The 57,671-nt window shown below is 41.0% G+C and carries 50 protein-coding genes (1 of these 50 running past the window's edge); 27 read left to right on the forward strand and 23 right to left on the reverse strand.

Going from position 1 to position 57,671, the window contains the following annotated elements:
* Window positions 1-355 (forward strand): hypothetical protein (locus tag F1E73_RS07005; protein WP_223883380.1); only part of this gene is annotated, 355 nt, incomplete at its 5' end.
* A gap of 901 nt (window positions 356-1,256) precedes the next feature.
* Entirely contained in the window at window positions 1,257-3,569 is a 2,313-nt protein-coding gene (locus tag F1E73_RS07010; protein ID WP_150451508.1) for a relaxase/mobilization nuclease domain-containing protein, read from the forward strand.
* 6 nt (window positions 3,570-3,575) lie between these two features.
* Here the strand turns inward: F1E73_RS07010 and F1E73_RS07015 are convergent, their stop codons facing one another.
* From F1E73_RS07015 to F1E73_RS07040, 6 genes are all read right to left on the reverse strand, one after another.
* The gene (locus F1E73_RS07015) at window positions 3,576-3,878 is read right to left on the reverse strand and encodes a type II toxin-antitoxin system RelE/ParE family toxin (RefSeq protein ID WP_072765331.1); all 303 of its coding nucleotides are present in this window, start codon (window positions 3,876-3,878) and stop codon (window positions 3,576-3,578) included.
* On the reverse strand, window positions 3,863-4,099 hold the full coding sequence (locus F1E73_RS07020) for a hypothetical protein (RefSeq protein ID WP_072765330.1): 237 nt from the start codon (window positions 4,097-4,099) through the stop codon (window positions 3,863-3,865). The genes F1E73_RS07015 and F1E73_RS07020 overlap by 16 nt, the downstream gene beginning before the upstream one ends.
* Window positions 4,100-4,199: 100 nt before the next feature.
* On the reverse strand, window positions 4,200-5,414 hold the full coding sequence (locus F1E73_RS07025) for a site-specific integrase (RefSeq protein WP_086477496.1): 1,215 nt from the start codon (window positions 5,412-5,414) through the stop codon (window positions 4,200-4,202).
* A gap of 354 nt (window positions 5,415-5,768) precedes the next feature.
* Window positions 5,769-6,623 carry an aspartate dehydrogenase gene (gene nadX, locus F1E73_RS07030; protein ID WP_191088994.1) on the reverse strand — a complete coding sequence of 285 codons (855 nt, stop codon included), beginning with the start codon at window positions 6,621-6,623 and terminating at the stop codon, window positions 5,769-5,771.
* Between the two features lie 83 nt (window positions 6,624-6,706).
* Entirely contained in the window at window positions 6,707-7,393 is a 687-nt protein-coding gene (locus F1E73_RS07035; protein WP_150451510.1) for a hypothetical protein, read from the reverse strand.
* 18 nt (window positions 7,394-7,411) lie between these two features.
* Window positions 7,412-7,918: an outer membrane beta-barrel protein gene (locus F1E73_RS07040; RefSeq protein ID WP_086477499.1), complete on the reverse strand. Its 507-nt coding sequence runs from the start codon at window positions 7,916-7,918 to the stop codon at window positions 7,412-7,414.
* A gap of 526 nt (window positions 7,919-8,444) precedes the next feature.
* On the opposite strand from F1E73_RS07040, the gene F1E73_RS07045 reads away from it, so the two are divergent.
* From F1E73_RS07045 to F1E73_RS07075, 7 genes are all read left to right on the forward strand, one after another.
* On the forward strand, window positions 8,445-10,505 hold the full coding sequence (locus F1E73_RS07045) for a tetratricopeptide repeat protein (RefSeq protein ID WP_150451511.1): 2,061 nt from the start codon (window positions 8,445-8,447) through the stop codon (window positions 10,503-10,505).
* The gene (locus tag F1E73_RS07050) at window positions 10,505-11,263 is read left to right on the forward strand and encodes a LytR/AlgR family response regulator transcription factor (protein WP_150451512.1); all 759 of its coding nucleotides are present in this window, start codon (window positions 10,505-10,507) and stop codon (window positions 11,261-11,263) included. The genes F1E73_RS07045 and F1E73_RS07050 overlap by 1 nt, the downstream gene beginning before the upstream one ends.
* A 194-nt stretch (window positions 11,264-11,457) precedes the next feature.
* Complete coding sequence (locus F1E73_RS07055; protein WP_150451513.1) at window positions 11,458-12,720, forward strand: alginate export family protein; 1,263 nt, start codon at window positions 11,458-11,460, stop codon at window positions 12,718-12,720.
* Between the two features lie 355 nt (window positions 12,721-13,075).
* On the forward strand, window positions 13,076-16,564 hold the full coding sequence (locus F1E73_RS07060; protein WP_150451514.1) for a GEVED domain-containing protein: 3,489 nt from the start codon (window positions 13,076-13,078) through the stop codon (window positions 16,562-16,564).
* Window positions 16,561-17,253 carry a hypothetical protein gene (locus tag F1E73_RS07065; RefSeq protein WP_150451515.1) on the forward strand — a complete coding sequence of 231 codons (693 nt, stop codon included), beginning with the start codon at window positions 16,561-16,563 and terminating at the stop codon, window positions 17,251-17,253. The genes F1E73_RS07060 and F1E73_RS07065 overlap by 4 nt, the downstream gene beginning before the upstream one ends.
* Before the next feature lie 250 nt (window positions 17,254-17,503).
* Window positions 17,504-20,899, forward strand: a complete 3,396-nt coding sequence (gene mfd, locus F1E73_RS07070) for a transcription-repair coupling factor (protein ID WP_150451516.1) — start codon at window positions 17,504-17,506, stop codon at window positions 20,897-20,899.
* Window positions 20,900-20,912: 13 nt separating this feature from the next.
* Complete coding sequence (locus tag F1E73_RS07075; protein WP_150451517.1) at window positions 20,913-22,244, forward strand: TlpA family protein disulfide reductase; 1,332 nt, start codon at window positions 20,913-20,915, stop codon at window positions 22,242-22,244.
* Between the two features lie 397 nt (window positions 22,245-22,641).
* Here F1E73_RS07075 and F1E73_RS07080 read toward each other — a convergent pair whose 3' ends face one another.
* Together F1E73_RS07080 and F1E73_RS07085 are read right to left on the reverse strand one after the other, a co-directional pair.
* Complete coding sequence (locus F1E73_RS07080; protein ID WP_086477506.1) at window positions 22,642-23,301, reverse strand: aspartate kinase; 660 nt, start codon at window positions 23,299-23,301, stop codon at window positions 22,642-22,644.
* Between the two features lie 51 nt (window positions 23,302-23,352).
* Window positions 23,353-23,712 (reverse strand): YraN family protein, encoded by a 360-nt coding sequence (locus tag F1E73_RS07085; protein ID WP_086477507.1) that lies wholly within the window; start codon window positions 23,710-23,712, stop codon window positions 23,353-23,355.
* A gap of 190 nt (window positions 23,713-23,902) precedes the next feature.
* On the opposite strand from F1E73_RS07085, the gene F1E73_RS07090 reads away from it, so the two are divergent.
* The 5 genes from F1E73_RS07090 to F1E73_RS07110 all read left to right on the forward strand — a co-directional run bounded on the left by F1E73_RS07090 (window position 23,903) and on the right by F1E73_RS07110 (window position 32,211).
* Entirely contained in the window at window positions 23,903-25,411 is a 1,509-nt protein-coding gene (locus F1E73_RS07090) for a DUF1800 domain-containing protein (RefSeq protein WP_150451518.1), read from the forward strand.
* Window positions 25,412-25,421: 10 nt separating this feature from the next.
* Entirely contained in the window at window positions 25,422-27,122 is a 1,701-nt protein-coding gene (locus tag F1E73_RS07095; RefSeq protein WP_150451519.1) for a DUF1501 domain-containing protein, read from the forward strand.
* A 120-nt stretch (window positions 27,123-27,242) separates the two neighbouring features.
* The gene (gene metG, locus F1E73_RS07100; protein WP_150451520.1) at window positions 27,243-29,321 is read left to right on the forward strand and encodes a methionine--tRNA ligase; all 2,079 of its coding nucleotides are present in this window, start codon (window positions 27,243-27,245) and stop codon (window positions 29,319-29,321) included.
* Window positions 29,322-29,665: 344 nt separating this feature from the next.
* Window positions 29,666-31,792 carry a Tex family protein gene (locus F1E73_RS07105; RefSeq protein ID WP_150451521.1) on the forward strand — a complete coding sequence of 709 codons (2,127 nt, stop codon included), beginning with the start codon at window positions 29,666-29,668 and terminating at the stop codon, window positions 31,790-31,792.
* 206 nt (window positions 31,793-31,998) lie between these two features.
* Window positions 31,999-32,211: a hypothetical protein gene (locus F1E73_RS07110; RefSeq protein WP_086477511.1), complete on the forward strand. Its 213-nt coding sequence runs from the start codon at window positions 31,999-32,001 to the stop codon at window positions 32,209-32,211.
* A gap of 296 nt (window positions 32,212-32,507) precedes the next feature.
* Here F1E73_RS07110 and F1E73_RS07115 read toward each other — a convergent pair whose 3' ends face one another.
* On the reverse strand, window positions 32,508-32,840 hold the full coding sequence (locus tag F1E73_RS07115) for a single-stranded DNA-binding protein (RefSeq protein ID WP_086477512.1): 333 nt from the start codon (window positions 32,838-32,840) through the stop codon (window positions 32,508-32,510).
* Between the two features lie 496 nt (window positions 32,841-33,336).
* On the opposite strand from F1E73_RS07115, the gene F1E73_RS07120 reads away from it, so the two are divergent.
* The 3 genes from F1E73_RS07120 (at window position 33,337) to F1E73_RS07130 (ending at window position 36,216) form a co-directional block, all read left to right on the forward strand.
* Complete coding sequence (locus F1E73_RS07120; protein ID WP_150451522.1) at window positions 33,337-34,947, forward strand: M60 family metallopeptidase; 1,611 nt, start codon at window positions 33,337-33,339, stop codon at window positions 34,945-34,947.
* A gap of 218 nt (window positions 34,948-35,165) precedes the next feature.
* Window positions 35,166-35,738 (forward strand): pentapeptide repeat-containing protein, encoded by a 573-nt coding sequence (locus F1E73_RS07125; protein ID WP_150451523.1) that lies wholly within the window; start codon window positions 35,166-35,168, stop codon window positions 35,736-35,738.
* Between the two features lie 127 nt (window positions 35,739-35,865).
* The gene (locus tag F1E73_RS07130) at window positions 35,866-36,216 is read left to right on the forward strand and encodes a hypothetical protein (RefSeq protein ID WP_086477515.1); all 351 of its coding nucleotides are present in this window, start codon (window positions 35,866-35,868) and stop codon (window positions 36,214-36,216) included.
* Window positions 36,217-36,299: 83 nt separating this feature from the next.
* Here F1E73_RS07130 and F1E73_RS07135 read toward each other — a convergent pair whose 3' ends face one another.
* Window positions 36,300-36,767: a CBS domain-containing protein gene (locus tag F1E73_RS07135; RefSeq protein WP_086477516.1), complete on the reverse strand. Its 468-nt coding sequence runs from the start codon at window positions 36,765-36,767 to the stop codon at window positions 36,300-36,302.
* A 189-nt stretch (window positions 36,768-36,956) separates the two neighbouring features.
* Here F1E73_RS07135 and F1E73_RS07140 point away from each other — a divergent pair, with 189 nt between their 5' ends.
* The 4 genes from F1E73_RS07140 (at window position 36,957) to F1E73_RS07155 (ending at window position 41,384) form a co-directional block, all read left to right on the forward strand.
* Complete coding sequence (locus tag F1E73_RS07140) at window positions 36,957-39,245, forward strand: M28 family peptidase (protein WP_317132949.1); 2,289 nt, start codon at window positions 36,957-36,959, stop codon at window positions 39,243-39,245.
* Window positions 39,238-40,047, forward strand: coding sequence for an SDR family oxidoreductase (locus F1E73_RS07145; protein ID WP_150451524.1), 810 nt, complete (start codon window positions 39,238-39,240; stop codon window positions 40,045-40,047). Before F1E73_RS07140 ends, F1E73_RS07145 begins: the two co-directional genes overlap by 8 nt.
* Before the next feature lie 121 nt (window positions 40,048-40,168).
* The gene (locus F1E73_RS07150; RefSeq protein ID WP_150451525.1) at window positions 40,169-40,546 is read left to right on the forward strand and encodes a hypothetical protein; all 378 of its coding nucleotides are present in this window, start codon (window positions 40,169-40,171) and stop codon (window positions 40,544-40,546) included.
* A 142-nt stretch (window positions 40,547-40,688) separates the two neighbouring features.
* A complete protein-coding gene (locus F1E73_RS07155; RefSeq protein ID WP_086477520.1) occupies window positions 40,689-41,384 on the forward strand; it encodes a hypothetical protein in 696 nt (231 codons plus the stop codon).
* Window positions 41,385-41,493: 109 nt separating this feature from the next.
* Here the strand turns inward: F1E73_RS07155 and F1E73_RS07160 are convergent, their stop codons facing one another.
* Together F1E73_RS07160 and F1E73_RS07165 are read right to left on the reverse strand one after the other, a co-directional pair.
* Complete coding sequence (locus tag F1E73_RS07160; RefSeq protein ID WP_086477521.1) at window positions 41,494-41,994, reverse strand: nuclear transport factor 2 family protein; 501 nt, start codon at window positions 41,992-41,994, stop codon at window positions 41,494-41,496.
* Window positions 41,987-42,481, reverse strand: a complete 495-nt coding sequence (locus F1E73_RS07165; RefSeq protein ID WP_086477522.1) for a hypothetical protein — start codon at window positions 42,479-42,481, stop codon at window positions 41,987-41,989. The genes F1E73_RS07160 and F1E73_RS07165 overlap by 8 nt, the downstream gene beginning before the upstream one ends.
* Window positions 42,482-42,545: 64 nt before the next feature.
* On the opposite strand from F1E73_RS07165, the gene F1E73_RS07170 reads away from it, so the two are divergent.
* Entirely contained in the window at window positions 42,546-43,499 is a 954-nt protein-coding gene (locus tag F1E73_RS07170) for an NAD-dependent epimerase/dehydratase family protein (RefSeq protein WP_086477523.1), read from the forward strand.
* Here F1E73_RS07170 and rimK read toward each other — a convergent pair.
* From rimK to F1E73_RS07195, 5 genes are all read right to left on the reverse strand, one after another.
* Window positions 43,494-44,873, reverse strand: a complete 1,380-nt coding sequence (gene rimK, locus F1E73_RS07175) for a 30S ribosomal protein S6--L-glutamate ligase (RefSeq protein WP_086477524.1) — start codon at window positions 44,871-44,873, stop codon at window positions 43,494-43,496. The two genes, F1E73_RS07170 and rimK, sit on opposite strands and share 6 nt — an antisense overlap.
* A 758-nt stretch (window positions 44,874-45,631) precedes the next feature.
* Window positions 45,632-45,946: a hypothetical protein gene (locus F1E73_RS07180; RefSeq protein ID WP_086477526.1), complete on the reverse strand. Its 315-nt coding sequence runs from the start codon at window positions 45,944-45,946 to the stop codon at window positions 45,632-45,634.
* 3 nt (window positions 45,947-45,949) lie between these two features.
* A complete protein-coding gene (locus F1E73_RS07185) occupies window positions 45,950-46,924 on the reverse strand; it encodes a deoxyhypusine synthase family protein (RefSeq protein WP_150451535.1) in 975 nt (324 codons plus the stop codon).
* Entirely contained in the window at window positions 46,914-47,858 is a 945-nt protein-coding gene (gene speB, locus F1E73_RS07190; RefSeq protein WP_086477528.1) for an agmatinase, read from the reverse strand. The genes F1E73_RS07185 and speB overlap by 11 nt, the downstream gene beginning before the upstream one ends.
* Before the next feature lie 94 nt (window positions 47,859-47,952).
* Entirely contained in the window at window positions 47,953-49,353 is a 1,401-nt protein-coding gene (locus tag F1E73_RS07195) for a type III PLP-dependent enzyme domain-containing protein (RefSeq protein WP_150451526.1), read from the reverse strand.
* A 471-nt stretch (window positions 49,354-49,824) separates the two neighbouring features.
* On the opposite strand from F1E73_RS07195, the gene F1E73_RS07200 reads away from it, so the two are divergent.
* Complete coding sequence (locus F1E73_RS07200) at window positions 49,825-50,547, forward strand: hypothetical protein (protein ID WP_086477530.1); 723 nt, start codon at window positions 49,825-49,827, stop codon at window positions 50,545-50,547.
* Between the two features lie 78 nt (window positions 50,548-50,625).
* Here the strand turns inward: F1E73_RS07200 and F1E73_RS07205 are convergent, their stop codons facing one another.
* From F1E73_RS07205 to F1E73_RS07230, 6 genes are all read right to left on the reverse strand, one after another.
* Window positions 50,626-51,135, reverse strand: coding sequence for a hypothetical protein (locus F1E73_RS07205; RefSeq protein ID WP_140157749.1), 510 nt, complete (start codon window positions 51,133-51,135; stop codon window positions 50,626-50,628).
* A gap of 194 nt (window positions 51,136-51,329) precedes the next feature.
* The gene (locus F1E73_RS07210; RefSeq protein ID WP_086477532.1) at window positions 51,330-51,683 is read right to left on the reverse strand and encodes a hypothetical protein; all 354 of its coding nucleotides are present in this window, start codon (window positions 51,681-51,683) and stop codon (window positions 51,330-51,332) included.
* Between the two features lie 50 nt (window positions 51,684-51,733).
* Window positions 51,734-52,177 carry a cyclic pyranopterin monophosphate synthase MoaC gene (moaC, locus tag F1E73_RS07215; RefSeq protein WP_086477533.1) on the reverse strand — a complete coding sequence of 148 codons (444 nt, stop codon included), beginning with the start codon at window positions 52,175-52,177 and terminating at the stop codon, window positions 51,734-51,736.
* Between the two features lie 3 nt (window positions 52,178-52,180).
* On the reverse strand, window positions 52,181-52,621 hold the full coding sequence (locus F1E73_RS07220) for a molybdenum cofactor biosynthesis protein MoaE (protein ID WP_191088995.1): 441 nt from the start codon (window positions 52,619-52,621) through the stop codon (window positions 52,181-52,183).
* Between the two features lie 230 nt (window positions 52,622-52,851).
* On the reverse strand, window positions 52,852-53,409 hold the full coding sequence (locus F1E73_RS07225) for a TMEM175 family protein (RefSeq protein WP_317132950.1): 558 nt from the start codon (window positions 53,407-53,409) through the stop codon (window positions 52,852-52,854).
* A gap of 107 nt (window positions 53,410-53,516) precedes the next feature.
* On the reverse strand, window positions 53,517-54,020 hold the full coding sequence (locus F1E73_RS07230; protein ID WP_150451527.1) for a DUF421 domain-containing protein: 504 nt from the start codon (window positions 54,018-54,020) through the stop codon (window positions 53,517-53,519).
* Window positions 54,021-54,601: 581 nt separating this feature from the next.
* On the opposite strand from F1E73_RS07230, the gene F1E73_RS07235 reads away from it, so the two are divergent.
* The 4 genes from F1E73_RS07235 to F1E73_RS07250 form a co-directional block, all read left to right on the forward strand.
* Complete coding sequence (locus F1E73_RS07235) at window positions 54,602-55,165, forward strand: hypothetical protein (protein ID WP_150451528.1); 564 nt, start codon at window positions 54,602-54,604, stop codon at window positions 55,163-55,165.
* 87 nt (window positions 55,166-55,252) lie between these two features.
* Window positions 55,253-56,050 carry a fimbrial biogenesis chaperone gene (locus tag F1E73_RS07240; RefSeq protein WP_086477536.1) on the forward strand — a complete coding sequence of 266 codons (798 nt, stop codon included), beginning with the start codon at window positions 55,253-55,255 and terminating at the stop codon, window positions 56,048-56,050.
* Window positions 56,040-57,014, forward strand: coding sequence for a hypothetical protein (locus tag F1E73_RS07245; protein WP_086477537.1), 975 nt, complete (start codon window positions 56,040-56,042; stop codon window positions 57,012-57,014). Before F1E73_RS07240 ends, F1E73_RS07245 begins: the two co-directional genes overlap by 11 nt.
* A gap of 15 nt (window positions 57,015-57,029) precedes the next feature.
* On the forward strand, window positions 57,030-57,671 hold the beginning of the coding sequence (locus F1E73_RS07250; protein ID WP_150451529.1) for a hypothetical protein. Its footprint extends 2,169 nt past the window's final position; 642 of the gene's 2,811 nt are visible here — the first part of the coding sequence; its start codon is at window positions 57,030-57,032; its stop codon lies beyond the right edge, outside the window.

The following is a 57,671-nucleotide window of genomic DNA, read 5'->3' on the forward strand; positions in this document are numbered from 1 at the left end:
GATCGATTGGGGTACGACCCTCCGGGTCAACGGTTCAGAAATTGAAATAATGTTACAGAATGTCGGGGACGGTATGGCCGTAGCAGGCTATGGATTAACGTTGACAGGTGCTGGTACCGGATTTGGGGTTCCAATTGCAGGGATTGGAAGCGGAGTCTCATTTTCGGGTTCTATATTAGAATCAGCAGCAAACGCCAATTGGTCGAAAGGTGGGATTACAATTGGGGCTTTTGGGGTTGACTTAGGCACGGATATTTTAATAAAAAGAATCCCTGGATCTACATTATCAACTCAAATACTTCTTCAAAATAAAAGTTTGAAGATAAACTTGATTGAAAAATTTATTAATAACTGAAAATTGTTGTCAAAATGAGCTATCTTAAGTATATATTAATGATAATTATTTGTTCAATATTTTTATATTTTTCCAATAGGTTACTGGAATGCACAAAAAAATCGGGAAAAATTGAAGAAAAAGACCATTATATTAGTAAGGAGACGAGCGATCATTATTATGATATAAGGTTTTTTTTTGCTAGAATATTCGCAATTATAATAATTTTATGGAGTGCTTATGAATTGTATAGGTATATTATGTCATTATAGAAACGAGTAATGATAGTAGGATTTATTTTAGCTCCCGCTTAGATTAATAGGCAATTTCGGATGGATCTAAGGATTCCCTTTAAAACTTTTGAAAGCTCAAATCTTTTTTTTTGATAGAGCCTGCTTACCCAGAAGGTAGTAATTAAACTTATAATATTTACCATGCCCCTGCGGCCATCGGACCTACCTTCCGAGCCTATTCTTTTCCCTACCCACATTTTACCCATCCGCTAGGGGAGGATTTCTCCATCAGTCTTGCCCGACAGCCTCGGCCCCGCACCAAAGCTCAAGGGGCGAAAAACCCCTTGCCCTTTTTCTCCCTCGCTATGTAATCGACCTATTTAACCCTTTTCCCACCATCTTTTCGAATAAAATATAAAACCATATTAAACCAGGGCTGGTCTTATATGGTCTCATATGGCTTCATATGGTTTTGAGGCGTAAAATACTGTAAATAAGTCTTTTAAGTTGGTTTTTTAATGTATTATATTTATATAGGATTATCCGTTTTTAACGGATAGTTAATGTATTATATTTATATAGGATTATCCGTTTTTAACGGATAGCAAGTTATGTTTTGCGCTACGCAAAACTCCTACTTCTAGCGAAGTGAAAAGCTGCCCTTGGGAATAATAATCAACAAAAAGATCATGATCGCACGACTCCTATACCGTAACAAAGTGCAAGGCGTACTGAAATACGTACTGGGGAAACCGGAATCGACCATTCTCGGCTTCCACAATACCTATTCCGATACGGATACAAACCTCAAGGTCTTCGAACAGGTACTTGTCTTTTTGGGCTTCCGCCATGCCTCTGAAAAGCGCTACGTACATGCCACCCTGAACCTCCCCCGTGGCGAACACCTAGACAATGATACCTTTTTGGCCCTGGCCAAAGCCTATATGGAGTATATGGGCTATGGGGAGCAGCCTTTTATTGTGGTACGACATCACGATACCGAGCACGAACACGTGCACATCGTCTCTAGTACCATTAGGGAGGATTGTACCCAGATCAACCTTTCCTTTGACTATAGAAGGAGTATGGCTGCCCAGAAGCACCTAGAGAAAAAGTATGGGCTTTCCCCCTCCCCAGAAAAAAGATCGGTCCGGGAGCTTCCCAAACTGGAAACGCCCCAGTTTAACCACAAGGAAAGCAACGGGGTCCGATACTATATGCAGGACATCTTGAACAATACCCTGCAAAAACATAAGGTGCGGAGTTTTGACGAGCTTGGCAAACTACTGGAAAAGTACCATATCCAACTGAAGGTAGTGGAGCGTTCCGGTAGGGTAGGGCTAGCTTATGGCATTGCCACCAAGGAAGGATACCGATCCCGGTTTATTGGCGGCTATACCGTGCACCCCCAATTCTCCGGTCCCAAACTCCAACAAGTCTTCGAGCGCAATAAGGAATCGGCCCTATTGCCCATGGTGAAGAAACGACTGGAAAAGCAAGTACAAACTACCTATAAACTATTTAGGACCCTCCGTCCCGTGCACCTCCCAGATGTTCTGGACTCCCATCAAAAGCTCGATTGTAGGCTAAACTACAACGATCAGGGAGAGGTGGTGGATTTCACCATCTATGATAAATCGGGCTATGTGTTGCGCAGCGACGAGATTGGGAGGGGTCTAGGCATCCAAGAGAACCCCGAGTTGTTCCAAACCGAACACACCCAAATGTACATGGACAGCAGGCAATTGGAATTGGAATTCCAACGCTGCTTGAGGGAAGCCTTCCAAAAGACCTATCGAGATTTGCGATACAAACCCCTGTTCTCCGAGCATATCCTTAAAACTCCTTTAGATGTTCTGGTTAGGGAAATGATGAAATCGGAGCGCTTTCTCTTCCTTAAGAAACACTTACATACCGATAACCGGACCTTGTGGAAGGTAATCACCTCCCACTACTATCCTTTTAGTGAGAAGCTATATACCTCCGCCATGAATAAGGAAAAGCAGGAATTGCAAAAGAAGGCCGACCTTATTCAACGGGCCAGGGATCGGCTGTTCACTAGTACGTTGGACCAAAGGGAGGTCCTTGGTGCGCTTGTCCAAAGTCTGGGCGTACGATACAATGAGGGCACCCTGACCTATGCGAATTCCAAGCTCCACCAAGTACCAGTGGATCTGGGCAGTTATTTATTACAGACAAGCGTAAACCCGTATGTACCTCCTGGTTTTGCACGTGAAAACGAAAAGCTATTGGAAGGGCTGCTGCACGGCAAATCCGCCAAAGAGATAAAGCCGGGGCCCACCGCCCTATTTTTGCCCATGGTATTCCCAAAACTCTATAATGCTATGGTACCAACCTTTAGGGAGCGGTATGATACCTTGGCCCTAAAAGCCTACCATCGGTATGCCGAACGGATGCAGGCGCCCTTTGAGAAATCCCCAAGGGACTATATCGCCTTTTTCAACGCCAGGGGCTTTTATTTTGAAGAGCAGGGAGGAAAACTCTGGGTAGGTTCTCTTTATTCCAAATATAAAGTAACGGTCGCCCTTTCAACGAAAATGCAGGACTACCTACTATCGTCCCCTGAGCTTCCTAGTGTCATGGCCAGGCAACCTGTCAGCCTAAATCACATAATAGCCAAAGGACAGGACAATTTAAAAAGCCTTTGGATGGGGCATTTAATGGAATGCGGACTTTATAAACAAGCGGCATATAGTTACGTGTTGGACAGGATAACCCCCAATTTGCCACTGGAACTCGTAGAGCACCATATGGCAAACGGATTCAAGGAGGCCTTGGTGACCGTTGCCAATGAGCGGGAGCGTCTGGCACAGGCCAACACACTCCGAGCAGGATGGAACGCCCTGGAAACGCTCATGGGCCCTACCACCTCTCAAGAGGAGGAAGCCTATAACGGGTTTAAAGACGAGCTTACGGATTATTCCAAATACAAAGAGAATTGGTTTTTAGAAAGTTGGGGCGGCCTAAATTTTGGGCCTTAGGAATTCTTAATATCCAAGTGGTTCCTTTCTTGCGTAGCGTACACGGATAATATATACGGCCTCCTCCTCCACCAAATAGGATATTCTATAGGTGTGTTTTTCGTATGCCCTGATATTCCCATTATTGTTTTCCTTGAGGATATCCAACTTATATATCTCTGGATTGGTCGCTAATATCGCAGCCGATTCATAAATTTCAGTGATGATCTTAGTGGTGGTTTCAAGCGACTCGGATTGCTCCAATAAGTCCAAAAAGGCTTCATTGAGCTCTGCATCTGCCTGATGGGTCCAGATTATTGTTTTCCCCATTTTTTAATGCGCTCTTCCATTTGTTGGTGAGTGTACGTCTGTCCGCTTTCTATTTGAGCAATGGATGTGTCAATTTCCTGATTATACTGTTCGATACTGATACGCTCCGATGATACTTTCTTATTGTATTTCAGCATATTCTTTATTGCTTCGATAAATATAGGGTCTTTTACTTTATCGAGCTCTTTGTGTATCCATTTTAAATCCGCCTGTAAGTCCATTGTAATTTTATTTACTCACTGTAAAGATACAATTAATGTTCTATAATTATTTGGATATGACCTTGGTTAGATATTTTTCTCTATAGCCATCGGAAGGGAATTAAAAATTAATGACCTTCTCCAAAGCATTATCTGTGTCCCTATGCATAAAATTTGCCTGGTAATTTATGGTGGTGGTCACCGAGGAATGCCGATAAAGTTTTTGCAACATCTGAATAGGTATTTTATCACCTGCTATATTACCGAAACTATGACGAGCTATATGCATGGTAAGCTTTTTTGTTATCCCCGCTTTTTCTGCAATTTTGCCTAGGTATTTATTAACCTTTCTATTCCCGTTTTTCAATTTTTTAAAGTAATCCTTGGGATTTTTCAGATTGGCCGTTTTCATTTCAGGAAAAACAAAATCATCATCAAATCGCTTGTCCTTTTCATAAACCTTAAGTATCCCGTTTATTTTATCGGGTAATTTAAATGACAACAGCTTATTATTCTTTCCCATACGATAGTGTAACCGACCATCATAAATATTATTCCATTTTATCTGTAGAACATCACCGACTCGCATTCCTGCAAGATAAAAACTAAAGAGCCAAATACTTCGGGCATTAAATTCCTGCTTAGATAAATCATCCAATGCCTCAAGAGACTGTATTTCCTCTATATTCAATCCTACTTTTTTTGTTTCCGGAAATTTTAAAGATATTTTGTGGGCCCCAAAGGGATATTGTTTTTGGTCCACAATTCCTAATCGTATAGCTTTGTTGAAAAGGGTTCTTAAAACAATTAAATTGTTAACCACCGAACGTTGGGATAGATTTCTAGTTGATTTCAAATAAAGAGAAAAGCGGCGCAACAAGGTCTCATCAATTTCCTGAAAGCTTAATTCTTCATTGTTAACAAACCTGATAAAATGACCAATTCGAGCTTTATCAGATGATAAACGTTGAAGTTTATTTGTTTTTTCCAACCCTTCTAGATATTGGTCAGCAATTTCCTTAAAGCTAGTTTTGGAAAGAGGATTTGCGATCTCCTTTTTTATTTGCTTAGACGAAATATCATTTTTCCGTGTTTGAAGGTCTATTCTAGTTTGATTGGCTTCAGCCAACTTTTGTACGAGCAAATTATTTAGGCGTTGAGAATTTGGATGGGATTTCCTTACCTCTAGTTTTTCTTTATCCCAATATTTAGCGTCGATATAATGTCCAATATACAAATAGTTGGTTTTCCTGTCCTTGGTGATTCGAACAGCTAAGGGGAAATGACCTTGTTTGTTTGCTTTTTTCCGAAGCGTTATCTTTATACTTGACCCCATAACCACTAGTTTGTATTAAATATACGAATTCTAGGTACAACATAGGTACAACAAATGATGGTTTTTCTTGGTTTTATATGGTTTTATATGGCTCTTCAAAAAACACTAACAACCTGTTTATAAGCCATTTAGAGCCATATAAGACCAGACAATCGAGAATTCAAAATCCAGTTCCTTTGGAGTGTGGGTTCGATTCCCACCTCGAGTACGAAAGGCTTTAACAGCAATGTTAAAGCCTTTTTTTATTGCCAGGTAGCACATAGGTACAATAATAAAAGAATACATTTTTCCATAGGATATTTAAAAAATCACAACAGGCAGATAAATCCATTATCCTGCCAGCTACTAAGCCTATTAGAAAGCAATAGGAGACACTAAGTTTTTAAGCAAGCTAATTACACTATATGCCGCTAGTGCACTAGATTTAGGATTGTCCTTAGATGGTGTTGTCTCAATCACCACACTAACATTTACCGTTTCTCCCACAAGCACAATCTTATGCTTGTTGTTTTTAAACCCAGGTATACTTTTAATAGATACGTTAGTATTTTCAACTCCCGTTGCTGCCAAGGCAGTAGCCACCGCAACATTAACATTTTTTGGAAAATGTTTTATTGCCTCCAACGCAGAACCACTAAATATTACTTCTACTTTATCCTCAGAAAGCTCCCTGCCTCCTAAATATGGAGCTCCATTTAGTGATCTAGGGGATTTTTCCGTGGTAATACTTACCTCTACCTCCTCCATCAACATAGATCCACGCAAAACATCTAAACCTCCTACTGCTCCGGAGGGTATATGAACGCGACAACCATGATCCGAGGCTGTTTTTTTTACCTTATTGTAAAATTCCCCGTCTGCAAGAGCGCCAACCGATAAAGGAATTAAACTTATGCCGTTTTCCAGAATTTCCATTCCAATATCTTTAAACACCTCTGGAGAGGCAGCTTCAACAATGTAATCTGGCTTATCGTTTATTACCTCGTTTAACGTTTTATACACCTTGCAGCCAAGCTCATCTGCTAACTTTGTTGCATTTTCTATCCTTTCGCTAAAAATACCTAACACCTCATAACTATCATGCAAATCTTCGGTAACAACCTTCCCGATGATGCTTCCTAGCGATCCACTACCTATCAAAGCTAATTTATACCTCCTCACCTTATCCTCCTTTATTAAATCTTTTAAACAATCTAAATATACCCACAAAAGTGACAAGTATAGGTAAAATTAAAATGGCAAGGCTCCAAAGGTACCTTGCCATTGCAACTAACTCAACTTGTATGCTTACATTATAGGAAACCTTTATAAAATGATAGCGCATCCAAGTGAAATTTCCCCTCGGTGATCACCAGTTTTTCTGGACTTTCAGCCTCGCCCATAGCTTTAAACAGATCGTACTCAAAAGTACCGGAGAGATGAGTATATCCCTCCACGGTTTCCCCATAGAAACCAAATTTGCCTGTTTTAAAACCATTGATTTTCACACTTCTTTTAGATTTCACTTTACCAGCAACATCATCGGAAATATAATAATCCCATAATTGCTCCTTCTCAACAGTTGATTTATGGAAAACAACCATACTTTCCCCATTAGCATCCAGATTATCGTCATCCAATGAACCTGCCACATAAGCTCCTTTAGGATCATTATATTTATTCATGGGGATCACTATGATAATACCAAGGCTCTCCACCTCCTCCCCTAGCACGGCTTCTGCATCGCAATCCCCGCATTTAAATCCTGAGATACCCACTGTAAAGAAATCCTCATTTCCTTCTTCTGCCGCCTTATAAAAGGTGGTCACCCCAGCCAAATCACTTTTCCACACCTGTCCATTGATCTTCATGCTTATATAACTATCCCCTGACACATCCTCTAGACCACCGCGCCCCTCATCTTTAGAACAGGCAGAGATGCCAAATAGCATTACTGATACAATTAAAAAGCCTAGTGTATTACTATAAATTGATTTCATTTCTTACGTATTCTTATTTTATATTGAAAAATTATAAGCTATCCGCGCCCCTAAAAAATTGGCATTGCTCACTATCTGATACCTCAATCCAAAATCCCACTCCCCGGTGCTATAACCTCCTCCAAGAGACAAGCTCACTTCGGTAGCTGAAGAACTCCCTCCAAAACCAGACATATCTATTTTGGAGCTCAATGCCACTAGCCCCAATTGAGGCTCAATATAAAGTCCATCAAAATCGTGATGATAGCCAAACATAATGGGCACCATGCCCATATGCCCACTAACATCCGGACCCCCGTCCAATCCAAAACGGATATATCCCAAGGTCCCCGTAATATTAGCGTTTTCATTGAGCCCGTAATACACTTTGCCCGTAGCCCCAAAACCACTATTGTATGCCTTTCCAAAGTCCCCCATAGGGAGTCCAATTTCGGCCCCAACCCCTATTTTATGAAAGCCATCCTGTGCCATTGCACCCACTGCAACCAAGAGCGCAAAAGTGGTCATTAAAATATTTTTCCTCATAATTGTTTAAATTGATTGTTTACTTATTCCTGAATTGTTTTTTTTTCCATTCCCTTCAAAACACCCTTTATTTAATCCGGTTCACAAGAGCAAACTAGTAAACGCCACCCCCTATTTAGTAAACCCGGCAACCCAATTAGAATTACGTTTATAGAGGCATACTCAATGAATCCCCAGAAATTCTCACCCAAAACCACTATATAATAAATGGGTTAGACAGGACACCGACAATAGGACCACTATCACCGATATAACACCCTATCACCCAAACAAGTAGGTTATATTTAAATTGAATTTTTAATCCCCCAGGGAAATGACGATAATAGTACCCAATTGCAGCATTATAAGAAATGGATTCAGCAGGTTTTCTACCCCCCAACCCTCCATAAAACCACCTACTGCCTTGCACAAGTCTCAGAACATTGATTCGTATTTCCAATGCCAAACTTTTAGCCGCGTTCTTCCCTACACCCTTCTTTAAAATAAATGCTAACCCTACGCAAACAGACCGAACCACTAATTTGATATGGGCAACAAAAAAGATATTTTGATTTATAGAGCTTCAGCATTAAGACAACGCCCTCATTATTTGGCTCTTTTACTATTCTTTATTATGGCCGGGTGTATGGCCCAAAGTAAACTGGACCAATTGCAACAAGAGCTTTCCACAGCGACTACCGACTCCCTAAAGACGGCCTTGAAGATAAAGATATCTAGAGAGCTTCACAGGCAATCAGATCACGGGGAAGAGGATTTAGAAATTGCCACAGAAGCTGTAAACCAAGCAATAAACGCCCCCAATTCCATTATATACGCCCGGGCCCTCAACAACTTAGGCTTACTATACCGCTATCACCAACAATACCCGCTATCCATACCGCTTCATGTAAAGGCCTTTGAAATTGCCAAAAATTTTGAGGGGCATTCCCTGGATAAGATGATATTTGCCAATAACGCCGGGGTTGCCGGAAGGTATAATGCAGACTATGAGTTGGCGGTTGACTTTTATATGAAAGCACTGCGGATAGCAGAAGCAGAAAACAATTTACTAAACATAGAAATAGCTTGCAATGGGCTTGGCAATACCTTTATGGCCATCCCACAAAGACAAGAAGAAGGCCTACATTACCTACAGCGAGCCCTAGAGGCTGCCCAAGAAGGAGATAACCGTTTAGGTTTGGCTATGAATTACATAACCATAAGCGGCTACCACGACCAATTACGCCAGCACGAAACAGCCCGTTCCTATTTACGAAAGCTACTAAAATTAAACCAAGAGCTGGATGACACCTATGGGATAGCCATGACCTTAAAATCCTTTGGAGCGAGTTACCTTATGGAAAACAAGCATCTAGACATTGCCGAAGATTACTTTTTGGAAGCCCATCAAATTTTTGAAGAACTGGGAAATAAGCAAAGACAAGCGTTAACCCTCTACAACCTAGGGGAAGTTGCCTTTAAACAAAAAAAGTACAACCTAAGTCTGGCAAGACTAAACAAGGCATTAAATCTAGCTGAAGATTTAAAGGACAAGGTCTTAATTGTAAATATCTCTGAAATAATATCGGCCATATATGAAGAAAAGTCCAATTACAACAAGGCACTTTCCTACTATAAAAAGGCGCGGGATTATCAGGACAGCATAAACCTGGCCTCCCAAGAAATAAAAATTGCTACCCTAAGTAAACAATTTAATCTAGAAAAGAAGGAAACAGAAATAGGCTTATTAAAGAAAACACAAGCCTACCAAGAAAGCCAGATAGCTAACCAACAAGCAGCCATCAGAAATAGGGGGATTATCATTTTCCTATTAGCTGCAGTCTTTCTAACCTTGGCCCTCATAATATGGCTGCAGTACAGAAACCACCAGAACAAAAAACTAACCCAATCCATCATCCATCAACAAGAAAAGGAAAAGGTAGCGGCAGAATACAAACGAAATTTATTGGAGGCAGAAATTTTGGCAAATAGGATGAAATTAAATCCACATTTTTTATTTAACTGCCTTAATTCCATCAAATATCTAATTCAGCAAAACGACAACAAGAAAGCCGTAAAGTATTTGGTGAAGTTCTCTAGATTCACAAGAATGGTATTGGAGACCGCCAACAAACCTATGCACAGTCTCCAAGAAGAATTGGAACTCACCACCTATTATCTGGAATTGGAAGAAAATAGATTTAGCAGTGACTTTACCTACACGATCTGCAACTCAATTGGCAGTGAAGCAAATAAGGTTTTTCTTCCCACCATGCTATTACAGCCTTTTGTAGAAAACGCCATTTGGCATGGGCTGTTACCCAGTAAAAAGGATTCTAAATGTGTTGCCATAAAGGTTGAAAAAAGAATGGATAGGGTAGAAATTCATATCGATGACAATGGCCAAGGGCGACAAGAAAATAAAAGATCCTCCTATAAACCACATAAAAGCAGGGGCACCGAAATAGTAAATGAGCGAATTAAACTGTTCAACAAAAGTTATGACCAGTCTGTAAACTATACTATAGTGGACAAAACGGATGACAAGGGGAAGGCCTTGGGCACTTGCGTTGTTTTTAATATTAATAAATTAAACGGAACAAGGTAATGAACATTGCGATATTGGATGATGAACTACATTGCGTAGAAAGCCTATTATTTCACATCCGTCAATTATTCCCAAATTTTAAGGTCGTTTTTAAAGGCACCGACCCCATAGCGGCATTACCAGCCTTAAAAAGATTGGATATAGACCTGCTTTTTCTGGATGTGGAGATGCCCGGTATGAACGGTTTTGAACTACTGGAGAAATTCAACAAACTTCCCTTCGACGTTATATTTACTACCGCCTATAGCAGATATGCCATCAAGGCCTTTAAGGCCAAGGCTATTTACTACTTATTAAAACCAATAGACGAAGAGGAACTGGAAGAGGCAATAAAGCTATGGCAAGAAAAGTCGCACTCTAATGAAGAGACTTCCTCTGACATTCAAAACCTTCTAACCTACCTTAAACAAGAAAACATCTTACAAAACAAGATAGCCATCCCTGTAAGTGATGGTCTGGAGTTTGTAGAGGTGCAGAACATACTCTATTGTCAGAGTCAAAACAACTACACCTCCATGTTTTTACAAAATGGGCAAAAACTTTTTATTAGTCGCACCCTAAAAGATATGGAAAAGCTATTGAAAAGATTTTCCTTTCTTAGGGTACATCAATCCTATTTGGTGAACCCTACTTATATGCAAAAATATTTCAGGAACGATGGGGGCTATATCCTAATGACCAATAACCAAAAGATACCGCTAAGCAATTCTAAGAAATCCTTGGTTGCCAAGACCTTTCAAGGGATTAATGACCTATAGGCGCCCTAATTGAAAATTGGCTTCCACTCACCCATATGCTATTTTTTTAGTAAGAAACGACAGAGCTGATTTTCGTCATAGTAAACTATACCGGAAAATTAAATTTTTGCATCTGATAGTTGGTATACTAGGAGGAACAGAATGTGTAATTACTTCTCTTGATATCGCTCAACCCAATAAATAACAGACCCGGCATGAAACCACAGCACCTCATCAAAATCCTATTTTGCTTTTTCATCACTTCTTTGGGATACGCACAATTCAACCTGGACGCGGAATTACGTCCACGATCCGAATATCGCCATGGCTACAAGACCCTATTCCCGGACAACACGGATGCCGCCTTATTTGTATCGCAACGGACAAGACTTAATACGGATTACAAATTGGAAGGCCTTACCTTTTATCTAAGCATCCAAGATGTTAGGGTTTGGGGTGATGTGCCCCAACTAAACCTATCTGACGAGAACGGACTTGGTATTCATCAAGCTTGGGGAGAGGTTTTACTGCAAGAAGGAGTATCCGTTAAATTGGGAAGACAGGAAATTAGTTATGATGACCATCGGATTTTTGGTAATGTGGGATGGGCCCAACAAGGACGTAGCCATGATGCCCTATTGTTAAAGTATCACAAGCAGGATTTCAACATCCATTTGGGCCTCGCCTACAATCAAGATTCGGAAAATCTTTTCGGAACTACCCTAACCACACCGGGCACCTATAAAAGCTTACAGTATCTCTGGGGAAACAGAACATGGGATCGGTTTTCTGCCAGTCTTTTATTTTTGAATAATGGAGTACAATTTATAGACCCCATCAATAATGGCAACAACCAGACCAGATACAGTCAAACCCTTGGAACCCACCTTACATTCCAAGAAGGACCTTGGAGCTTAACCTCCAATATTTTCTACCAGATGGGCAAGGATGTCGCCAATAACGATTTAAACGCATTTCTTGTCGCTCTGGAAGGCAATTATAGGATAACAGAAAAATGGCAGATAGGTCTTGGCGGGGAGGCACTAAGTGGAAATAACAACGGAATTTCCGCCAACGGGAAGAACAAGGCTTTTACCCCGTTTTATGGCACCAACCACAAGTTCAATGGCCATATGGATTATTTTTATGTGGGCAACCATATCAACAATGTTGGATTGGTGGATCTCTATCTAAAAACCAAACTGGTACTTGGCGAAAAAGGCAGCCTGAATATTGCGCTACATAATTTCTCTGCGGAGGCCCCCATAGCTGGCACCAATAAGAAACAACTTGGAAGTGAATTAGATCTGGCCTATAACCACAAACTACAAAAATATGTCTCGATAACAGCTGGGTACTCACAGTTATTCCCAACTACTGGAATGGAAGCATTAAAAGCAAATTTTGATGGAAACACAAATAATTGGGGATGGATAATGATGACCATTAACCCCACCTTATTTACCACCAGCAACTAAATACCCCTAAAGGACATGTCACCTAATCCCGAAACTGCTAAGTAGTAGCTCCAATTAGCCTTCCCTCACCACCTTCTAGCACTTAAACAGAAAACCAGCAACACCTACTACTTGGGAGAATCAGCAAAAAAGGCAATGGCTACAGTGTTCCTACCAACAGTCTCATCCTATATTTAGAGCTAAGATATGCTCATAGTTAGTAGTAAGATTATACTTCTTAAATTATCTTAAATTTATCTCTTAATTCTCCTGCCTTGCGAGATTTATTCTTCTTTTTGTATAACATAATACAATTGTTTTTTATATTAGAACTCTGATTTAACCATTTTAATAATAACCAACCTAACCAATCACTATGAAAAAAACTCTACTTTTTTGTATTGTTTCTTTTATCTGCAGCATTAGTAATGCTCAGGAAGAACCTACCAATAATCCCTATTGCGAACCAGATCCGGTGGCTTCTACAGCCAGCTTTTTAAACTACCTGAAACTCTCCAGCACTTCTGCGGGAGATGGGGACTTATTACATCACACTTCTGAGAATACCGGTTACGAAAATGTGACCTCTACTACGGTAGAATTGACTCCCGAAGGATCCTACACCTTTAATTTTGGGGTTGGGGATGCGTCTGCCACTGCCTACAAGAGAGTGCATGTATGGATAGACAAGAACGGGGATGGCGATTTTGAGGACGCTGGGGAAGAAGTGTTAAGCTGGACAGGTGCAAATACTTCAGCCGACCTTAAATTCTCCAATAAGGGGATAGGAGCTATTGAAGTAGAAGGAATTACTAGAATGCGAGTAGCTATGCGCTCCTCGGACAGCCCTATAGGTACTATTGCTCCATGTGATGTTTTCACAGACGGAGAAATAGAGGATTATCAAATCAGTTGTCCCGTTACTCCACCAACTGCTGGCACGTATTGCGAACCAGAAGCTGTAGCTTCTACAGCCAGCTATTTAAACTACCTAAAGGTATCGAGCACTTCATCAGGAGAAGGCGATTTATTAAATCACACTTCCGAAAATACCGGGTATGAAAATGTAACCTCCTCCACGATAGCGATGGTCTCTGGAAGAACGTACACATTTAATTTTGGCGTTGGGGATCCAAGCGTTACCGCCTATAAACGAGTACATGTTTGGATAGACAAGAATGGGAATGGCGATTTTACCGATGCTGGGGAAGAAGTGTTTAACTGGACCGGAGCCAACACCGGTACAGATCTTAAATTCTCCAATAAGAATATTGGTGTTGTAACCGTTGAAGGCAGCACCCGGATGAGGATCGCCTTGCGATCTTCGGACAACCCTATAGATCCTATAGCTCCCTGTGATGTTTTCAACGACGGGGAAGTAGAAGACTACCAACTTAGTTTCCCTGTTGCCCCTCCTTCAGACGGCACCTATTGCGAGCCGGAAGCTGTGGCCTCTACCGGAAGTTTTTTAAACTATTTAAAACTATCGAGCACCTCAGCTTCCAATGCCGACCTTTTAGATCATGCAACAGAAAACACGGGCTACGAGCATGTAGACGCTTCCAACGTTGAGCTGTTCCCTGAAGGCAGTTATACCTTTAATTTTGGAATTGCGAATGCCACTGCTACCACTTACAAAAGAGTTCATGTTTGGATCGATAAAAATGGCGATGGCGATTTTTATGATGCCGGGGAAGAGGTATTTAGCTGGACAGGAGCCAATACCAGTTCGGATCTTAAATTTTCCAATAAAGCTATTGGCGCTATAGCCGTGGAAGGCACCACGAGAATGAGGGTTGCCATGCGATCTTCAAACAGCCCTATTGATCCCATAGCTCCCTGTGACGTTTTCAATGACGGGGAGGTAGAAGACTACACCTTCACCTATAAGGCTACTGAAAAACTTAGCTTACTGACTCCTGAAATCTCACACGATTTATTTATCAGCAGTAAAACCACCTATGCCACCGATGGCAAACCCCATACCTATAGGATCCCTTCCTTGGTAACTACCACCAAAGGTTCCCTTTTAGCCATTGCGGATGCCCGTTTAAACAATAGTGCCGATGTACCCGGCCGCATCGATTTGTATGTTAGAAGAAGTACGGATAACGGGGATACTTGGAGTGACAATATTATTATCAACACCCAACATGGGGGTGATGCTTGTACCGTTGTTGATAGAACTACGGGAAGAATATTTATTTTTTATGCCTATTCGGAAAGAAAGAATATTTTTGGTTCTAATGGAGACCCTGATAGTCCTGACACCTTAAGATCCCAGTACGTTTATAGCGATGATGACGGCCTCAGCTGGTCCGAACCTGTAGACCTAACCGCAGCCCTCTATAAACCTGGAGACAATTCTTATTGGGCCTCTGGCGGGAATGGCATCCAATTACGGAATGGCACGCTAGTAATACCTATAGCGGTGGTGAGAAGCGGTGTTATTTATGGGGGTATCATCTATAGCGAAGACCATGGAGAAACTTGGCAAAGAAGTGAAACCAACAGTTATTCCAAGTTCGACGAAAACACCTTGGTTGAGCTAAACGACGGAAGTATCATGGTAAATGCACGGAACCACTATGGAACGCAAACAAGACTAATCACCCATACTTCGGATTTAGGAAAAACTTGGACTCCCTATACCTTTGATGCTACTTTAATAGATCCCATTAACCAAGGGAATATTTTGAGATACACCTCAACGATAGATGGATACGACAAAGACAGAATATTGTTCAGTAATGCTGCCAATAGGTCCTCTAGGGTAGACGGAGCTGTACGAATTAGCTATGACGAAGGAAAAACATGGGCTTATTCCAAAATGTATCAGCCTGGCTCTTCGGCCTATTCTTGCTTAACCATTCTACCGGATGGAAAAATTGGGGTATTGTACGAAACGGAAAACTACTCCAAAATTAGATTCAAAAGATTTACGCTGGAGGAATTGACGGATGGTACCGACTCCTATACATGCCCCGATCCTACAAACGAGTATCAAAGCGATTTTGATGGCGATGGAATTGCCGATGTATGTGATGAGGATGACGATAATGATGGGGTGTTGGATGTTCATGACAAGTGTCCCGAAACCGATCCGTCCGAAACGGTAGATGCAGACGGTTGCCCCATCCCCACCTTATTGCCTCAAGACAATTTCTTAATCCAGACCACAAGTGAAAGTTGTAGAAACAGCAGTAATGGAAAAATAGCAATTACCGCCAACCAGGTCTACAGCTACACGGCTACCATTGTGGGAGCTGAGACCAACGGTGCCTACCACTTCACCAATGAAACGGAGATAATCGGATTGCCTTCTGGCAACTATGAGGTCTGCATCGCGGTAGAGGAAATACCTGGATTTACTCAGTGCTACGACCTTAGAATAAATACTCCAGAGGCATTAAATGTACAATCTACCGTGAACAGATCAGCCAAAAGCCTTTCTTTAAAAATGTCCAATGCCAATGAGTACACCATAGATGTCAACGGAATGAAATTCAACACCAGCAATCCAGAAATGGAATTATCGCTACAAGAAGGGTTAAATACCATTAAAATCTCAACGGACAAAGATTGTCAAGGTGTTTTTGAACAGACCATTTTTGTTCCCAGTGATATTGTGGTTTATCCAAATCCAGTAAAGGATAGAATGCATATACAATTGGGTAATAACGATACCTCCAAGAGCGTTACCGTACATTTATATTCCAATACCGGGGTATTGTTGATGACAAAAACCTCGCCCGTCCAAAACGGCATCGCGGTCATCAATGTAAATCACCTAAAAACAGGTCTTTACACTATGGAAATTAAAACACAAACCAATAAAAAGAATATAAAAATTATAAAACTATGAAAAGATTAATCGCACTTACCTTAACTATATGCCTTATGGCTTGCACCAAGGGGAATGAAGAGGGGGAGGCAGATGCAATGGTCCCCACTGCCGTAAGTTTGGTTTTTCCGGAAAACAATTCTGAATGTTCGGAAGGCACCGTCATAGATGACAATAGCAGTAGCATTGTATTTAGGTGGGATCCCAGCGAAAACACAGATACCTATACCTTACAGCTAAAAAACCTAAACACAGGGGTTACTGCTGTATTTCCAATGGATACCACAGAGAAAGCCATTACCGTAGAAAGAGGAGTACCTTATGCTTGGGAGGTAATCTCTACTTCCATTTCCTCCTCGGAAATAGCAAAAAGTGATACATGGCAGTTTTATAGCTCCGGGGACGGCATTAGCTCCTATGCCCCCTTTCCTGCACAACTTATAAGTCCAACATATGAGGCACGGATAACGGCTACCAATAACTTGGTTAGCCTAAGCTGGAGTGGCAGTGATGTAGATGGGGACATTGTTGGTTATGACGTATATTTTGGGGATACAGAAACCACAGAACCTTTTCAAACTTCAGTACAAGAGAATAAGTTGGAGAATATTGAAGTTACCTCTGGGACCACCTATTATTGGAAAATTAGGACCCATGATTCACAGGGGAATAGTTCTATCACCAATTTTTTTAAATTCCATGTAAATTAAATGGGAAATTAATCTTGCTCCCCTACTGCACCTAAGGAGGGAGCCTGAGGTATACCACCAGCTGCAAAAAGCTCCTGCTCGGACATTATTATCCGGGCAGGACTTTTTTTTGAGCTGCATCCCCACCTCCTTTCCACCTACCAAGTAACTCAGGAACACCCCCTTACCCTGCATAGGCCCTGGATAAAAACTTTCCCCTTAACTTGGGATTCACCCCTTGTTGGAGTTATATTTGTAAAAAATTTTACGGTTGACAAAATCTATCCTGCCACCACTGTTTGCACAGTCTCCGCAACTGCGAAAACTGCAGAATTCCATTGCCAATTCTCAAAATAAAACGACAAAGGACCCCGCTTCCGTGACCAATATTAAGGGCTTGGTGGGCTCTTCCCTGTCCTTTGTAGTCGCAGAAGCTTTCCAAAAAGCATCTTCGCCCTTTCTCTTTGTTCTATCCGATAAGGAGGAAGCCGCCTATTATTTAAACGATTTGGAGCAACTTATTGGGGAAAAGGATGTCCTCTTCTACCCGGGAAGCTATAGAAGGCCCTATCAAATAGAGGAAACGGATAACGCCAATGTATTGTTGCGGGCAGAGGTTCTAAACCGCATCAACTCCAGAAAGAAACCGGCTATTATCGTTACCTATCCCGATGCCCTATTCGAAAAAGTAGTCACCCGTAGGGAGCTGGAAAAAAACACCTTAAAAATTAAATTGGGGGACACCCTTTCGCTCGATTTTTTAAATGAGGTGTTGTTCGAATACCAATTTAAACGGGTGGATTTCGTGACCGAACCAGGTGAATTTTCACTCAGAGGAGGAATTATGGACGTGTTTTCCTTCTCCCACGATGAACCCTACCGTATCGAGTTTTTTGGGGACGAAGTTGATAGTATCCGAACTTTTGATGTAGAATCACAGCTCTCTAACCAAAAGGTAAAGAAGATCACTATTATCCCCAATGTAGAGCATAAGTTTTTGGACGAAAGCAGGGAGAGCATTCTTAAGTACATTGCCCCCAACACCCTTATCTTCAGCAAAAACCTCCACCATCTTTACCACAGGTTGGACGATTTTTATGAAAAGGCCAAAGAGGCCTTCGCCAAATTATCCAAAGAAATTAGGCGGGCAGAGCCCTTAGAGCTATTTGCCAATGCTGATACCATTAGGGAACAATTGGAAGATTTTAGCGTATTTGAAATAGACGGAAACAAGGATTCCAATACGGGGGAAACCATACTTTTTAATACCCAACCCCAACCTTCCTTCAATAAAAAGTTTGATCTTTTAATAGACAACCTCAACCAGAACCACAAAAATGGGTATATAAATTACCTCTTTTGTGCCACAGAGCAGCAGGCCCAACGTTTCCATGACATTTTTGACGAGGTGGATAAGGAAGTACATTACAAAACAATTGTCTCCCCGCTGTACCAAGGATTTGTAGATAAGGACTTAAAAATTGCCTGTTATACAGATCATCAGATTTTTGAGCGCTACCATAAATTCCACCTAAAAAACGGTTACGCCAAGAAACAGGCCATTACCCTAAAAGACCTGAACAAATTGGAGGTAGGGGACTATGTAACCCATATAGACCACGGTATCGGAAAATTTGGCGGACTCCAAAAAATAGATGTGGAAGGCAAGATGCAGGAGGCTATAAAACTGATGTACGGGGAACGCGATATCCTATATGTGAGTATTCACTCCTTACACAAAATCTCCAAATTTAACGGCAAGGACGGCTCACCCCCAAAAATATACAAGCTAGGGTCCGGGGCATGGAAAAAAGTTAAGGACAAGGCTAAATCGCGCGTAAAGAAGATTGCTTTTGACCTTATCCAACTTTATGCAAAACGTCGCGCTAAAAAAGGATTTCAATACGGTCCGGACAGTTACCTCCAACACGAATTGGAAGCTTCTTTTATCTACGAGGACACCCCAGACCAGAGCAAGTCTACCGAGGACATTAAAAAAGACATGGAAAGCGATCGGCCTATGGACCGACTTGTTTGTGGGGATGTAGGTTTTGGAAAGACCGAGGTGGCCATCCGTGCCGCATTCAAAGCAGTGGATAACGGCAAGCAGGTAGCCGTACTAGTACCCACCACTATTTTGGCATTTCAACATCACCGAACCTTTTCGGAACGCCTAAAAGAGATGCCCGTTTCCATTAGCTACCTCAACCGCTTTAGGAGCGCCAAGGAAAGGAAACAAACCTTGGAGGATTTGGAAGCTGGAAAAGTAGATATCATTATTGGCACCCACCAATTGGTGAATAAAAACGTTAAGTTTAAAGACCTTGGGCTACTGATCGTAGATGAGGAACAGAAATTTGGCGTATCCGTAAAAGACAAGCTCAAAGCTATAAAGGAAGATGTAGATGTGCTTACCTTAACGGCAACCCCCATTCCTAGGACGTTGCAATTTAGCCTTATGGCTGCAAGGGACCTTTCTGTAATTAATACGGCCCCTCCAAACAGGTATCCGATACAAAGTGAGGTTATCCGTTTTAATGAAGAATTAATCAGGGATGCTATTTCCTATGAAATTCAACGTGGCGGTCAGGTTTATTTTATTCATAATAGGGTAGAGAACATCCAGGAAGTAGCGGGAATGATTCAGCGTTTGGTTCCAGATGCCAAAATAGGAATTGGTCATGGGCAAATGGAGGGTAAAAAGCTAGAAGCCCTTATGTTGGCCTTTATTAATGGGGAGTTTGATGTACTGGTATCCACTACCATCGTAGAAAGCGGTTTGGATGTTACCAATGCCAATACCATCTTTATTAACAATGCCAATAATTTTGGACTGAGCGACCTACACCAAATGCGGGGACGTGTAGGCCGAAGCAATAAAAAAGCCTTCTGTTACTTTATTACCCCACCCTATGAGGTTATGACTAACGATGCCCGAAAGCGAATTGAGGCCTTGGAGCAATTCACAGAGCTGGGAAGTGGCTTTAATATTGCCATGAAAGATTTAGAAATTAGGGGAGCCGGTGACCTTTTGGGAGGCGAACAGAGTGGGTTTATCAACGATATTGGGTTTGATACCTACCAAAAAATATTGTCTGAGGCCATTGATGAGTTAAAGGAGAATGAATTTAAGAAACTCTACGAAGAAGTGGAAGGAAAGCCCACTGTTTTTGTAAAGGACACCCAAATAGACACAGACCTAGAATTATTATTCCCAGACGATTACATCAATAATATAACCGAACGCCTTAATCTGTATACAGAACTCAACCAAATTAAGGAAGAAGAAGCCCTGCAGAAATTTGAATCGCACCTTATAGATCGCTTTGGGGAACTGCCCACCCAAGCAGTAGACCTATTAAACTCGGTTCGCATTAAATGGATTGCCAATGGCATAGGCTTAGAGAAAATTGTAATGAAAAAGGGGAAGATGATAGGGTATTTCATTGCCGATCAGCAATCCAAATTCTATCAAAGCAAACAGTTCACTACGGTTTTACAATTTATCCAAAGCAATCCTAAACTAGCCAAGCTTAAGGAAAAAGAAACCCGTAAAGGACTGCGACTTTTGTTGGTGTTCAATGATATTAAATCCTTGGATAAGGCCTATAGAGCCATGCAGCAGCTTGCCCCTGCGCAACTAACTTCTAAAGTGGAATCTACCTAACACCTACTCCATTATGACAATAAAGAACACCTTGCTATTTTTGGGAATCATCTTGGCCTTCAACCTCCAGGCCCAACATAGTATTTCGGGGAATATGGCGCCGGCAGAAGACCTAAAATGGTTAATTGCCTATAAAATAAATGCAACCGATCAATCTTATATTGCGGATGCCGCTATTACAAATGGCGCATTTAAATTGGAAATCCCTGAAAACTCCCCCACAGGAATGTATCGCATTGTTTACGCCATTCCTCAGGACCAATTTTACTTCGATCTAATCTACAACGGCAAGGAAGATATTGTACTTTCCTTTGATCTGGAAACAGGCTTGGAATTCCAGGCCTCCCAAGAAAACATTATCTACTATAATTACTTTAATCAGGTAAATGAATTGGAGTATCTAATAGACCAACTATATGCCAGCAACCGTCCCAATCAAGATATGATTGAGGAACATTTTAAGCAACTTAGAGGTATTCAGCTATCGTATGAACAACAGGCTAAAGGACTTATGACAGAACGGTTTGTGAAAGCCAACCAGCCTTATATCCCTAAGGAGTACCAGCACAGAGAAAAATATCTTATCCATAAAAAGAAACATTATTTTGACGCCATAGATTTTAAAGACCCGGTACTCCAAGGATCTAGTTTTCTTGTAAATAAGGTTACAAACTATGTGTTTAACACGTTCTCCACCCAATCCCTGTCTATGGATAAGGTAGCATTGGAATTACAGCAAAATATAGATCGTGTTGCTGCCATGTTGGATACGGTAGATCCCGAATTTGCGACTCAAATAATGGATAAACTGTGGGATATAGCGGTAAAAAACCAGCTGAACCCCACTGCCCAGTATATCTACAGTGCGTATTTACAGCCATTGGCGAAAGCGACCAACAACACAGGCCTTATCCAGAAAATAGCCACCCACAACCGATTGCAGATAGGTGCTGTTGCCCCGGAAGTAGCATGGAATGGGGAAGGAACATCCTATAAGCTGAGCGAATTGTCTGGGAACGAATACTACGTTTTGGTATTTTGGAGCAGTGAATGCTCCCATTGCACCACCCAGCTCCCAAAATTACAGCAAGAAATGAAAGCTTTTTCCTCCGCCAAAGTACTAGCTATAGGACTGGAAAATGATCCGGAAAATTGGAAAATGGAAGCTTCTAGATTACCCGACTTCATTCACGGGATCTCTCTGGGAAAATGGGAAAGTCCCTACGTAAAAACCTACGATATTTATCAAACCCCTACCTACTTAATTTTGGATGCGGAAAAACGGATTCTTGCCAAGCCAGGAAATTATGAAGAGGTGGTTCAATTTTTAAAAGAACAGTACTAATTTAGTGCAATCAAGAACCCCTACTCTGCGGATAGTACCTAGGGATTTACTGCCATAAATAGAGGTTGGATTATTATAAAAGCTCGGTAAACCAAGCCTCTACGCATAGTTTTTAAGGCTGTAGTAGATAGAATTACCCCACCTATATAGTAACACAGCGCCAAATGAATGCATTGTTACAGGATTGCATTATTTCATTGGCACATTGCTACATTGCTACATTAACCAATTGCTACATTATTTAATTGGCACATTGCTACATTGCTACATTAACCAATTGCTACATTATTTAATTGGTACATTAGCTCATTGCTACATTATCTAATTGGTACATTGATACATTAGCTCATTGCTACATTATCTAATTGGTACATTAGCTCAATGCTACATCAACACCTTACAAGGTCTTTAAATCCTTAATGGTTCTAAAGGCTACATCTACCTGCTCATCATTTACGATAATAGTAAACTCATTGGTGGTAGAGATCACTTCGTACAACACAATCCCCTCCCAAGCCAAGCGCTGAAAAATGAAATAATAAATACCGGGTACGGAAACATTCTCTGAGGGCAGCTTTACCGTAATGGAGGAAAGGTGTTCGGCCTTTTGGGTGCATTTTTCCTGCTTAAACAATTCCTCTACAGCAGCATCCAAACTATTGCTCACCACAATGTTCATTTCGTTTACCCCCCTAGAAGAAGTATAGAAAACGTCCTTGTTCTTGTTGATCTCTTTCAATAAAGCAGTTTGGTTTTCTAAAATGCTATCGGAAATTAAAAATGTAAAATCCGTTAAGGAGGAGCGAACGGTTATCTCCCCAATATTTTTTAGAACTTTAATAATTTTATGAGTCGCACGAAATTCAAGATCATCGGAAAGTCGTTTTAAAGCCATTACGATAGCTCCGTTTCTAATATCCTTTCCCAATTCCATCTCTATCTCGGGCTTTACAATCCTAGACAAGGAGGTGAGATTTATAATTCCCTGAGCCAACGCACTTTGCAGGAATGGTTTTTTCTTAATATAATCCTCTACAACCGCTGAAATAGTTCTCATTTTATCAAAATTTCTGTAAAATTAACAAATTGTTACAAATAAAACAAATGTTTAGAAATGATAAAAGGCATTTTCCCAGTGATCTACCTTAAAATTAGGGCCTTCCTTAAGCACTGTCACAATATCAAATCTTACCTCCACATCCAAATCTTTACTAACTACATAATGATTTGCCGCCTTCACCAATAACTTGATTTTCTTATCGGTTATAGTAGCTGCAATATCCTGCCAATATTCGGAACTTCTCGACTTCACTTCTACCACAACCAACAAATCGCCCTTCCGGGCAATAATATCAATTTCGGCTTTTTGATACCGATAGTTTTTATGGACAATTCGGTATCCTTTCTTTAAAAGGTACGCCTCCGCCAATTTCTCTCCTTTCGCCCCAAATTCGTTGTGCTTTGCCATATAACACTAAAGATACTATAAAAATAAAGGGAATCTTGTAGAAAACACGGCTTGCAAAGATCCAAAGCTACCGTTAGCACGTATTACAATTGGTGTTATAACGAGTTTACTAGGAAGCACATACTTTGCTGGAAAATAAAACGTTATCCCAATAACCCCTATCAACAACCCGTAAAATGCAGTACTACCCATGGATTATTTTATAAACTGCAACACCTCTCCCCTAACGCCCTACACCCCTCCCTTGGATTCTTCCAGGGTTGCCCATTTATATAGGCGCTTGGGATTTAGCGCTTCAGTCCAGACCATAGATCAGGCTACGGGGCAAACTGCAAATACCTTGGTGAACAATTTAATTGCCGAAGCCCAAAACATGCCCCCTTTGCCCGCTCCGCCTTGGGCCAATTGGAACAACAGTAATTATCCCGCAGACAGGGATGAGAGCAATGAAATTAAAAGGACCCAAGAAGCAACGTGGCGCATTGCTTATACCGATGCGCTTTTAAATAACAATCTTAGGGACCGACTCAGTTTTTTCTGGAGTAATCATTTGGTAACGCAATTGGAGGTCTACAGGTGTAACCAATTTTTATATGAATATATAGATTGCCTACAGCGAAATGCCTTAGGAAACTTTAAGACCATGGTACACGAAATTGGACTTAGCAGTGCCATGCTCTATTACTTGGATGGAGCCTATAGTAACGGGAACAATCCCAACGAGAATTATGCCCGAGAATTGTTCGAATTATTTACGATGGGCGAAGGAAACGGCTATACTGAAGAAGACATTATAGAAACCGCCAAAGCCCTAACTGGCTATGTGAATCGCGGAGAAATTGGCTGTACCAAGGTTACTTTTGATGCCTCCAAATTTAATAACGATCAGAAAACTATTTTCGGTAGAACGGGTAATTGGGGCTATGACGATGTGCTGGATATCCTTTTTGAGGAAAGAGCCAATGAAATAGGCTATTTTATATGCAAGAAGCTATACGAGTTTTTTATTCATCCAGATGTTACCGATGAGGCTACCAATGCACAATCCATTATAAATGGACTCTCTGCCACCTTCATTACCAATAATTTTGAATTGGCTCCAGTAGTAAGTCAACTTTTTAAAAGTCAGCATTTCTTCGATGAAAACGCCCTAGGAGTGATCATAAAGAGTCCATTCGATATGTTCCTTAATTTGATGAACGAAACCAGTTTTTCCTATGACGATTCCATGCTAAGCACCGTTGAAGAAGCATGTAGGTTACTGGGTCAGGAGGTCTTTAACCCCTACGATGTAAATGGCTGGCAACGCAACCGAACGTGGATCAACACCAATTTTATGATTGGCAGGTGGCTGACCAGTGAGATGGTACTACAAAAATTTTATGGTGCCCAACAGGAAGAGTTTAGGGATTTTGCAATGGCCGCAGTTGGGGAGAATAACCGAAACACCAGTAACCCAAGAATTGTAGTAGAGGCAATTGTGAATAAAATACTACCCAAAGGACTACTTACAGAGCAAGATTTCAACAATGCTATGGATGTATTTATGATTGAGGAGGTCCCAGATAATTACTATGGGGCGGATTTTATTGAAGGAGGGAATGGCTATTGGATATTGAGCGTAAGTCCTGAAGTGCCCTCGCAGGTATATTTTCTGCTATTACACTTGGTAAGACAACCCGAATTTCAACTAAAATAATCTAGGCATTATGAGCAACACGCCCACCCATCACCACAAAAATGGCGCCCAGGAAGACAGTCACGATCTAGAGCACGAATACTGGAGCAGACGCTCTTTCCTACAGACATTGGGTATTGCCGGGTCTGGCACCCTAATGCTGGGAAGTAATTTACTCACTGCCTCGGCCCTATCCCCGCTAACCGCAGCCATTGCTGCAGCGGAAACAGACAATATCCTATTGCTAATCCGACTCGCAGGGGGCAATGATGGCCTTAATACCATTATTCCCATTTCCCAATACGATATTTATGCTAATGCACGGCCCAATATTTACATCCCAGAGAGTAAGATAGTACGGTTAACAGATGAATTTGGAGTCCCAACGTATATGAAATCCTTAGAATCCATGTGGGGTGAAGGCCAGTTTAAGGCAGTACATGGGGTAGGCTACCAAAATCAAAATCTATCTCATTTTACGGGTTCGGATATATTTGCCAATTGCGATCTAACCTCCACCGGCTTTAATAGACTGAATACTGGCTGGATGGGAAGACATTTTGAGAATCGCTATCCAGATTATTTGGTAAACCCTCCAGATGCTCCAGCGGCCATTCAAATAGGTAACTATGGTAATCTAGTCTTCCAAGGGGAAGAGACCAACTATGCCTTTGTTACCTCCAACGTAGATCAGTTAGAACAAATTGCCGCCACTGGTTCGCAATACAGTTTAGACGAAAGCCTATTTGACCCCTGTATGTACGGGGACCAATTAAAGTTTTTAAGAGGTACTGCCAATACCACCTATGAGTATTCGGGAAAAATCCATGAAGCGTATGCCCGTGGTAAAAATGAGGTAACCTATCAAAAAAACGGATTTGCAAGACAATTGGCGCTCTTGGCGCGACTCATAAAAGGAAATTTGGGCACCAAGGTATATATGGTAAGCATGGGCGGATTTGACACCCATGGGAATCAGCCTCTAGTGCACGAACAACTGATGTCTAACCTATCTATAGCCGTCAATAATTTCTATCAAGACCTGGCATATTCCCAACAGGAAAAACAGGTATTGGGAATGACCTTTTCAGAATTTGGAAGGCGTATTTATGAGAACGGTTCCAATGGCACCGACCACGGGAAGGCAGCCCCCACCCTTTTCTTCGGATCTGGGTTAAATGGCAGTGCTTTTGTGGGCGATCATCCTGCCTTGGATGACCCAGACGGACGGGGAAATTTGGAGTTCACCATGGATTTTAGGGATCTCTATGCTACGGTTATGGCAGAGTGGCTTTGCGTCCCCATCCCCCTTGTAGAACAACACCTATTAAACCATCCCTACGCTCCCGTAAATTTAGGCTTTAATTGCAGTGGCACGGAATTCCCGGATATTACCGTGGACAATGGGCAACCCAATCCCCCGCCAACACCAGATCCAGACGGTACCGTACCCGATGTGGAATTGGCAAACAGTATAATACACAAACCCTTTTACCCCACGGACCAAACCCCACACCTCCATGTGGAAATGCCCTTTAGCGCAGAAGTGGATATCCGATTATTCAACATTATGGGGCAACACCTGGGAATAGTCTATAATGGGATGATGCCGCAAGGTGTCACCGAAATTAATATTAGAGAGCAACTCCCCATGCACATTGGTTCCGGGAAATACATCTACCAGATTCAGGTACAAGACCAAAAACTTAGTAAGTCCATCATGGTAGCATAAGCGGCAAAAGAAACCTTTAATGGGAAGCCCAATCCCATTTGCACCTCCTAGGCTTATTTTTTGGTAGAATGCCCCACCTCCAAGCAAAAATCTTTATTTTTGCAGCCTAATTATACAGTGATGTCACAAAACCAACATAAGCCTGCAAGATATACTATTACCGCCGCACTACCCTACACCAACGGCCCCATTCATATTGGACATTTAGCCGGGGTGTATGTACCTGCCGATATTTACACCAGATACCTAAGATCCACCGGAAACGATGTGGCATTTGTATGTGGCAGTGATGAGCATGGGGTGGCTATATCCATGAAGGCAAAAAAAGAAGGAGTATCGCCACAAAATATCATCGATAAATACCACGGTATTATTAAACAATCCTTTGCCGATTTTGGAATTACGTTTGACAACTACTCCCGAACCTCGGCAAACATTCACCATGAAACAGCCTCCGACTTCTTCACTAAGCTATACGAAAAAGGCGATTTTATAGAGGAGTCTACCGACCAATTATACGATGAAGAGGCACAACAGTTTTTAGCAGACCGTTTTGTTACCGGGACCTGCCCAAAATGTGGTCATGAAGAAGCCTATGGAGATCAGTGTGAAAACTGTGGAACTTCTTTAAACGCCACCGATCTCATAAACCCAAAATCGACCCTCTCTGGCGCCGTTCCTACCTTAAAAAAGACCAAACACTGGTTTTTACCCTTAGATAAGCATGAAGCATTTTTAAGGGAATGGATTCTCAAGGATCACAAGAGCGATTGGAAACCGAATGTCTATGGCCAGTGCAAGTCTTGGATAGATGAGGGACTAAAGCCTAGGGCCGTAACAAGGGATTTGGACTGGGGAATTCCAGTTCCGGTTCCTGGCGGCGAAGGAAAGGTGCTGTACGTTTGGTTTGATGCACCCATCGGATATATTTCCTCTACCAAAGAATGGGCCCAACGAGAAGGGAAAGACTGGGAGCCCTATTGGAAGGATAAGGATACCAAAATGGTTCATTTTATAGGGAAAGACAATATAGTTTTTCACTGTATTATTTTTCCGTGTATGTTAAAAGCGCATGGCGATTTTATACTACCAGAAAATGTTCCCGCCAATGAATTCTTAAACCTGGAAGGCAATAAATTGTCCACTTCCAAGAATTGGGCCGTATGGTTGCATGAGTACTTGGAAGATTTCCCGGATATGCAAGACGTGCTTCGTTACAGCTTAACGGCCAATGCCCCGGAAACCAAGGACAACGATTTTACCTGGAAAGATTTCCAGGCAAGGAACAATAATGAACTGGTTGCCATTTATGGAAATTTCATCAATCGTGTGGTAGTACTTACCAACAAGTATTACAATGGGTTGGTTCCCAGTCCTGGCGAATTTAGCGAAGTGGATAAACAAACCTTGGAAGAAGTAAAGAAATTCCCAGAAATAATTGCCAGCTCTATAGAAAGGTATCGCTTCCGAGAGGCAGGCCAGGAGGTGATGAACTTGGCACGTTTAGGCAACAAATACTTGGCCGATGAAGAGCCTTGGAAAGTAATTAAACAAGATGAGGAGCGCGTAAAGACCATTATGTTCGTAGCCCTTCAAATTTCTTCTGCACTAGCCGTTTTAAGCGAACCATTTTTACCTTTTACAGCGCAGAAACTGAACACTATGTTGGCAACAGAAAAGCTAGAATCGGCATTAAAATGGGAGGCCGTTGGCCAGCGCGATGTCCTATTACCCTCCGGACACCAAATAAATAAGGCTGAACTTTTATTCAGTAAAATTGAGGACAAGACCATAGAGGCACAATTAAACAAATTGGAAGCCACCAAGAAAGCAAACGAACAAATGAACAAGGATGTAAGCCCACAAAAAGACACCATCACCTTTGACGATTTTTCCAAACTGGATATGAGGGTGGGCACCATTATAGAAGCTGCCAAAATGCCAAAAGCCAAGAAGCTTTTGGTCTTAAAGGTAGATACCGGACTAGACGTCAGAACCATTGTTTCTGGTATAGCAGAGAGTTTTAAAGCCGAAGAAATCGTGGGAAAAAAAGTAACCGTTTTGGTCAACTTAGCCCCTAGGGCCCTACGAGGAGTAGAAAGCGAGGGAATGATCCTCATGACCGAAAACAAAGACGGAAAATTGGTATTTGTGAATCCCGATGAAGACGATGTAGCTAACGGGGAGACCATTAATTAAGTTGCCGATAAAAGGAAGAGCATCTCAGCTATGGCATTGCATGCTTTTGGCAATGCGCAGTTGAGATCTAATAAAAACCAGTGGTAAATAATACCTGATTATGCGTAGTCGACATCGGAAGAACAACAAATGCAAGCAGTCCGATGATGCACAGTCGAGACCCAATAAGCACACAAATGTGAACACTGTCCGGTTAAGTGGAAGCGAGACCTGAAAAACCTCGACTGCGCTCGATCCGGGAAACGTTGGACAACTTAAATTCGAAATCGTCTTTCAACATATAATTCCTAATTAGACAACCCTGAACGGTGTTCCCACCGTACCCCTAAAAATTACCATACCTCATGAATTTGATCTCCTATATTACCAAACACACTCAATTACCCATTAAAAGCGTGGAAAACACGGTTGACTTATTGAATGAGGACTGTACCGTCCCCTTTATTTCCCGGTACCGTAAGGAAAGAACAGGGAATTTGGACGAAGTACAGGTAGGTGAGATCGTACAATACAAAGCGCAGTTTGAAGCCTTGGATAAAAGAAAGGCGGCCATTCTAAAATCTATTGAGGAGCAAGGTTCCCTTTCCAAGGATTTGGAACAAAACATTAAAAAAGCAGAAGACCTAGTTACCCTAGAAGACCTCTACCTCCCCTTTAAGAAAAAGCGGAAGACCAAGGCGGAGACAGCCATAAAAAATGGATTGGAGCCTTTGGCAAAAATCATGATGGCACAGCGGTCCGATGAATTGGAGTATGAGGCCTCCAAATACCTCAGCGATACCGTTCCCTCGGAAGACGAGGCGCTGGAAGGGGCGCGCCATATCATTGCTGAATGGATTAACGAACGTACCGATATTAGAAATTTGCTTAGGAACCAATTGGAACGGCATGCACAACTTACCACGAAGGTAATATCCACCAAGAAAGAAGACGAAAAAGCACAGAAATACAGGGATTATTTTGATTGGAGCGAATCATTAAACCGATGTCCGTCTCACCGACTTTTGGCCATACTGCGCGCAGAGAATGAAGGTATTATACGCGTAAAAATAGACATAGACCACGATAGGGCCATCTCTAACATAGCCAACAGAATTATACGCTCTAATAACGCTTGCACCCCACAACTTCAATTAGCTATAGAAGATTCGTACAAGCGATTATTATACCCCTCCCTTTCCAAAGAAACCCTTAAAGTTGCCAAAACCAAAGCCGATGAAGCTGCTATCCTGGTGTTTTCCAAAAACTTAAGGCAACTACTGCTTGGATCCCCTTTGGGTGAAAAAAGGATATTGGCCATAGACCCAGGATTTAGAACTGGCTGTAAGGTGGTGTGCCTTAGTGCCCAAGGAGAATTGGAACACAACGAAACCATTTATCCCCATGCTCCAAAAAATGACAGCATTGGTGCCATAAAAAAAATAAGCTCCTTGGCAGATGCCTACAAAATAGAAGCCATTGCCATTGGCAATGGAACCGCCTCTAGGGAAACAGAGCAACTAATAAAACGAATTCAGTTTAAAAACAACATAGAAGTATTTGTGGTTAGCGAAGCGGGTGCCTCCATTTATTCTGCCTCAAAAATTGCTAGGGACGAATTCCCTAATTATGATGTTACCGTACGTGGGGCGGTATCTATTGGCCGCCGCCTAGGTGATCCCTTAGCAGAATTAGTAAAAATAGATCCAAAGTCTATTGGCGTTGGCCAATACCAACACGACGTGGACCAAACCCTATTAAAAGACTCCTTGGACATGGTAGTAGAAAGCTGTGTGAATACCGTTGGGGTTAATATAAACACCGCCAGTGTTCCCCTACTGAGCTATGTATCCGGTATAGGACCAAAGCTAGCAGAAAACATTGTGGCGTATCGCAATGAAAATGGCCCGTTCACAAGTAGGTCTGAGATAAAAAAAGTACCCCGATTAGGACCAAAAGCCTTTGAACAAGGAGCTGCTTTTTTACGGATTAAAAAAGCAAAAAACCCCTTGGACGATTCTGCAGTACACCCAGAGAGCTATTCCATAGTGAAGCAAATGGTGAAAGACCAAAATATTGCCCTTACAGATATTATTGGCAATAAAGAAGTCATTAAAAAAATTGATCTACAAAAATACTGTACGGATACAGTAGGCTTACCCACCTTGGAAGATATTATTAAGGAATTGGAGAAGCCTGGCCTAGACGTTCGTGAAAAAGCAAAGGTTTTCACCTTTGACCAAAACATACGGAGCATCTCCGATCTTAGAGAGGGGCAACTACTCCCCGGAATTGTAAACAATATCACCAACTTTGGTTGCTTTGTAGATATTGGAATTAAAGAGAGCGGATTAATCCATATCTCTAATCTTTCGGACAGTTTTGTAAAGGATGTTAACGAACATGTAAGCCTGCACCAACAAATAATAGTGAAGGTACTGGAGGTAGATATCCCTAGAAAACGCATCCAATTGGCCTTGCACAAAAAGTAGATATCCCCATATTTCACTATCATAATAAGGAGTTGGGAGGCCAAGCCACCGCAAGATCAATACCTTGCAAACACCTCTTCTTTAAACTGAATGTCAGACAATTGGCCCCTGCAGTTTGCTATCCATCATAGGTATCAACTTTAACATTTTATCTTATTTAGATTCATTTAAAATAAATACTTTTGCCATGGTAATACAGAACTACTGTGGGTAAAAAGAAAAAAGAAGACAAAAAAAAAGACGACAAGAAGAAGCATAAGAAGCTGAAAAAAGCGGCTAAAAAGGAGCAGAAAAAACTCCTTAAAGCATTAGCTCCTCCTGGTTGCAAGACTAAATGCTGTGAAAAGTATCTAAAATCCGAATCCAAACGATGCAAACGCTGCCCATGTTTTGATTTGATGGATAAAAAGGTGGCGTAAACACCTGAACTGTAATAGCTACGATTTCGTCTGACAGTTTTAAGGATTAATATTTGTTGTTTTCACTCTTTAAATATAATTCTTAACTGTCAGATTTTATCGTGGTTACTTCACCGAACCATTCTCCCTTTTTCCGATGACATTTTCGCTCCCTTGAAGAGGGTTCTAAGTGTAACCGCTACGCTACCATATAGCTGTGGTTTTATACCTCGTTCATTACTAACAAGATAACTTACGTAATACATAAAGACCTGTTGCTACAAACAACAGGTCTTTATCTTATAAATAAGCCTACCTTATTTCCCCAACATCAGAAGCTCGTTACATCGTATTTCCGTAACATAACGCTTCTCTCCCTCTTTGGTTTCATAGCTTTTTGTGGTAAGCTTTCCCTCTATGGCCACTTCCTTGCCTTTGTTTAAATAACTTTCCACAATCTCTGCGGTTTTACCCCAGGCCACCACATTATGCCACTGGGTATCGGTTACCTTCTCCCCTTTGGAATTCTTATAAATCTCATTAGTGGCGATGGAGAACTTGGCCAGTTTGCCACCTCCATCCAAATTAATAATCTCTGGGTCGTTCCCCAAGTTTCCAATCAACTGTACTTTGTTTCTAAGTGCGTTCATAATAAAAAGATTTAATGTTAAACAGTTAAGATTTTTTGATACCACAAACCTAATCCCAGAAGCAAGGGCTAGTCGGTTGATAACTACTTAATTTCGCTTGTAAACATTTGTAGTCGTTTACACGTATCTATAAAATCCTAAATCAGCCTAGCGTCTAGAGGAGATTTCCTCTGTCTCTTCTCCACACTCACTCCTTGTTTATATAATCCATCAAACTATATGTATCCCCTAATTACAAGCTCCTTGGGGGCTAATTATATCTTTAATAATTAGTATCTTGCCCCTTGTTGAATTTTCATCAACCAACTTAAAATACCAGTGGAACGACTAATAAAAGAATGTCAACATCAGTTGCATCAATTAAAAATAGAATTATAGATAAAAGAAGCAGGTTCAGTGTCAGCATACCATTGGCATCACTTACTCATTACATTGCTTTGTTTATTAATTCATAAAAAAACGGAACTCCAAACCTTTAAATTCAAAATAAATACGCATGAAAAAACATTTCATTTCCCTTCTCTTTTGTTCCATTTTTATTGCAGGCTATAGTCAATCTGCTACAGAAATAGCCTCCATCTACCAGGACCTCTCGGTATTTGAAACGCCCATGGCCCTATCCCTCAGGAAAAAGGTGAAGAAAAAGGATATAGCCAACATAAAGAACAAGCAGTTACGGGAAGTGGCTACTGCCCTAAATGCCAATTCCTACGATTCTAATTTTAGAATGGCCCAGTATAAAGCATATCTCTCCCCTAAAGTCTTAGGTCAGCAACTAATGATTGGGGATGGCTACAGCAAGTATGAAAATATAACGGGCATCTATCTACCTATTGGGGAACACCTTGTGCTGGCAGACGGCATTGAAAACAACACCGAGGTTAGTGTAGTAGTTGTAAACTGGAACCGCAGAGCCCCAGAAGGTATAGACCCCACCAAGGATCCCGCAGGATGGGGAATCCAAAAGAAAAAATTTAAATTACAAAATGGTGTTAACCTAATTACTATTGCCGACTTTGATGGATTGGCCTATATCGATTATTTTTCTGAACAACCCGAAAAAGAGCCTACCATCCAAGTACACTTCCCAGCTGCTGCGGTGAACGGTTATTTTGATAGCGCCACTGATACGGATACTGATTGGAATTCCCTGGTAGATAATGCCATTTACCCTATTGTGGATGCACGGGGAAAGCACATCCAAATTGCCTACCCTGCAGAAGCTATTAAAAAGTATGCTTACAACAGGGGCTTGGAGTTAATCAATAATTACGACACCCTGGTGTATAGACAACACCGACTCTTGGGGCTGATTAAATACAATAAGGTTCCCAAAAATAGAATTCTAGCACGTGTAAACTATAATTACTATATGTTTAGGGATAAGGACGGCGTGGCCTATATGGGGACAGATCCTGGAAACGCCATGTCCATGGTGGTAGATCCGAGTAGTGTAATTAAAGGTGATCCCTGCTGGGGCTTTAGTCATGAAGTAGGTCACGTACACCAAGTACGTCCGCATTTTAATTGGGGCGGACTTGGGGAAGTGAGTAACAACGTATTCTCTCTCTATGTCACTACCTCCTTTGGGAATAAAAGTAGGATTTCTGCTCAAAACAATTATTCAAAGGCAAGGGAAAGCATTATTGACGGTAAAATAAGTTACCTCCAGGATGGGGATGTGTTTAACCGAGTAGTTCCCTTTTGGCAACTACAATTGTACTTCTCGGGCATTGGGGAAAATCCCGATTTTTATCCAGACCTTTTTGAAGCATTCCGCCAACAAGGTGAGGAAAGTAGACAAAAAAGCAGCAATCCTCGGCATTCTGGTGGTTGGGGAGACCGTGGTAACAATCCCGCTAAATACCAGCTCAACTTTGTTAAAACAGCCTCGGAAGTGAGTAGAATAGACCTGACCGAATTTTTTGACAAATACGGTTTCTTCCATGTGGGCGAGTTTGATTATAATGACTATGGAAACTATAGCTATAAGATGACCCAAGAAATGGTAGACGAATGCAAGGCAGCCATCAAAGCCATGAACCTCCCAAAGCCCAAAATAGATATTAGCACCCTAGAAGATGTACAACCCCAAGAGGTTCCGTAAGGAAAAGGATTTTCTAATAATTAAAACCCTAAAAAAGTTGGTCCCCTTACCGGGGCGGCCAACTTTTTTTATTTTAAATAGGTTATACGGAAATGGTAAAACAGAAAACTCGTACGAATGCCATAACTTTGTAAGAAAGGCAAGGCATAACATTCCTAACAACCCCCACTACCTTAAAAGGCAACACACGCTACAACATTAAATTAAGCTTATCTGTAATGAACAATCCCTTTATAGTAGACCAAACCTTCAAAAATGTAGATTTCACCATAAACAAACTACCGAAAGGCGAGTACGAGCACTGTGTGTTTGATTCTTGTACCTTTTCCAAGGCCAGCCTTGCCAATATTTCCTTTATGGAAAGCACCTTTATAGCCTGCGACCTCAGTAATGTAGACCTTAAAAACACCACTTTAAAGGAAACCGAATTTGAACATTGTAAAATGCTAGGAGTCAACTTTGACGCCTGTAACCCATTTTTACTCTCGTTTCAATTTGTGGGCTGCAACCTTAACCTGTCCTCCTTTTACGGCTTAAGCATCAAGCAAACTATATTTAGAGATTGTATGCTGCATCAGGCCGATTTTACAAATGCCGATCTCTCCAATGCACAATTTGATAAGTGCGACCTTCAGAAGGCTATTTTTATGAATTCGGTCTTATTAAAAACCGATTTCCGTTCTACTATCCATATTAACATCGACCCAGAAAACAACAAACTAAAAAAGGCTAAGTTTTCAAGAGAAGGTGCATTGGGTCTCTTAACTAAATACGATTTGGATATTAGCTAGGCAAACACCCTTCATTTGGGAGTACCAACCCTCTATGCTGCATTTTCACTATATTGGGATAGCGATTTGGAAATTCAACCACAAAAAACAACCAAAACCAACCCTCCTAACTTTTAAATAGTGGCAAATGGAAAAAAAATGTCTGGAATGCGGGGAGAAAATAGTAGGACGCATCGATAAAAAGTACTGTTCGGACTACTGCAGGAATTCCTACAACAACAAACTAAACAAGGACAGTAAAAATTTGGTGCGTAATATTAATAACCGCTTGCGTAAGAACTATAGGATATTGGACAGTTTTCCCCTTAAAGACGGAAAAACCAAGACTACAAAAACCCGCCTAATGGATAAGGGGTTCGATTTTGAATACCTAACCAACCTGTACACCACCAAAAAAGGAACTACGTACTATTTTGTATACGACTTGGGCTACCTGCCTTTGGACAATGATTATTATATGATTGTAAAACGCGAATAACACTCCCCTCTAGCATCTTGGAAGTAGCAACAATAGGAACCGTTTACCAACTCCAATTTCCCCGTAAACAAAAACTGCACGTTCTAATATTTCCAATTTTGCCCGCTTAGCCTCAAAGCAGCGATCACTATATCTTTTCTACTTATCTGCCCCACTAGCCTATTGTTTTCCATTACCGGCAACCTCCTTCTATTGTGTGCCACAAAAATTCCGGCAGCGTCAAAAATGGTGGTGTCATGGGCAATAGTCTCCACGTTCTTGCTCATAAATCGCTCTACCCTTTTATCCATAATCGGTTGATTAAAATAACGGCTTTCCGAGATTTCCTTCATACAATCGGCCTCAGAAATAATACCCACCAAGCAGCCGTCCTTATCAATTACAGGTCCCCCAGAAATATGGTGTTTGGCAAAATCCTCCATGACCTCTAAGATGGATTGATCTGGTGAAAAAGTCACCAATTTTTTAGACATATAATCCGCTACCAAAATAGGAGCCTCAAATGCCTGTTTTACAGGTCTCCGGACCCCTTGAAAGTTCTTTATAGCCATAATACAAAGTTTTAGGTTGACATTAAATATAGCTTTTTAACGACAAATACACAACAAACAGGAAGATTCACCACGCTTACATCAATAAAATCAATATTTTACTGAGGATTACCCAATATACACCCTTATACAAACAGCACACTTATTTAATGCGAAAAGAATTTCTTAATTTTAAGTTTTTCCAAACCCATGATGAAAAGATTTCCAACCGTTATCCCCCTTCTACTTATTCTATTGGCCATTTACATTAGTTTTTGGTCTTCCATGCCCACCTATAAACCAGATATTGATTTGGACAAAACCCAATTTTCCACGGATAGGGCATTTATGCATGTAAAGAACATGTCTCAGGAACCGCATGCCGTTGGCTTCCCCGCTCATTCCGCAGTTAGGGAATACCTTATTTCCCAACTAGAGCAACTTGGGCTAGACCCCATACTACAAACGGGATATACTGCAGGGGATTGGGCCAACTTTAGCAAGGTGACTAATATTATGGCGCGTATAGAAGGCAGCAATCCAGGAAATGCCCTCTTATTGCTATCGCATTATGACAGTAATCCGCACTCCTCCTTAGGTGCCAGTGATGCTGCCAGTGGGGTAGCAACCCTTTTGGAGGGAGTAAGGGCCTACTTATCAGGTGAAAATCGCCCAAAGAATGACATTATTATTCTATTTACCGATGCGGAGGAACTGGGTCTAAACGGGGCCGATTTGTTTGTTAATAACCACCCCTGGGCTAAGGAAGTGCGATTGGCCCTGAATTTTGAGTCGAGAGGCAGTGGCGGTCCCTCCTATATGTTGTTGGAAACCAACCAAGGCAACAGTTCCCTGATCGATGGCTTTATAGCTGCCAACCCCCATTACCCCGTTGCCAATTCCCTGGTATATAGTATTTATAAAATGCTCCCCAATGATACCGACCTTACGGTCTTTAGGGAGGATGGGGATATAGATGGTTTTAATTTTGCTTTTATCGATGACCATTTCGATTATCATACCGCCAAAGATACTTATGAAAGGTTGGATGCCAATACGCTGGCACATCAAGGGGCTTATTTAATGCCACTCTTAAACTATTTTAGCCATGCCGATCTTACCCAACTTAAAAGTGAAAAAGACCTAGTCTATTTTAATATTCCCTTCTTTAAATTAGTATCCTACCCCTTTAAATGGATATTTCCCATGCTTTTGGGAGGCATTATTTTATTTTTGATTTTACTTACCCACGGATTTCGAAAAAAAATCCTGAATCTAAAGGAAATTGGGAAGGGGTTTGGTCCTATGCTCTTATCCCTGTTCATTAACGGTCTTATAGGATATTTTGGATGGTCTTTAATCCTGAAAATTTACCCTCAGTACCAGGATATGCTTCATGGGTTCACCTATAATGGATATACCTACATTGCTGCCTTCGTTTTCCTTTCTATGGCAGTAAGCTTTTGGTGCTACCATCGATTTGGGAAAGCCAGCACCCCCAATCTCCTAATTGCCCCTGCCTTACTTTGGTTGTTTATCTGTGCACTCCTGGCCATTTACTTAAAAGGGGGAAGTTTCTTTTTAATCCCAGTATTGGCACTATTAGCCTCGCTATGGATCCTATTAGGGGAGAAATCGCCCAACCCCCTATGGTTCGTATTTTTGGCCTTACCTGCCCTTTGGATATTCTCTCCCCTTATTAAAATGTTTCCCGTAGGGCTAGGACTTAAAATGATAATTACCTCAACGGTACTCACCACCCTTACCTTCTTTCTACTGCTACCTCTATTAGGGAATACCAAACCAAAACTTCAATTGGCCTCCCTCTTCTTCATTCTATTTATAGGTTTTATGGTGTCCGCCCATTTAAATTCTGACTTTAGTAAGGATACGGCCAAACCCACCAGCCTTGTCTACCTGTTGGATGCAGACAGCCAAACAGCACAATGGGCAACCTATGACCGGGTACTTTCTGGTTGGACCTCACAATATATTGGGGAACAAAAGGAAGTGCCTCCTTCAACCGATCACCAAAACCTCAGTAGTAAATATGGAACGGGCTTTCGTTTTGTAAGCAAAGCACCATTGAAAAATTTAGCACATCCGGAAATAACGGTTCTTAAGGATACCCTTGTTGGGAACGAAAGAAGCATAGAGATTACATTTACGCCTAAAAGACAAATAAATAGGCTGGAGGTATTTACCAATGACATAGCCCTATCCAGAGCGGAGATCAATAGTATTCCCTTATCCAATTTCTTTTTAGAAAATAGAAGGAGCAATAAATTGATTACGCATTACGTGAGCGATAACGATCCTACCAACCTAAAATTGTTCTTCCCAAAAGACAGCGAATTAGAACTTACCTTCTATGAGGCATCCAATGATTTATTAGAGCATCCCAATTTTAGCGTCCCCCCTAGACCGGACCACCATATTCCGATGCCCTTTGTCTTAAACGATGCCATACTAATCACAAAAAAAATTCACTTTGAATAAAACTATAGGGATATTAGGATGTGGATGGCTTGGACTACCCCTTGCCACTGAATTGGTCAATACCCACTACCAAGTAGTTGGATCCACCACTACCCAAGAGAAATTGAAGCAATTAAAAAAAATAGGGATAACCCCCTTTTTAATTCAACTTTCGGAGACGGGAATCGAGGGGGATATTCAAGGATTTCTAAAAGACGTAGATGTATTGCTTATAAATGTGCCCCCTAGACTGCGGAGCACCCCCAAGGAAGACTATGTTAAAAAAATTAGTCATTTACATAAAGCCCTTATTGCGGCTAAGATTAAAATGGTAATTTTCATCAGCAGTACTTCGGTTTATGGGGACCACCAAGGTAGGGTAACGGAGGCCACCCTTGCGGAACCCAGTTCGGAATCTGGGAAGCAACTATTGGCGGCGGAAGACTTACTGAGAAATGACCGGAATTTGAATGTTACTATTATACGGTTTGGCGGACTCATTGGCCCCAATCGGCATCCCGCTAATTTTGTAGCTGGAAAAACAGGCCTTTCCAATGGAATGGCACCCGTGAATTTAATTCATCTAGACGACTGTGTGGGGCTCATCCGTACGGTAATAGAAAACAATCCCACCAACCTTTTAATCAACGGAGTGTATCCCTTACATCCCAGCAAACAAGCATATTATACCGAAGAGGCAACCAAAAAAGGGATCGCTCCCCCATCTTACCTCCCCTCCTCCAATGATAAAAATCATAAAATTATAGAAAACGCCCCAGAAATTGTTAAAATATACCAATATCACACCTCAATTATCAGTTGATTCACCACACAATTTCACACTTTCACAACAAAGGGCACTTCCATTCGTTAAATTAAATCGACGAATTACAACATTTCATCGACAAGCCATACCTTTAAACAAAAATAAAACAAAGGATATTATGGAAAATTCAGGCCTAAAAAGCAGGGTGTTTAAGGAAGTCCAAAACTTGGTTTCCAGCAGCTGCTACAGTCTGGAAACATCAAGAAAACACCAGATTTTACATGAAATGATAGTGAAAAAGCACTATAATGCAGTGGATATCACCATAGATTATCACCGCAACAGGATACTAATGGACGTTGTAGTGGACGATAGTAGTTACGATCCAAAAAACTTAACTTTCTCTACTCCCCTTATGAGGACTAATATGTATTACGACAACTTAAAAGGGTTTTTACTTTCCTGTTTAGAAACGGACAATGCCAGCATTGCCTTTTATGCCAACCTCCTAAAAACTTTCAGGAATAGTAAGAAAAAGGAGGTTATAATGGCCTAGGTACTAGATCTCCCCAACGGTAAAAATAAGATTGAAGGATGCCCTTGGGCATCCTTTTTACTGCCTATCAAAGCTTTAAGACTACGCATAACAGTAGAAATAAAATAATTCACTAGATTTGGCTCACTAAAAAATAAAAAAGATGAAAAAAATAGGATTGATACTCCTTCTTCTGGTAGGAATTTCGGCGCAGGCCCAGACCAAGAGTGAGTTGCTTAAGCATTATGAGGCATTTTATAATCAAATGAGACTGCAAGGTGATGTGGACGGGGTGATCAATGCCTTGACCCACCTCAATATTCTTTCGCCCAGCCCGGAACGAAATGATACCTTGGCTTACATCTACGCCAACGACAATCAGCACCTACAGGCTTTAAACACCATAGGAATAGAGAAGAACGAAAATGACTCTGACCTAGCAGTACAGGTAAAAGCAATTTCCTTAAAGGCTTTAAATCAGCCCAAAAGAGCCTTAGAACAATTTGAAATATTGAACAAAAGAGATCCAAATCCATACTTGGCCTACGAAATGGCCGATCTAAAGATTCAGACCGGAGACAATGCAGGAGCGGCAGCAAATATTGAATATGGCATAGCAAACGCCACAAACGATATGAAGTATGCCTTCTATGAAAGGCAACAGCCCTATGAAGTATCCTTAAAGGCGGCGTTACTTCATCTAAAGGCCCTAGTGCAGTTCAATAACGACCAAAGCAATATAGACCAAGCATTGGCAACTATTGATGAAGCTTTAAAGATTTCTCCTAATTTTAATTTGGCAGGTTTAAGCAAGCAGGCCTTGCAGTCCAGAAAAGAAACCCCAGAGACACAGGAATAATGCCTCAATATTACCAGGGTTACCGCAAGTACCTAAGGTATACAACCAAAAAAGCCACTAATTATAGTGGCTTTTTTTTGCTGTAAATTTTTCAGTGCATCGCTATTCCCTATTGTTTCTTAAACTTTTCTATGATTTCGTTGTCCGTTTCCTGCTTGATCCGCACTACCTCGGACACATTTTCATTAGGGATTACTATGGAAAGCACATAATGGGATATTTTCCATTCCCCATGTATTCTTTGTAGCACCCCAGAGCCGCGACATAGCTTCATTTGGGTATCCAACAACTCGTCAAACCACACCATATCCTTAGCTTCATTAAAATAAAGGTGTTGTTCAAGAATTTTAAAACTCCATGCTTTTCCTTTATCAAAATGTGGCTTGGCATAGGCCATAAACGCTTCTTTATCCCAGCGCTCCCCTGCTTCCGTTCCAATAAAGATTGCCTCTTCGGACATGGCATTAAAATAATCTTGGAACCGGGCTTCGGAAGCGGCCAAGTGCCATTCCTCTAAAACGGTACGTACAGCTTCCTTCTCCAAGTTTTCCTGGGAGTGAACTGGAAACCAAGCCATAAGGGCTACAAAAAATATATAAAGGTTATTCATTTAAAATCAGACTTGTATCTAACTCACTATTTACCAGCACGTTAAATTGATTTCTATAAGCGTTGTATGCCGCAATCATATCCAAGGTAGTTTCTTTGGTATCCATCCGGTATTCCAGATTCCCCTTGGTCTTTAAAATAAAGGTATGAAGCACTATTAACCTACTCTTAATCTGCGGCTTATCAAAAATCTCTGGGTACGTGGAAGCCTCCAGTTGCTTCTGTTTCTCAAGAAGATCGTCTATCACCAAGCTAAGGTCTTCCCGGTTTTCCACCCGATAGAGCGACTCAAAGGTAGTTTCCATATTATAAAAGGCTTGCCAGTTTTTTAAAATTGCCTCAGCCTTAGCATTTACGGCTATAGGTCTGGGAAGAGAGTCTATATTGATAAACTCCTCCTGTGCCGCCACCGTAATTTCCTTGTCCGCTTCTTCCTTGCATGATACCAGCAAGAATAGAACCATGCCCAACAACCAAATTTTTTCCATAGGACGAAGGTACAAATTTTAATAAAAGGTATATTTATGCCAACTTTTAAATCATTTCATTTTAATGCAAAAGTCGATATTGATATTAGGTGCCTGCGGGCAAATAGGAACTGAATTGACCATGGCATTGCGCGAACGCTATGGCAACGACAAGGTAATAGCCAGTGATATAAGGGAAGGCAACAGCGCATTAATGGAATCTGGATCTTTTGAGCTTCTGGATGCTACCAACTATGAAGCCGTAGAAAACATTGTAATGCATTACGAGATTGAAGAGGTCTATCTCATGGCGGCTATGCTAAGTGCCACAGCCGAAAAATTTCCGATGCGGGCGTGGGATTTAAACATGAATTCTTTACTACATGTATTAAACCTTGCCAAGGATAAAAAAATAAGCAAAGTATTCTGGCCATCCAGCATTGCAGTTTTTGGTTCCAACACTCCCAAAGAGGATACTCCACAACATACCATCATGGAGTCTAGTACGGTGTATGGCATTAGCAAACAAGCCGGGGAGCGCTGGTGCGCGTATTACCATAAAAAGTACGGGGTAGATGTTAGAAGCGTACGATATCCTGGCCTAATCAGCTGGAAAACCCTTCCTGGAGGTGGGACCACCGACTATGCCATTGACATCTATCACAATGCCCTAGCCAATAAAAAATACTCTTGCTTCCTAAAGCAAGACACCAAATTGCCCATGATGTATATGGACGATGCCATTAGGGCCACCATAGCTATTATGGAATGCGATGCCGAGGCTATCAAGGAAAGATCGTCTTACAACTTAGCCGGGATGAGTTTTACCCCGGCAGAATTAGCTGAAAGCATCCGAAAGCGGTTCCCAAATTTCGAAGTTGAATACCATCCAGATTTCAGGCAGGATATCGCCGATTCCTGGCCCAGTAGTATTGACGACTCCGAAGCCAGAAAAGACTGGAATTGGAAATCAGAATTCGATTTGGAACAAACTACCGAGGAAATGATTAAAAACCTAAGAAGCTCCGATACCCTATAAGAGACTAAATTTTAGTTTTTTCTCAATTGCCTTAATCATCATACTGGCAATGTCTTTCTCTGTGGCATCCTCTATCCCTGCCAAACCGGGGGAAGAATTTACTTCAAGAAGCAAAGGGCCTTTGTTGGAGCGGATAATATCTACTCCGGCAACGGCCAAATTAAGTACTTTTGCTGCCTTAATTGCCAGCCTTCTTTCTTCTGCGGTAATCTTTACCACCGAAGCCTCCCCTCCTTGATGTATATTAGCTCGGAACTCCCCCTTTGCCGCTTGGCGCTGCATGGAGGCAACTACCTTACCGTCTATAACAAAGCATCGGATATCCTGACCATTGGCCTCCTTGATGAATTCTTGCACCAAGATATTGGTCTGCACACTTTTAAAGGCATTGATAACACTTTCTGCCGCCTTATTAGTTTCAGCTAACACCACGCCCTTCCCTTGGGTACTCTCCAATAATTTTATGATTAAGGGCGCACCATTTACCATTTGAATTAAATCCTTAGTATCCATGGGCGATTTTGCAAAGCCCGTAATAGGAATATGGATATCATTCTTAGAGAATAGCTGCGAGGCAAATAGTTTATCCCTAGATTGGGTGATGGATTCGGCTGAGTTTAGGCAGTACACCCCAAGGTTGTGAAACTGACGAATTAGCGCGCAGCCATAAAAGGTTACCGCCGGTTTAATCCTAGGGATTATAGCATCAAATTCGTTTAAGATATTACCGCCTCGGTATCTAATTTCGGGCGAATTGGCATCGAGCTTCATATAGGCGTGCTCCACATTTAGGAACACCATTTCATGGCCACGGGCCTCCCCAGCCTCCATAATCCTTTGATTACTGTACAATTTAGGATTACTGGCCAAAAGGGCAATTTTTAATCCGGTCTTCTCCTTCACAAAGGAAGCATATTGATCTGTTACCTCCTTATGGCTCATCTCTTTCACATTAAAGCTAATAGCCGGATTTACAATATACCTACCATTTAGGGCTTCTCTCCCTAAAAGCATTCGGTATTCCATGGTATTCCTACTGGCCAAGGTGAGCTCTATATCAAAGGTAGCATCCCCCAAGCTTACCGGGGTTTTAATCACATAACGCTCCTCGGATACACCGGAAGAACTTTTTACCGTTCTACGATCTATCAAAGGGGCCTTACATTCAATAACAATACTCCTATTTTCCTGCAAGGGATTTACTTCAAATTGCACCCAATCCTGAGTTCCCTTTTTAAAGACCTTTATATTATTTGCCTGAATAGAAGAGGTTTTGGCACCAGAATCTACCCTAGCCTTAATAGCCGGAATTTCCAATTCCCCAAAAACACACCACTCTTCACTACCAATTACCATTAGCTCGTTATCCGTCATTACTCAATAACTGTTTTTATGTGGCAACATAACCCAGCAACCCTTTAGGTGCAAGGTTTCCTGCCCATTTAATTTTAATATTAATTGCCTTGCCACAGGAGGCCATCCCATAAAAAGACCATTTTTTACATCGCATCCAAAATTTTCCAAAATCAATAAAGCATTGAACACCGCTATTATTTAAAGCCCCTCTTAGCGTTATCCATTCGGAGAAAGAATAAATTCTTACAAGATACTAAGAAACCCTTCAACCACTTTAAATCTAACAACTATGTACCCGCACCAATTCCAATGGAATTCTTCAGCAGTAGGTATTCCCTACTAATTTCCTCCCTCTTGAAGTGATTTTGCTGCCACCGGCAGTTCTCCAGGATCGTTCCAACTTTAATTAAAGGGAACAAGTGTATAAAGGACGGAACATTTTATGAATAGCACAAAAATAGGGTAGGCATTTTTCCTTGAAAAAAAATGTTACACCGGTTTTCAACTATGTTTAGATGGCGAACTGGTTCCCTCTATTATTTAATGCGAAAGGCGGAGGTATCTCCGTCCTACAACAAAGGCTCCCCTTCCAAAGAATGGGACAGGACAGTCCCTCGGGGAGCCAGTAGTATACTTAAATTGAACTGTTTCGATAGAACAGGTGAACTAGCACTTTGCAAAAAGTCAACTCCCAAGAATCCAGGTATTGCTCCAATAGCAATTTTCACTTTAAACAATTGGGGTCTAGAGGCTTTTACAATGCTTCAGCGTTGATGCTACAGGTCCACGTCATCATCTTCCATTCCTTCTATATCTACATCTGGAATAGCTTCTGGATCGTCTTCATCGAAGTCCTCATAATCGTCCTCATCATAATTTGCCATGGTCATCTCTAGCTTGGCACTAATTTTCACTAGATACTTGGTATCTTCGGTAGTAACCTCTACTGCCTCTATACGTTCCCCTTTGGCATTCTTAAAAGTGATGATGTTAAGATCGTCATACCCATCTGGATACTTTTCTACCAATAGCTTTAAAACTTCTGGCGTAAGCTTCTTAAAATCAACAATAACTCTTTTTAAATTATCCATAAACTACATATCTAATAAATAAGCGAAAATTAAGGGAGCAACTATAGTAGCATCGCTCTCTATTATAAATTTAGGGGTATTAATATCCAATTTACCCCAGGTAATCTTCTCATTAGGCACAGCACCAGAATACGATCCATAACTTGTGGTAGAATCACTGATCTGACAGAAGTAACTCCAAAATGGAGTATCTGTACGCTCTAAATCTTGGTAGAGCATAGGTACCACACAAATGGGGAAGTCCCCAGAGATACCACCACCAATCTGGAAAAATCCTATCCCATTTTCGGAATTGGCGGTATACCAATCCGTTAAAAAGGTCATATATTCTATCCCAGATTTCACTGTACTTGCCTTTAGCTCTCCTTTTACTACATAGGAAGCAAAAATATTCCCCATGGTACTATCTTCCCATCCTGGACATACGATAGGTAGGTTCTTCTCAGCTGCGGCATACATCCAAGAATCCTTGATATCTATCTCATAGTATTCCTCCAATACTCCAGAAAGGAGTAATTTATACATATATTCATGGGGAAGATAGCGTTCGCCAGCAGCTTCTGCATCCTTCCATATCTTATGAATATGTTTCTGCAATCTCCTAAAAGCTTCTTCCTCCGGGATACAGGTATCCGTTACTCGGTTAAGACCTTTCTCCATTAAATCCCATTCCTCTTGCGGGGTTAGATCCCTATAATTGGGAACTCGCTTGTAATGTGAGTGTGCCACTAGATTCATAATATCCTCTTCTAGATTGGCTCCAGTACAGGATATAATATGCACCTTGTCCTGACGGATCATCTCGGCAAAAATCTTACCTATTTCGGCGGTACTCATGGCACCGGCCATAGCTACCAGCATTTTGGATCCTTGAGCCAATTGAGCCTCGTATCCCTTAGCTGCATCCACTAAGGCCGCAGCATTAAAATGCAAATAATATTTTTCAATAAAATTAGAAATGGTACCTTTATTCTTCATCATCTGTAAATTTTGTTTTGTTACTACCACCACTATTAGACTTTAGCTCATACGTATTATCATAGTCATCTGTTACGGCCTCTCCCATAAACTTATAACTCAACATTTTATAATACAATTTTGCCGCTAAAAAATCTGAGGATTTTTCTTGTTCGTTGGGACAAAGCTCCACCATATCGAACCCAACCACATTCTTTTCCGAAAACACCTGTTTTAAGAACTCCAGGGTTTCGTAATAGAACAACCCTCCTGGCTCCGGGGTACCGGTAGAAGGCATAATGGAAGGGTCTAAGGCATCTAGGTCAAAGGTAATAAATACATTGTCTGTCATTAGATCGATCACCTTATCTACCCAATACGTATCCTGCACCATATCATGGGCAAAAAATGTTTTCTCCTCGTCCATAAAGGTCCTCTCAATAGCATCCATGCTTCGGATACCTACCTGGATAAGATTGGTAGTCTGACTGGCTTCATGAACTGCACAGGCGTGATTGTAAGGAGTACCCTCGTAGGATTTCCTTAAGTCTGCATGTGCATCTATATGCAGTACAGTTAAATTGTCGAAACATTCATTAAAAGCACGAATCGTCCCTATGGAAATGGAGTGTTCCCCTCCAAATAAGGTCACAAACTTATTGCGTTTAATATAGGCCTTGGTTGTTTTGTGCACTGCATTCACCATAGCTTCCGGAGAGCTGTTTTCATCCACCGGCTTAGCTAGGTAAATCCCTTGCTGATACACTTCAGTATCGGTTTCTATATCATAGAGTTCCATATTCTCGGAAGCCTCCAAAAAGGCCTGAGGACCTTTATCCGCTCCCTTTCCCCAAGTACTGGTTCCATCATATGGCACAGGTATTAAAACTACCTTTGCCTTCTCCAATTGCGCAAATTCATCTGGTATGCCAGCGTAATTGTTAGTCGTTTTCATTTTTTAACTTTTATAGTTTTTAGTGGTCTGGCCTACCAAATGGCAGGCAGGTTATAATTAATAATACGCATTAATCCGAAATGGCATTCCCCTCCTAGCTAGCACCGTAACCTAGGATATGAAGCAGCTCATCGGCTTTTTGCTGTTCGCTGAACAGCTCCGTCGTAATATTCCCATTCTCATCCTTATTTATCAAGATATGCTTAGGATGTGGAATTAAACAATGTTGCAAGCCACCATAGCCACCAATAGTCTCTTGATACGCACCTGTATTAAAGAATCCGATATATAAAGGCTTGTCCCTTTTATATTTTGGCAAATAAATGGCGTTCATATTCTGTTCACTATTATAGTAATCATCGCTATCACAGGTTAATCCGCCCAAAAGCACGCGCTCATACTCCTCATTCCAACGATTAATCGCCAACATAATAAATCGTTTGTTAATAGCCCAAGTATCTGGCAGTGTCGTAATAAAAGAAGAGTCTATCATATTCCACTTCTCCCGATCGTTCTGTTGTTTCTGATATAGTATTTCATAGATGGCTCCCCCACTTTCCCCTACGGTAAAGCTCCCAAATTCGGTGAAAATATGGGGCACGGGAACCGATGCCTCTTGGCAGGTTATATTGATCTGATTGATGATCTCATCTATCATATACTGATAATCATATTCAAATGCCAAAGAGTTTTTGATAGGGAACCCCCCACCGATGTTGAGGCTATCCAAAGATGGACAAATCTTCTTAAGCCTTACGTACACTTTTAAACATTTTACTAACTCATTCCAATAATAGGAATTATCCCGAATACCGGTATTGATAAAGAAATGAAGCATCTTTAACTCCACCTTATCGTTATCCCGTATCTGATTCTCGTAAAAAGGTACAATATTTTTATATCCAATCCCCAAACGCGAAGTATAGAATTCAAATTTAGGCTCCTCTTCAGAAGCAATACGAATACCTACTTTAAAGACATCGTCAATGGCATCGGTCAAAAGATCCAACTCCTCATAGTTATCTATGATTGGGATGCAATTTTGATGTCCGCTATTAATAAGCCTCGCAATATTGGAAATGTACTGGTCCCTTTTAAACCCGTTGCAAATAATATAGGTATCGTCCTTTATCTTCCCTGTCTGCTTTAGTCTTTCTACTATATTAATATCAAACGCGGAAGAGGTCTCTATATGGATGTCATTATTTAATGCTTCGTTTAAAACCGGCTTAAAATGGGAGCTTTTGGTACAATAGCAATAGTAGTATTTCCCTTTGTAGTTATTCTTTTCAATAGCCACTTTAAACCATTCCTTCGCCTTGTTTATATTCTCGGATATTTTTGGAAGATAGGTGAATTTTAGGGGACTCCCATACTTCTCCACCAAGTCCATAAGTGGAATATCGTGAAATTTTAGGCTGCTATCCTCCAAGGTAAATTCCTCTTGTGGAAAATCATAGGTCTGTTCTATTAAATTGATATATTTAGTATTCATAATGGTACCTGTAAAATAAAGAATTATGCAAATATTTAATTTTTGCCAATGGCAATGATTTCAGAAAGTTACATTTTTATTTCTTAGATCATCAATTCTTTTGCCGTGAATGGTTTAAACCTATAGGCATGCCTAGCTGTAACGGAAAGATACAATTTTAGCGTTCGTAGCCATTTTAGGCGTAGGTTCTTTGGCGGAGTTCCCAGATTTTTTTGGTCTGGGCTACAATGTCCAAATCTATAAAGGTGGTTCATCTTTAACAGTAGGACGTTTTAGGTCCCAACGAATTTTAACGCTTATTTTGAGGCAGCAAATGAAAACAAAAAAAATGGAAAAACAAGGCTTTTAAAAAAATTTAGGATAAAGATTATCACACAGTAAATTAACGGCAAATTACAAAAACCCCAAAAGTCCTTATTCTATTGAATTTCAATTATTTAATTCATATATTTAATCGTCAAATTACTCATTATGAAAACTACAAAAACCTGTTTAATCCTGGCCATTTTTACTATCCTGACATTTTCCAATAGTCTTAGCGCGCAAATTGCGGCCAACGTATATCATTTTGATGAGCAAAAGGAGGAGGGAACCATAAAGCACGAAATAAAAATAGATGGCAATTATTTCATTCACAGTACCTATAAGGAATCTCCCCCTACCTTTTTAAGGACCTATGGCGGATTCTATACCGCGGAAAATAATAATTTAAAGTTGGTTATGGAATTCGATTCCAATTATGAAGCCGGCAACTCCAAAGAAACTGAAATCCCCTTCCAAATGGAGGGCGATCAACTTATTTTGGAATTAGGTACTCCCATGTCCTTTATCCCAGTTGCCAAAAATCAACAGCCCTTAGACGGAAAGTGGTTATTTTCTGGAAGGGTAACAGACCAAGGGGAAGACAGGGTAGATACCTCCAGGCCGCGGAAGACCATGAAGTTTTTGATGAACGGACATTTTCAATGGATTGCCTACAACACAGAATCCATGCAATTTTTTGGTACGGGAGGAGGCACTTATTTAGCCAAGGATGGGAAGTATACGGAACATATAGGTTACTTCTCTAGAGACAATTCCCGGGTAGGCGCAAGCCTCACATTCAACTATAAGGTAATGGGCAAGGATTGGTACCATAGCGGAAAGAGTAGCAAGGGGGACCCCCTGCACGAAATATGGTCTAAAAGAGAATAAGTCACCCACCATAAAAACGCCCGGCATACCGCTATTGGTAATGTCGGGCGTCCTAAATGGTTTAAGCTAGGCCTCTAATTAGGCAACTTTTTTGACCATTGCCTTATTTTTAGCCGCCTCATTAATAATGGCCTTCCATTTCTCTGCTCGTCTTTGCTCGTAGTCCTCAGTATAGATTTGCCCCAGTTCATAAAAATTAAGTACAAGGGGGTTATCTGGTTGATCGTAGCATACAATGGCCAACTCCATTTTTTGTAACAGCTTCTCTTTTACCGCATTTACTTTCACGGTTTTGGTCTCCATTTGAACTTCTACTTTTTCTACTTTTTCCAGGGCGATTTTCCTTATCATCACCTCGCCGTTTACCATCCTCGAGAAAACCAGTACATTTCGATTTTTATCAATGGCGATAAACCTGTTGCCCCAACTTTCCTTGGCATCAAATTTAAGCTGGGCCTCTTTGGCATATTCTTTGGTTTTATGGATGACTGTTTTGGTCTCCCCTTTCCCGGAGATATTTAAAACTATTAATGGAACCACCACTGCTAGTACCAATAACACGGATATTAAAATCATTGAGTTACTCATTCTTTTTTCTTTTTAATTACGACCCACATAAATCCCGAGCTACCATACCTCTAAAAGGCCATGGAAATCCTAGCTGGTATTTAAATTAGTCTGGATAAGCTTGATTTTTAATTATAGTCTTGCCTCCCTCCACTAGGGAGAAGCATTTTTTTTGGATAGGATTCCTATCAAAAAAGTTTAATGAAATCAAGCTTCTAGAAAAAAGTGTGAAAAGGGTAAATGAGCGTCAGGCTATCCAGACCTACTGTGATATCCGTTTTCTTTCTTAACGGCAACACTGGTTTCCTGCCTGCGAGAGAAGTATAATTTTTTTCCTGACGGGATAGTAGCGTATAATTGGATTTGGAGGGGGCAGGCAATTCCGAGTTGCTTTCCTGCAACACCAAACTTACCGACAAAGGCAGATCCCCATACAGTTGTTGGTTATTCTTTTCTACCCCATAATCCGGAATCTCGTTGAGATCCATTGGAGGCGCCGCCATAACTGCACTTCCAAGTCCCAGCAAGAGGAGTAAGAGTATAATCCTATGATGTATAGCTACTTTCACCTTACAAAGATAAGACTATATTCTATTAAGATGTTGTTAAAAATAATGGCCTAACTACCCTCCACGTTTTTGGTTCCTATATCGGATTTACCCCCTGTTTTTAAGACCAATTTTATATTTAGAATTTCAATTCCCTTGTCAATGGGTTTTAGCATATCGTACATATTTAGAGCTACAATACTGGCCCCGTGCATGGCCTCTACCTCTACCCCGGTTTTGTAAATAGTTTTAACCGTTACCAGTACTTTAATTTGCAATCCTTCTATAGAATAGGTGATATCCGTAAACTCTATGGGTAAGGGATGACAGTCCGGCAACAGATCCGGTGTTTTCTTAACCCCCAATAATCCCGCTGCCTTGCTCATGGCAAAAACATCCCCTTTGGGAACGGCATTATTCTTTATGGCTTTTATGGTGTCTTCCGAACTTAGCTGTACCACCGCCTGGGCAATGGCCGTGCGTAGCGTCTCTTTTTTATGGGTGATATCTACCATAACCTATGTATTTACTTTCCATTGATAGGAATCGTCCTTAAACAGCTCCTTACCGAATATAGGAACCTGACTCTTAATTTCGTCCACGATATGATGCATGGCTTTAAAAACTTCCTTTCTATGCGGAGCAGAAACAAAAACAAATAGACAAATTTCTCCGGCATTCACCCTTCCCAAACTGTGGTAGATGTGCATACAACTGAGATCGAATTTCTCAAAAGTCGCTTCTCTTATTTCGTGAAATTTCAGATTGGCCATCTCCTCATATGCGGTATATTCTATAGCTGCAACCTCCTGGTCGTTAATTATATCGGCCCTTACCTGGCCCAAGAAAATATCATGGGCCCCAATAGAAGTCTTGGATTGGTGCTTGGCAATGGAATTAGCAATAAATTCGGGGCTTATAGCACCTTGTACAAATACATTTTTTATTTTTTTCTCCATGTGAATAAAATTAAGGCAAACGCTTATCTTCCGCTTAGCCTAGGATTTTAAAACTTTTGGGCAAGTTAGAAATTAATTGTCTATTACCCCCTTTAGTAATCAAAAAAGGGAGGCACCCCCAATTCCCATGGGAGCCGATTTAGAAACCATAAACCTCATGGCATGATTAACAAAAAAAGGGGGCTCCGTAGGAGCAATAATCTAAGCGTACTGCTACTTAAGCTCCTTTTCTATTCTCCTATCTGGTATAATCCAATATATAGCCATAAAGATATATATATTGCAACACTTATAATAGGCTCTACAAAGGCTAGGACAACCCCCGATGCGTAGAGTGCCATGGAGATATATTCTTTTTTGTTATTCTGAAGTACTTTCCCAATCACCGACTCTCTTCCCTCGCTTTTAATTACATAGTGGGATAAAATTTTATAGGCAATGGCTGCCAGCAGTAGCACAATACCGTAGAGAGCTACAGGGTTCTGTTGAAAATGATTTTCACCCATCCAACCTGTTACAAAAGGAAAGAGGGATAGCCAAAAAAGCAAGTTTAGATTGGCCCAAAGAATGGATCCGTTCACCTTATTGGTTGCTTGCAGCAGGTGATGGTGATTGTTCCAGTAAATCCCCAGGTAAATAAAACTTCCCAGGTAGGTAAGGAAAACTGGCAATACGGGGAGTAATGCGTACATGTCCGTACCCTGGGGCACCTTCATTTCCAGCACCATAATGGTAATAATAATGGCCAAAACCCCATCACTGAACGCTTCCAATCTACCTGTTTTCATAATAAATAATTTTAAAAATCTTTTTTAATAAAACCACTACAGCTCTGCACTATGCGATTGCAAAATACATTTCTTCAAGATTTTTTCCTTAAAACCCTCAATTTTTTTTAAGTGGCAACGTCCTCCAATATCATGGAATCCACCTCATCCATCGCGCTACTGTGCAAAACGGAAATATCGCCCGTACTTTCAAATATCACAGCCTGAACTTCTGAAAACTTGTGAACGTTTGCCTCCCTTAGTTTTGCCATTAGATCACTCACCCCAACATTACATTTTTGCAGATTATCATAATAAATCTCGCCGTCCTTCATCAACATTTGGGGTTTATTGGTAAACAGTTTTTTGAACCAATCATTTTTCCTCACCAAGAAGGAAAACAGGGTTTGGAATCCAAAAACACAGACCAGGGCCAAGATTCCCTTTAAGACACCTTGGTCTTTATTGATAACAATCGCTGCTAAGATGGAACCAACAGCAATGGTGGAGGCAAAATCGAAACTAGACATTTTGGCAAACGTCCTCAGTCCAAAAATTCTTGTTATAATTATTATGCCCGTAAAAATTCCAAAAACACTAAGGATTACAAGTATGGCGGTATCGATATTCATAAGGTTAGATTTTAGGTTCAAAGCATCTCTTAACTCCAATGACAAGGAAAACTCTCAAAAGACTAGCCCACATTGGATTATAGACAACAAGGTTTGATTATTTTGTCTTTACTAAACTAAGGCTTTTAGAGAGGTTATTTTAGGAGCTGTGGAGAAAATGCCCCACTATTTAATTAAGAAGTGGTAAACGCAAGCGGCTTGAAGGGGATTTATTATTTAATTCAAGGAGTGCGGTTTAATACTGGGTTCTTTACTACCTCTTCTATCCTTTAATTTCGATTGCAACCTCCACCAAGGGGGATCAATCCATTGATGTATTTTATGGGAATAATGTCTTTTTCCTATAAACAACCCAAAAATCTTATTCAGCGTGGGTATTTTCAGATAAACAAGAGGCATCAAATCAGAAATTCACCATAATGCCTATCAGCTACCACTTGATTAAATCGTCACCACTTACAAAACGGACTACAAGACACCAAAGGCTATTGAACGAATAAATTAACCTCTTAACGCAAAAAAGTATTCATCCTCTAAGGTTCCCGTTAGCAACCAACAAAACTTATATAAACCATAAAACCATGAAAAAAATTACAAAAACTATTTTAGCTAGCTCAGCCCTGTTGTTCGCATTTGCTGTAAATGCGCAAACAGAAACGGCCGATGTCACCTTAAACGTAAAACTTAAAGGTATTCATACTATCACGGTGAACCCTGCGCAAACAGCAGTGGATTTAGTATATGACACAGAAGCAAAATATTCAGCTGGTGTGAAACTTCTTCAAGAAGACCATTTAGAGATTTTTAGCACTGGAGGCTTCCAAGTAACCGCAAGTTCATCAGTGGATGATATTGACAACACAGTAGCGAATGGATCTCATGGATCAATCGCAGCGAATACCATAACAATCTCTGCATTAGAAGGTACAACTAAACCTATTACTAGTTCCCCAAAACCTTCCTACTCAACCGGAGTTGCTTTATCTAAAACGGGAAGCACTATTGTAAGTTATAATAAAGGTGCCGCTAGGAAGGGTATCAACATAGAATATGGAGGAGGCGACAGCTATTTGGATTATTACGTAAAAGATCAAGGAACCTCAATCTATCAAACGACCGTAACCTATACTCTTACTGCCCAATAATTCTATTACAGCAATCACAATTTATAAAAAGTGCTATATACCATATAGCACTTTTTACCGTTTAATAAGTAAAAACTTACGCTCCCCATGAAATACCCCATTCTTTTTTTATGCTTTCTTTTATACGGCACCCTCCAGGCACAAACCGGACTCTCGGTATCGCCCCCACGGGTATATTTTGAAACAGACCCAGGACAACATAGTACCCAAAAAATAAGGGTGACCAATGAGAGTGTTTCCAACAGCTTAGACCTTGCCATCAGCTTGGGCGATTGGGAGTACAATGTAAAAGGAGACAATATGATGTATCCTGCCGATAGTTTGGCCACCTCCTGCGCCAGTTGGGTAAGTTTAAAACAAGACCAACACTATTTCTCCCTAAAACCAGGAGAATCCAAGGAGGTAGAGGTAAGTATTGCCACTCCGCAAACGCTTACCAACGACGTCCCTGTACATACGGCCATGTTGTACGTTACCCAAATGAACCCCATAGACGATGTTAGCAAAGCGGGCGCCAATATGAAGATTAGTGTGCGCTCTGGCATTAAGCTATACCACCGCACCAGGACAACACAGAACAAAAAGCTGGAAGTTCAAAACATGCTTTATGATCAGGAAACCAATCAAATTGCCGTCCATTTTGAAAATTTGGGGAATATATGGACAGATGGTATTCTATACCCAGAATTATTACATACCGGTACCGGGGAAAAAATAACCCTAGACCACTTGGTGTTTTATACCATGCCAGGAAATTACAGGGAAACCCAGATTACCTTACCCCAAGACTTGCAAGCGGGGGATTACGTGGCAACCATAATTATGGATTATGGCAATGATGCCAGCCTTGAAATGGCCGAATTAACCTTTGCCTATGAAAAATAACGCTCTATATATCGTCTTTTTTATAGCTTCATTTGCAACCCTCGATGCACAAAACATTAGTTTTGGAGTAGTTGAACAAAATCCTACGATCATTATCACGGATGAGGGTGGACAATCAAATCAGGACGCATTTTATTTTAATTTACAAGGCTCTGGGAATTCATCTATAGATAAAGGAACCTGGCGAATCTCAGTGGAGGCTATCGACCTTGACGGTTTCCCCGCAGACAAAATCAGTTTTCAACCTTCCAACACTACCAGTAATCCAAGTATTGATGAAATAGGCATGCCCACACATGTTCCTTTTCAACAAACAGCTGAAGTATTTTTAGTACCTCAATCCAACGCCTCTTTCTCAGGCACTTTTGATTTGTATTACCATGTTAGCGTAGCCGGAGGAGCCTATCTAAACACCTACCCGGAAAACTCGGAATTTATTTTACCATTGCGCGCCAGATTTTATTATAAAAAGAATAAAAACAAAACTGATATCCTAACAACAGAATTTAATTTAAAAATACAAATTCAAATACCTCCAGTTACTCCCCAGTTTTCAATAGAAGTGAATGCCGATGCATCCAACGGCCTCTTGGAGCTAAAGTCCGTGAACGACTATGAACAAGGCACCCAAATAACTTACACAGGCGGACTAACTGTATCCGCCAATACTGATTATCAAGTACAAGTAAGATCATCTCAAGACCTCTTCAGCTCCCCTTCCGGCAACACACTTGCACTGGAAGCTATAAGCGTTTTGCTATCCGCAGGAGCCAACAATCCCGCTACAACCAATCCCGTTCCACTAAGCAACTTGGAACAAATAATTGCGACCGGAGGAACCACAGAAGGAACACCTGTAAATTTTGACATTACCTATAAGAGCAATCCAAACGACCCTAATCTTATTAATGCCCCATCGGATATTTACAGTACAACGTTACAATATATCATCACGCCACAATAAACCCCAGGCCCACCTATGCGCGCATCCGTTGCTAAAAAACTCTGCTGTCTTTTTGGATTCCTATGGTGTTTTTCTACCTACGCACAACAAGGCCTAGAAATGACGGTTAAAGTGGAAGACGGAAAAGCAAGATCTAACCTGGTAGACGTACTAATAGGTCTTACCAATTCTACTGAAAGTCCCTTTGAGGGTTTTATACAAATTAATACCCCAGCGGGATTTAAAAGTATTTCTGAGCCACTTGTTCCTATTTCCTTAGAACCTGGAGAAAAACGCTTTATTTCCTCAAAATTATTGCGTCAACCTGCTGCCCTTGTTGGCACCTCCACTATAGGAGTAGACCTCTTGGACGCCCATAAGAAAGTGCTACAGACCCAAGAGACAGCCCAGACTGTAAAAGAAAATAACCACATGCGACTTTTCACCGAAAGTCCTATGGTCTTATTGACCAATCCTAACGATACCTTGGTTTTAAAAGTAACGGTAAGCAACTTAGGCAACAAAATACAGGATGCTACCGTGGTGTTTAGCATCCCTAACCTTACGGGGGAAAAGAATTTCTTTGAAAAAAATGGAGTGGTACACATAGGAGAAGACACCGATTTTATCTTGCGATTTCTACCGCCAAGGTCCTTGTTAACCTCACCACAATTCACC

The organism is Arenibacter lacus (assembly GCF_008711145.1).
In the GTDB taxonomy this organism is placed as follows: Bacteria; Bacteroidota; Bacteroidia; order Flavobacteriales; family Flavobacteriaceae; genus Arenibacter; species Arenibacter amylolyticus.

Coding starts and splice junctions, on each gene's coding strand:
- F1E73_RS07165 (WP_086477522.1), bottom strand. CDS start 42,481: ATGGAAAAAATTTGGTTGTTGGGCATGGTTCTATTCTTGCTGGTATCA.
- F1E73_RS07205 (WP_140157749.1), bottom strand. CDS start 51,135: ATGAGTAACTCAATGATTTTAATATCCGTGTTATTGGTACTAGCAGTG.
- F1E73_RS07025 (WP_086477496.1), bottom strand. CDS start 5,414: ATGGGGTCAAGTATAAAGATAACGCTTCGGAAAAAAGCAAACAAACAA.
- rimK (WP_086477524.1), bottom strand. CDS start 44,873: ATGACGGATAACGAGCTAATGGTAATTGGTAGTGAAGAGTGGTGTGTT.
- F1E73_RS07015 (WP_072765331.1), bottom strand. CDS start 3,878: ATGGGGAAAACAATAATCTGGACCCATCAGGCAGATGCAGAGCTCAAT.
- F1E73_RS07200 (WP_086477530.1), top strand. CDS start 49,825: ATGAAAACTACAAAAACCTGTTTAATCCTGGCCATTTTTACTATCCTG.
- F1E73_RS07040 (WP_086477499.1), bottom strand. CDS start 7,918: ATGAGGAAAAATATTTTAATGACCACTTTTGCGCTCTTGGTTGCAGTG.
- F1E73_RS07065 (WP_150451515.1), top strand. CDS start 16,561: ATGAAAAGATTAATCGCACTTACCTTAACTATATGCCTTATGGCTTGC.
- F1E73_RS07055 (WP_150451513.1), top strand. CDS start 11,458: ATGAAACCACAGCACCTCATCAAAATCCTATTTTGCTTTTTCATCACT.
- F1E73_RS07235 (WP_150451528.1), top strand. CDS start 54,602: ATGAAAAAAATTACAAAAACTATTTTAGCTAGCTCAGCCCTGTTGTTC.
- F1E73_RS07225 (WP_317132950.1), bottom strand. CDS start 53,409: ATGAAAACAGGTAGATTGGAAGCGTTCAGTGATGGGGTTTTGGCCATT.
- F1E73_RS07045 (WP_150451511.1), top strand. CDS start 8,445: ATGGGCAACAAAAAAGATATTTTGATTTATAGAGCTTCAGCATTAAGA.
- F1E73_RS07135 (WP_086477516.1), bottom strand. CDS start 36,767: ATGGCTATAAAGAACTTTCAAGGGGTCCGGAGACCTGTAAAACAGGCA.
- speB (WP_086477528.1), bottom strand. CDS start 47,858: ATGAAAACGACTAACAATTACGCTGGCATACCAGATGAATTTGCGCAA.
- F1E73_RS07155 (WP_086477520.1), top strand. CDS start 40,689: ATGAAAAAAATAGGATTGATACTCCTTCTTCTGGTAGGAATTTCGGCG.
- F1E73_RS07075 (WP_150451517.1), top strand. CDS start 20,913: ATGACAATAAAGAACACCTTGCTATTTTTGGGAATCATCTTGGCCTTC.
- F1E73_RS07160 (WP_086477521.1), bottom strand. CDS start 41,994: ATGAATAACCTTTATATATTTTTTGTAGCCCTTATGGCTTGGTTTCCA.
- metG (WP_150451520.1), top strand. CDS start 27,243: ATGTCACAAAACCAACATAAGCCTGCAAGATATACTATTACCGCCGCA.
- moaC (WP_086477533.1), bottom strand. CDS start 52,177: ATGGTAGATATCACCCATAAAAAAGAGACGCTACGCACGGCCATTGCC.
- F1E73_RS07035 (WP_150451510.1), bottom strand. CDS start 7,393: ATGAAATCAATTTATAGTAATACACTAGGCTTTTTAATTGTATCAGTA.
- F1E73_RS07095 (WP_150451519.1), top strand. CDS start 25,422: ATGAGCAACACGCCCACCCATCACCACAAAAATGGCGCCCAGGAAGAC.
- F1E73_RS07050 (WP_150451512.1), top strand. CDS start 10,505: ATGAACATTGCGATATTGGATGATGAACTACATTGCGTAGAAAGCCTA.
- F1E73_RS07020 (WP_072765330.1), bottom strand. CDS start 4,099: ATGGACTTACAGGCGGATTTAAAATGGATACACAAAGAGCTCGATAAA.
- F1E73_RS07010 (WP_150451508.1), top strand. CDS start 1,257: ATGATCGCACGACTCCTATACCGTAACAAAGTGCAAGGCGTACTGAAA.
- F1E73_RS07105 (WP_150451521.1), top strand. CDS start 29,666: ATGAATTTGATCTCCTATATTACCAAACACACTCAATTACCCATTAAA.
- F1E73_RS07120 (WP_150451522.1), top strand. CDS start 33,337: ATGAAAAAACATTTCATTTCCCTTCTCTTTTGTTCCATTTTTATTGCA.
- F1E73_RS07185 (WP_150451535.1), bottom strand. CDS start 46,924: ATGAAGAATAAAGGTACCATTTCTAATTTTATTGAAAAATATTATTTG.
- F1E73_RS07080 (WP_086477506.1), bottom strand. CDS start 23,301: ATGAGAACTATTTCAGCGGTTGTAGAGGATTATATTAAGAAAAAACCA.
- F1E73_RS07245 (WP_086477537.1), top strand. CDS start 56,040: ATGAAAAATAACGCTCTATATATCGTCTTTTTTATAGCTTCATTTGCA.
- F1E73_RS07195 (WP_150451526.1), bottom strand. CDS start 49,353: ATGAATACTAAATATATCAATTTAATAGAACAGACCTATGATTTTCCA.
- F1E73_RS07150 (WP_150451525.1), top strand. CDS start 40,169: ATGGAAAATTCAGGCCTAAAAAGCAGGGTGTTTAAGGAAGTCCAAAAC.
- F1E73_RS07090 (WP_150451518.1), top strand. CDS start 23,903: ATGGATTATTTTATAAACTGCAACACCTCTCCCCTAACGCCCTACACC.
- F1E73_RS07115 (WP_086477512.1), bottom strand. CDS start 32,840: ATGAACGCACTTAGAAACAAAGTACAGTTGATTGGAAACTTGGGGAAC.
- F1E73_RS07230 (WP_150451527.1), bottom strand. CDS start 54,020: ATGAATATCGATACCGCCATACTTGTAATCCTTAGTGTTTTTGGAATT.
- F1E73_RS07180 (WP_086477526.1), bottom strand. CDS start 45,946: ATGGATAATTTAAAAAGAGTTATTGTTGATTTTAAGAAGCTTACGCCA.
- F1E73_RS07085 (WP_086477507.1), bottom strand. CDS start 23,712: ATGGCAAAGCACAACGAATTTGGGGCGAAAGGAGAGAAATTGGCGGAG.
- F1E73_RS07130 (WP_086477515.1), top strand. CDS start 35,866: ATGGAAAAAAAATGTCTGGAATGCGGGGAGAAAATAGTAGGACGCATC.
- F1E73_RS07240 (WP_086477536.1), top strand. CDS start 55,253: ATGAAATACCCCATTCTTTTTTTATGCTTTCTTTTATACGGCACCCTC.
- F1E73_RS07170 (WP_086477523.1), top strand. CDS start 42,546: ATGCAAAAGTCGATATTGATATTAGGTGCCTGCGGGCAAATAGGAACT.
- F1E73_RS07060 (WP_150451514.1), top strand. CDS start 13,076: ATGAAAAAAACTCTACTTTTTTGTATTGTTTCTTTTATCTGCAGCATT.
- F1E73_RS07125 (WP_150451523.1), top strand. CDS start 35,166: ATGAACAATCCCTTTATAGTAGACCAAACCTTCAAAAATGTAGATTTC.
- F1E73_RS07220 (WP_191088995.1), bottom strand. CDS start 52,621: ATGGAGAAAAAAATAAAAAATGTATTTGTACAAGGTGCTATAAGCCCC.
- F1E73_RS07140 (WP_317132949.1), top strand. CDS start 36,957: ATGATGAAAAGATTTCCAACCGTTATCCCCCTTCTACTTATTCTATTG.